Origin of the sequence: Limnobacter olei, assembly GCF_029087225.1 — a bacterium.
Classification (GTDB): Bacteria; Pseudomonadota; Gammaproteobacteria; order Burkholderiales; family Burkholderiaceae_B; genus Limnobacter; species Limnobacter olei.
Map to the genome: position 1 here is coordinate 1 of NZ_JARFJD010000014.1, position 56866 is coordinate 56866.

At 53.6% G+C, this 56866-nt stretch carries 55 protein-coding genes; 25 read left to right on the forward strand and 30 right to left on the reverse strand.

Annotation, left to right across the window (positions count from 1 at the left end):
- Positions 1–188: 188 nt before the first annotated feature.
- Together PY990_RS09395 and doeB2 are read right to left on the reverse strand one after the other, a co-directional pair.
- Entirely contained in the window at positions 189–365 is a 177-nt protein-coding gene (locus tag PY990_RS09395; RefSeq protein WP_275271383.1) for a hypothetical protein, read from the reverse strand.
- Positions 366–370: 5 nt separating this feature from the next.
- Entirely contained in the window at positions 371–1555 is a 1185-nt protein-coding gene (gene doeB2, locus PY990_RS09400) for a N(2)-acetyl-L-2,4-diaminobutanoate deacetylase DoeB2 (RefSeq protein ID WP_275271384.1), read from the reverse strand.
- Positions 1556–1712: 157 nt separating this feature from the next.
- Between doeB2 and PY990_RS09405 the strand changes: the two genes are divergently transcribed.
- The 7 genes from PY990_RS09405 (at position 1713) to PY990_RS09435 (ending at position 8188) form a co-directional block, all read left to right on the forward strand.
- The gene (locus PY990_RS09405; RefSeq protein ID WP_275271385.1) at positions 1713–2426 is read left to right on the forward strand and encodes a glycerophosphodiester phosphodiesterase; all 714 of its coding nucleotides are present in this window, start codon (positions 1713–1715) and stop codon (positions 2424–2426) included.
- A gap of 54 nt (positions 2427–2480) precedes the next feature.
- On the forward strand, positions 2481–5117 hold the full coding sequence (gene alaS, locus PY990_RS09410) for an alanine--tRNA ligase (protein WP_275271386.1): 2637 nt from the start codon (positions 2481–2483) through the stop codon (positions 5115–5117).
- Between the two features lie 32 nt (positions 5118–5149).
- Positions 5150–5662 (forward strand): NUDIX domain-containing protein, encoded by a 513-nt coding sequence (locus tag PY990_RS09415; protein ID WP_275271387.1) that lies wholly within the window; start codon positions 5150–5152, stop codon positions 5660–5662.
- Between the two features lie 82 nt (positions 5663–5744).
- Positions 5745–5972 carry a sulfurtransferase TusA family protein gene (locus PY990_RS09420; protein WP_008252019.1) on the forward strand — a complete coding sequence of 76 codons (228 nt, stop codon included), beginning with the start codon at positions 5745–5747 and terminating at the stop codon, positions 5970–5972.
- 15 nt (positions 5973–5987) lie between these two features.
- Complete coding sequence (locus PY990_RS09425) at positions 5988–6641, forward strand: PIN domain-containing protein (RefSeq protein WP_275271388.1); 654 nt, start codon at positions 5988–5990, stop codon at positions 6639–6641.
- Between the two features lie 72 nt (positions 6642–6713).
- The gene (locus tag PY990_RS09430) at positions 6714–7193 is read left to right on the forward strand and encodes a BLUF domain-containing protein (protein ID WP_275271389.1); all 480 of its coding nucleotides are present in this window, start codon (positions 6714–6716) and stop codon (positions 7191–7193) included.
- Between the two features lie 17 nt (positions 7194–7210).
- Positions 7211–8188: an MBL fold metallo-hydrolase gene (locus tag PY990_RS09435; protein WP_275271390.1), complete on the forward strand. Its 978-nt coding sequence runs from the start codon at positions 7211–7213 to the stop codon at positions 8186–8188.
- Positions 8189–8272: 84 nt separating this feature from the next.
- Here PY990_RS09435 and PY990_RS09440 read toward each other — a convergent pair whose 3' ends face one another.
- Entirely contained in the window at positions 8273–11122 is a 2850-nt protein-coding gene (locus PY990_RS09440; RefSeq protein WP_275271391.1) for a valine--tRNA ligase, read from the reverse strand.
- Positions 11123–11383: 261 nt separating this feature from the next.
- On the opposite strand from PY990_RS09440, the gene PY990_RS09445 reads away from it, so the two are divergent.
- Entirely contained in the window at positions 11384–13009 is a 1626-nt protein-coding gene (locus PY990_RS09445) for a methyl-accepting chemotaxis protein (protein ID WP_275271392.1), read from the forward strand.
- Here the strand turns inward: PY990_RS09445 and PY990_RS09450 are convergent, their stop codons facing one another.
- From PY990_RS09450 to PY990_RS09460, 3 genes are read right to left on the reverse strand one after another with little or no spacing between them, the layout of a single operon-like run.
- On the reverse strand, positions 13010–13240 hold the full coding sequence (locus PY990_RS09450) for a hypothetical protein (protein WP_275271393.1): 231 nt from the start codon (positions 13238–13240) through the stop codon (positions 13010–13012).
- Between the two features lie 21 nt (positions 13241–13261).
- Positions 13262–13684, reverse strand: a complete 423-nt coding sequence (locus PY990_RS09455; RefSeq protein WP_008252027.1) for a DNA polymerase III subunit chi — start codon at positions 13682–13684, stop codon at positions 13262–13264.
- Positions 13685–13694: 10 nt separating this feature from the next.
- The gene (locus tag PY990_RS09460) at positions 13695–15296 is read right to left on the reverse strand and encodes a leucyl aminopeptidase (RefSeq protein WP_275271394.1); all 1602 of its coding nucleotides are present in this window, start codon (positions 15294–15296) and stop codon (positions 13695–13697) included.
- A gap of 110 nt (positions 15297–15406) precedes the next feature.
- On the opposite strand from PY990_RS09460, the gene lptF reads away from it, so the two are divergent.
- From lptF to PY990_RS09480, 4 genes are read left to right on the forward strand one after another with little or no spacing between them, the layout of a single operon-like run.
- Positions 15407–16546, forward strand: coding sequence for an LPS export ABC transporter permease LptF (lptF, locus tag PY990_RS09465; protein WP_275271395.1), 1140 nt, complete (start codon positions 15407–15409; stop codon positions 16544–16546).
- Complete coding sequence (lptG, locus tag PY990_RS09470) at positions 16543–17748, forward strand: LPS export ABC transporter permease LptG (protein ID WP_275271396.1); 1206 nt, start codon at positions 16543–16545, stop codon at positions 17746–17748. Before lptF ends, lptG begins: the two co-directional genes overlap by 4 nt.
- Positions 17745–18122, forward strand: a complete 378-nt coding sequence (locus PY990_RS09475) for a sirohydrochlorin chelatase (protein ID WP_275271397.1) — start codon at positions 17745–17747, stop codon at positions 18120–18122. Before lptG ends, PY990_RS09475 begins: the two co-directional genes overlap by 4 nt.
- 22 nt (positions 18123–18144) lie before the next feature.
- Positions 18145–18405: a hypothetical protein gene (locus PY990_RS09480; protein WP_275271398.1), complete on the forward strand. Its 261-nt coding sequence runs from the start codon at positions 18145–18147 to the stop codon at positions 18403–18405.
- A 17-nt stretch (positions 18406–18422) separates the two neighbouring features.
- Here the strand turns inward: PY990_RS09480 and cobA are convergent, their stop codons facing one another.
- Genes cobA through PY990_RS09515 form a run of 7 tightly spaced genes read right to left on the reverse strand, consistent with a single transcriptional unit; the run spans position 18423 to position 25457 of the window.
- A complete protein-coding gene (gene cobA / locus PY990_RS09485; RefSeq protein ID WP_275271399.1) occupies positions 18423–19217 on the reverse strand; it encodes a uroporphyrinogen-III C-methyltransferase in 795 nt (264 codons plus the stop codon).
- A gap of 55 nt (positions 19218–19272) precedes the next feature.
- Entirely contained in the window at positions 19273–20622 is a 1350-nt protein-coding gene (locus PY990_RS09490) for a sulfate adenylyltransferase subunit 1 (protein WP_275271400.1), read from the reverse strand.
- A gap of 52 nt (positions 20623–20674) precedes the next feature.
- Positions 20675–21598, reverse strand: coding sequence for a sulfate adenylyltransferase subunit CysD (gene cysD / locus PY990_RS09495; protein ID WP_105027150.1), 924 nt, complete (start codon positions 21596–21598; stop codon positions 20675–20677).
- 40 nt (positions 21599–21638) lie between these two features.
- On the reverse strand, positions 21639–22436 hold the full coding sequence (locus tag PY990_RS09500; RefSeq protein WP_275271401.1) for a phosphoadenylyl-sulfate reductase: 798 nt from the start codon (positions 22434–22436) through the stop codon (positions 21639–21641).
- 2 nt (positions 22437–22438) lie between these two features.
- Positions 22439–22990: a DUF934 domain-containing protein gene (locus PY990_RS09505; RefSeq protein ID WP_275271402.1), complete on the reverse strand. Its 552-nt coding sequence runs from the start codon at positions 22988–22990 to the stop codon at positions 22439–22441.
- Between the two features lies 1 nt (position 22991).
- Complete coding sequence (locus tag PY990_RS09510; RefSeq protein WP_275271403.1) at positions 22992–24671, reverse strand: nitrite/sulfite reductase; 1680 nt, start codon at positions 24669–24671, stop codon at positions 22992–22994.
- On the reverse strand, positions 24672–25457 hold the full coding sequence (locus tag PY990_RS09515) for a sulfite exporter TauE/SafE family protein (RefSeq protein WP_275271499.1): 786 nt from the start codon (positions 25455–25457) through the stop codon (positions 24672–24674).
- A 124-nt stretch (positions 25458–25581) separates the two neighbouring features.
- On the opposite strand from PY990_RS09515, the gene PY990_RS09520 reads away from it, so the two are divergent.
- Positions 25582–26535 carry a CysB family HTH-type transcriptional regulator gene (locus PY990_RS09520; protein WP_275271404.1) on the forward strand — a complete coding sequence of 318 codons (954 nt, stop codon included), beginning with the start codon at positions 25582–25584 and terminating at the stop codon, positions 26533–26535.
- A gap of 507 nt (positions 26536–27042) precedes the next feature.
- Here the strand turns inward: PY990_RS09520 and PY990_RS09525 are convergent.
- From PY990_RS09525 to PY990_RS09540, 4 genes are all read right to left on the reverse strand, one after another.
- Positions 27043–27942, reverse strand: coding sequence for an NAD(P)-dependent oxidoreductase (locus PY990_RS09525; RefSeq protein WP_275271405.1), 900 nt, complete (start codon positions 27940–27942; stop codon positions 27043–27045).
- 19 nt (positions 27943–27961) lie between these two features.
- Positions 27962–28258 carry a hypothetical protein gene (locus PY990_RS09530; protein WP_171100368.1) on the reverse strand — a complete coding sequence of 99 codons (297 nt, stop codon included), beginning with the start codon at positions 28256–28258 and terminating at the stop codon, positions 27962–27964.
- Between the two features lie 102 nt (positions 28259–28360).
- On the reverse strand, positions 28361–29230 hold the full coding sequence (locus PY990_RS09535; RefSeq protein ID WP_008252055.1) for an alpha/beta hydrolase: 870 nt from the start codon (positions 29228–29230) through the stop codon (positions 28361–28363).
- Between the two features lie 149 nt (positions 29231–29379).
- Positions 29380–30552, reverse strand: a complete 1173-nt coding sequence (locus PY990_RS09540) for a multidrug effflux MFS transporter (protein WP_275271406.1) — start codon at positions 30550–30552, stop codon at positions 29380–29382.
- A gap of 137 nt (positions 30553–30689) precedes the next feature.
- On the opposite strand from PY990_RS09540, the gene PY990_RS09545 reads away from it, so the two are divergent.
- From PY990_RS09545 to PY990_RS09555, 3 genes are read left to right on the forward strand one after another with little or no spacing between them, the layout of a single operon-like run.
- Complete coding sequence (locus PY990_RS09545) at positions 30690–32078, forward strand: cytochrome ubiquinol oxidase subunit I (RefSeq protein ID WP_275271407.1); 1389 nt, start codon at positions 30690–30692, stop codon at positions 32076–32078.
- Between the two features lie 14 nt (positions 32079–32092).
- On the forward strand, positions 32093–33091 hold the full coding sequence (locus PY990_RS09550) for a cytochrome d ubiquinol oxidase subunit II (protein ID WP_275271408.1): 999 nt from the start codon (positions 32093–32095) through the stop codon (positions 33089–33091).
- Between the two features lie 47 nt (positions 33092–33138).
- Positions 33139–33477: a protein tyrosine phosphatase family protein gene (locus tag PY990_RS09555; RefSeq protein WP_008252062.1), complete on the forward strand. Its 339-nt coding sequence runs from the start codon at positions 33139–33141 to the stop codon at positions 33475–33477.
- A 13-nt stretch (positions 33478–33490) separates the two neighbouring features.
- On the opposite strand, the gene PY990_RS09560 is transcribed toward PY990_RS09555, so the two are convergent.
- Entirely contained in the window at positions 33491–34009 is a 519-nt protein-coding gene (locus tag PY990_RS09560; RefSeq protein WP_275271409.1) for an SRPBCC family protein, read from the reverse strand.
- A gap of 12 nt (positions 34010–34021) precedes the next feature.
- Here PY990_RS09560 and PY990_RS09565 point away from each other — a divergent pair, with 12 nt between their 5' ends.
- Complete coding sequence (locus PY990_RS09565; protein ID WP_275271410.1) at positions 34022–34387, forward strand: RidA family protein; 366 nt, start codon at positions 34022–34024, stop codon at positions 34385–34387.
- Here the strand turns inward: PY990_RS09565 and PY990_RS09570 are convergent.
- Entirely contained in the window at positions 34376–36640 is a 2265-nt protein-coding gene (locus PY990_RS09570) for a response regulator (protein WP_275271411.1), read from the reverse strand. The genes PY990_RS09565 and PY990_RS09570 overlap by 12 nt on opposite strands.
- Positions 36637–37494 carry a phosphate/phosphite/phosphonate ABC transporter substrate-binding protein gene (locus PY990_RS09575; RefSeq protein ID WP_105027139.1) on the reverse strand — a complete coding sequence of 286 codons (858 nt, stop codon included), beginning with the start codon at positions 37492–37494 and terminating at the stop codon, positions 36637–36639. Before PY990_RS09575 ends, PY990_RS09570 begins: the two co-directional genes overlap by 4 nt.
- 105 nt (positions 37495–37599) lie before the next feature.
- Here PY990_RS09575 and murI point away from each other — a divergent pair, with 105 nt between their 5' ends.
- Positions 37600–38436 (forward strand): glutamate racemase, encoded by an 837-nt coding sequence (murI, locus tag PY990_RS09580; RefSeq protein ID WP_275271412.1) that lies wholly within the window; start codon positions 37600–37602, stop codon positions 38434–38436.
- Here murI and rsmA read toward each other — a convergent pair.
- Genes rsmA through PY990_RS09600 form a run of 4 tightly spaced genes read right to left on the reverse strand, consistent with a single transcriptional unit; the run spans position 38433 to position 43941 of the window.
- The gene (gene rsmA / locus PY990_RS09585; protein ID WP_105027137.1) at positions 38433–39200 is read right to left on the reverse strand and encodes a 16S rRNA (adenine(1518)-N(6)/adenine(1519)-N(6))-dimethyltransferase RsmA; all 768 of its coding nucleotides are present in this window, start codon (positions 39198–39200) and stop codon (positions 38433–38435) included. The two genes, murI and rsmA, sit on opposite strands and share 4 nt — an antisense overlap.
- Positions 39197–40219 (reverse strand): 4-hydroxythreonine-4-phosphate dehydrogenase PdxA, encoded by a 1023-nt coding sequence (gene pdxA, locus PY990_RS09590; protein WP_275271413.1) that lies wholly within the window; start codon positions 40217–40219, stop codon positions 39197–39199. The genes rsmA and pdxA overlap by 4 nt, the downstream gene beginning before the upstream one ends.
- Before the next feature lie 10 nt (positions 40220–40229).
- A complete protein-coding gene (locus PY990_RS09595; RefSeq protein ID WP_275271414.1) occupies positions 40230–41600 on the reverse strand; it encodes a peptidylprolyl isomerase in 1371 nt (456 codons plus the stop codon).
- A gap of 43 nt (positions 41601–41643) precedes the next feature.
- Positions 41644–43941 (reverse strand): LPS-assembly protein LptD, encoded by a 2298-nt coding sequence (locus PY990_RS09600; protein WP_275271415.1) that lies wholly within the window; start codon positions 43939–43941, stop codon positions 41644–41646.
- A 98-nt stretch (positions 43942–44039) separates the two neighbouring features.
- On the opposite strand from PY990_RS09600, the gene PY990_RS09605 reads away from it, so the two are divergent.
- Genes PY990_RS09605 through PY990_RS09630 form a run of 6 tightly spaced genes read left to right on the forward strand, consistent with a single transcriptional unit; the run spans position 44040 to position 49988 of the window.
- Positions 44040–45071: an aminoglycoside phosphotransferase family protein gene (locus tag PY990_RS09605; RefSeq protein WP_275271416.1), complete on the forward strand. Its 1032-nt coding sequence runs from the start codon at positions 44040–44042 to the stop codon at positions 45069–45071.
- Positions 45072–45074: 3 nt separating this feature from the next.
- A complete protein-coding gene (gene murU, locus PY990_RS09610) occupies positions 45075–45770 on the forward strand; it encodes an N-acetylmuramate alpha-1-phosphate uridylyltransferase MurU (RefSeq protein ID WP_275271500.1) in 696 nt (231 codons plus the stop codon).
- A 1-nt stretch (position 45771) separates the two neighbouring features.
- Positions 45772–47160, forward strand: a complete 1389-nt coding sequence (locus PY990_RS09615; RefSeq protein ID WP_275271417.1) for an aminopeptidase P N-terminal domain-containing protein — start codon at positions 45772–45774, stop codon at positions 47158–47160.
- A gap of 7 nt (positions 47161–47167) precedes the next feature.
- Entirely contained in the window at positions 47168–48358 is a 1191-nt protein-coding gene (locus PY990_RS09620; RefSeq protein WP_275271418.1) for an FAD-dependent monooxygenase, read from the forward strand.
- Between the two features lie 18 nt (positions 48359–48376).
- The gene (locus tag PY990_RS09625) at positions 48377–48988 is read left to right on the forward strand and encodes an NUDIX hydrolase (protein WP_105027130.1); all 612 of its coding nucleotides are present in this window, start codon (positions 48377–48379) and stop codon (positions 48986–48988) included.
- A gap of 4 nt (positions 48989–48992) precedes the next feature.
- Entirely contained in the window at positions 48993–49988 is a 996-nt protein-coding gene (locus PY990_RS09630; protein WP_275271419.1) for a CobD/CbiB family protein, read from the forward strand.
- Positions 49989–49992: 4 nt separating this feature from the next.
- Here the strand turns inward: PY990_RS09630 and rsgA are convergent, their stop codons facing one another.
- From rsgA to PY990_RS09645, 3 genes are read right to left on the reverse strand one after another with little or no spacing between them, the layout of a single operon-like run.
- Entirely contained in the window at positions 49993–50985 is a 993-nt protein-coding gene (rsgA, locus tag PY990_RS09635) for a ribosome small subunit-dependent GTPase A (protein WP_275271420.1), read from the reverse strand.
- Positions 50978–51367 carry a 4a-hydroxytetrahydrobiopterin dehydratase gene (locus PY990_RS09640; RefSeq protein ID WP_275271421.1) on the reverse strand — a complete coding sequence of 130 codons (390 nt, stop codon included), beginning with the start codon at positions 51365–51367 and terminating at the stop codon, positions 50978–50980. Before PY990_RS09640 ends, rsgA begins: the two co-directional genes overlap by 8 nt.
- A complete protein-coding gene (locus PY990_RS09645; protein ID WP_275271422.1) occupies positions 51364–52620 on the reverse strand; it encodes a M48 family metallopeptidase in 1257 nt (418 codons plus the stop codon). Before PY990_RS09645 ends, PY990_RS09640 begins: the two co-directional genes overlap by 4 nt.
- 90 nt (positions 52621–52710) lie before the next feature.
- Here PY990_RS09645 and orn point away from each other — a divergent pair, with 90 nt between their 5' ends.
- Entirely contained in the window at positions 52711–53352 is a 642-nt protein-coding gene (orn, locus tag PY990_RS09650) for an oligoribonuclease (RefSeq protein ID WP_275271423.1), read from the forward strand.
- Here the strand turns inward: orn and PY990_RS09655 are convergent.
- The 3 genes from PY990_RS09655 to PY990_RS09665 form a co-directional block, all read right to left on the reverse strand.
- Positions 53285–54724 (reverse strand): MATE family efflux transporter, encoded by a 1440-nt coding sequence (locus tag PY990_RS09655; protein WP_275271424.1) that lies wholly within the window; start codon positions 54722–54724, stop codon positions 53285–53287. The two genes, orn and PY990_RS09655, sit on opposite strands and share 68 nt — an antisense overlap.
- A gap of 9 nt (positions 54725–54733) precedes the next feature.
- On the reverse strand, positions 54734–56536 hold the full coding sequence (locus PY990_RS09660) for an ArnT family glycosyltransferase (RefSeq protein ID WP_275271425.1): 1803 nt from the start codon (positions 56534–56536) through the stop codon (positions 54734–54736).
- A 76-nt stretch (positions 56537–56612) separates the two neighbouring features.
- On the reverse strand, positions 56613–56864 hold the full coding sequence (locus PY990_RS09665; RefSeq protein WP_105027123.1) for a type B 50S ribosomal protein L31: 252 nt from the start codon (positions 56862–56864) through the stop codon (positions 56613–56615).
- Between the last annotated feature and the right edge of the window lie 2 nt (positions 56865–56866).

The window sequence follows — 56866 nt, forward strand, 5'->3', positions numbered from 1 at the left end:
GTTTCAACCAGAATACGCAATGCGAGGTGTTCGCTGATTTTTTCGCCGGTGAATGGGTTGGTTGATGTGAGCATGGCAGTGGTCATACAGCTTGGTCCTCCTGCGTATTTGTGTCAGTGACGGTGTCAGTGGCCGCTTTTTTCTTGCCGGGTGTGGTGTTCACTGCACTGAGCGTGTGAACATTTTTTTCAGGCTTCACGGTGAAATCGCGGTCGAGGGAAAAAAATGATTCGCAACCGTTTTTTGTGATGATGATGGTGTCTGAGATGCCGCAGGTTTTGCAATGCCTTGTCAAATACCACTGGATAGGTGCGGCTATAGCCGCGCACATCGCTTTCTCGTCGCTCAAAAATTTGCATGTTCATTCACATCACTCCTTGTTGTTGTGTGTTGGGTCGGGGGCGCCTGCCAGGTGCGCGTAAAGGCGGGAAACCGGTTCAATCAAGGCGTCGTTGAAGTCGTAGAAAGGGCTGTGGCAGGGGAAGGATTCCTCCCCTTTCTTGCCTGCACCCACCAAGGCAAAAGCACCCGGAATTTCCTGCAGGTAATAGCTGAAATCTTCCGAGGCCATAATTGGCAGGGGTGTGGCAACGTCAAAGGCCGCGTCGCCCATCACTGCACGCCAAGCGGCCCTTAACTTGCCTGCCTGAGCGGCATGGTTGATGGTGGCGTTGTAGCGCGGTTCAATCTTGACTTCCGCCCTTACACCGTGACCGTGCGCTGTGTGCTCCGCAATTTCTACAATGAGCGCATTGATCTGTTCGCGGGTGGCGTTGTTGGGCACGCGAATGCTGCCACCCAGCACAGCTTGTTGAGGGATAACCGTGGGCCCGCTGGGTGCGTTAAATGAGGTAACACTAAGCACAGCGGTTTGTTGAGGCGAAAGCCTGCGCGCTACCACCTGTTGTAAGGCTTGCACCATGGCGCTGCCCGCCAACACAGGGTCGCGGCATAGTTCAGGTTGGCTGGCATGGCCGCCTTGGCCTGTCACGGTAATTTCAAAAGTACCGTTGCCACACATCACAATCCCGTCAGGGCAAACCAGTTGGCCTTCAGGTATGGCAGGCCAATTGTGCCAGCCGTAAATTTCGTCAATGCCATCCAAAGCGCCATCTTCAATCATACGCAACGCACCGTGTCCGCCTTCTTCTGCGGGCTGAAATATCAGGGTGACTGGTCCAGGCAAGGTGTATTCAACACTTTTCAAGTATTGGGCTGTGGCCAGTAGGGTTGCGGTGTGGCCATCATGCCCGCAGGCGTGCATGCAGCCCAATTGCCGGGACGCCCAGGTTTTGCCGGTTTGTTCTTCAATTGGCAAGGCATCAATGTCGCCTCGCAAGGCAATGTGGGGTGCACTGAATGCAGTGGCCGACATATTCAGACGCGCCAAGGTGCCGGTGCCCGCGCATGGGGACCAGTTAATATTCAGTTCGCTGAGCGTTGTTCTTATTTTTTGAGCGGTGCGTGTTTCATGCCAGCTTAATTCAGGCTGGCTGTGTAACTCTTGCCGTAATCGTATCGCTTGGCTAATTGTGTTTTGCCAGAACGCAGACATTGCCCTCCCTGTTCAATGCACTATCCATTAACCTTACCACTAGGGGGGACTGCATTAAAACAGTTGAAGTTCCGGGATAACCATTTATAAATTGAATTATTTTGCTTTGACCAAGTTCAGTCTAGGTCAAGGCCTAACAATGTCAGGGTAAATAAAAATGGAATTGTGGGCACACCGCGGTAGCGGAAAAGGCGAGCTTGAAAACACGCTGAAAGGTTTTGAGATTGCATTAAATTCCGGGTTCAAGGCTGTTGAGTTTGATGTGATGCTGACCGCTGATGGCGTGCCCATGATTCACCACGACTGGGTGATGGGGCGTTGTGCGCGGTCGGTTGACCCGGCCATGGCAGCCACCGATCCGCTGACCCGTTTTGACAGTCTTCGTGCTCGCGACCTTCGGCACTACTCGGTGCAGGGCGAGCCCATCCCCAGCCTTGCCCAAACCATTCAGTTCTGTTTAAAGCATGGCATGCGCGCCAATGTGGAATTGAAAGCCACGAACCCACGCAATGCAATTGCTTTGGGCAAGGCGGTGCTAAAAGAGATACACACTTTGCCGATCGAGCAACAGGAACACGTTCGCAAACATTGGGTGTTTTCCAGTTTTTACCACGCAAGCCTGTTGCCACTAAAAGGTTATGACCTGGCCTTGTTGTATGAGCAACTGCCCGACAACTGGGTACTGCATGCCGACGCGCTGCGAGCCAGTGCCATTCATTTGCACTGGAGCGGGGCGGAGCCCACGGCATTGCGCCGCATACACACCACCGGGCGAGTGGTTCGGGTTTACACGGTGAACGATGCGGAACAGGCGAAAACGCTGCAAGCCTTGGGTGTAAAAGGGCTTTTTACGGATCGAATGACCTTATAATCGAGGGTTAAACCAAAAACCGCATGCCGCTTTACTCAGGAAGGTAGCCCCAACATGAAAGTCGCTGATATTCGCGAAAAGTTTCTTGATTTCTTTGCCAGCAAGGGCCACACGAAGGTGGCTTCAAGCAGCCTGGTGCCGGGCAACGACCCCACCCTGTTGTTCACCAACAGTGGCATGGTGCAATTCAAAGACGTGTTTACCGGCAAAGACAAGCGCCCCTACACACGGGCCACTTCCAGCCAGCGTTCAGTTCGCGCGGGCGGTAAGCACAACGACCTTGAAAACGTGGGCTACACAGCGCGCCACCACACCTTCTTCGAGATGCTGGGTAACTTCAGCTTTGGCGATTACTTCAAGGAAAACGCAATTCAGTATGCGTGGGAATTGCTGACCACCGTGTATAAATTGCCGCCTGAACGCCTGTACGTCACCGTGTATCAAGAGGATGACGAGGCTTACAATATCTGGAACAAACAGGTGGGTGTACCCGCCGAGCGCATCATTCGCATTGGCGACAACAAGGGCGCGCGTTACGCGTCAGATAACTTCTGGCAAATGGCCGACACAGGCCCGTGCGGTCCGTGTACCGAAATTTTTTATGACCATGGTCCGGAAGTGTGGGGCGGCCCACCCGGAAGCCCTGAAGAAGATGGCGACCGTTACATTGAAGTGTGGAACCTGGTGTTCATGCAATTTGACCGCAGTGCCGACGGCGTATTGCACCCGCTGCCCAAGCCCTGCGTGGACACAGGCATGGGCCTGGAGCGCATTGCTGCGGTGCTTCAGCATGTGCACAGCAACTACGAAATCGACCTGTTCCAAACTCTGATCAAAGCCGCTGCGCGCGAGGTGACCGCCCAAGGCAATGCCGTTGAATTGACCAACAATTCCCTGCGTGTAATTGCCGACCACATCCGCGCCTGTTCTTTCTTGGTAGTCGATGGTGTTATTCCCGGCAACGAAGGCCGCGGCTATGTGCTGCGCCGCATTATTCGCCGCGCCATTCGCCATGGCTACAAGCTGGGTTGCCGCAAACCATTCTTCAATGCCTTGGTGGGTGATTTGGTCAGTGAAATGGGCGAAGCCTACCCCGAACTGGCCAAGGCTGCCTCTCAGGTACAGAACATTCTTAAGGCAGAAGAGGAACGATTCTTCGAGACCATTGAAAACGGCATGGCCATTCTGGATTCTGCGTTGGGTGCCCTGCCCAAGGGTGGCATGCTGGATGGCGAAACTGCATTCAAATTGCACGACACCTATGGCTTCCCGCTGGACTTGACCGCTGACGTGTGCCGCGAACGCGAAATGAGTGTGGACGAAGCCGCGTTTGATCAAGCCATGAACAAGCAAAAGCAGCAGGCCCGCGCCGCTGGCAAGTTCAAGATGGATGCTGACCTTGCATACAGCGGCGTGTCCACGGAATTCAGGGGTTACGACGCGCTTGAAGTGGCCAACGCCAAAATCACCGCCATTTATGTGAACGGCACTTCAGTGAACAGCATCACTGCCGGGCAGCAAGGTGTTGTGGTACTGGACCAGACGCCTTTCTACGCAGAAAGCGGCGGACAGGTGGGCGACCAGGGTGAAATTTCAAGTGGCTCAGCTTGCCTGAATTTGTTCCGTGTTGAAGACACGCAAAAGATTCAAGCCAATGTGTTTGGCCACCATGGCGAGTTGGTGACTGGTGAATTGAAAGTGGGTGATGCAGTTGGCGCACAGGTTGATCAATACCAGCGCAACCGCACCATTCGCAATCACAGCGCCACCCACCTGATGCACAAAGCCTTGCGCGAAGTGCTGGGCGACCATGTCAGCCAGAAAGGCTCATTGGTGGATGCGGAAAAAACCCGTTTTGACTTTGCCCACCACAGCGCCATGACGCCCGAGCAAATCGCGCAGGTTGAGCGCATTGTGAACGAAGAAATTCTGGCCAATGCAGAAACGCAAGCCCGCATCATGGACATTGAAAGCGCAAAAAGTGCGGGTGCCATGATGTTGTTTGGTGAGAAATACGGCGACACGGTGCGTGTGCTTGATATCGGAACATCGCGCGAATTGTGTGGCGGTACCCACGTGCAGCGCACTGGCGATATTGGCTTGTTCAAGATCACCAGCGAAAGCGGCGTGGCCGCAGGCATTCGCCGTGTAGAAGCCACCACTGGCCTGGGTGCCATGGAATTTGCCCAGAAAGCGCAGGCCCAAGTGGATGCAATCGCGCAAAGTTTGCGTGTGCCTGCAGCCGAGGCGACCGCGAAAATTGGCCAGATCATGGATCAAGTGAAAAACCTGGAAAAAGAACTGGACCGCCTTAAAAGCAAACTGGCTGCAAGTCAGGGCGATGACTTGGCTGGGCAGGCTGTGGATGTGGGCGGCGTCAAAGTGCTGGCCGCCAAGCTTGAAGGTGCGGATGTTAAACAGTTGCGTGAAGCGGCCGACAAACTGCGAGACAAACTGGGCAATGCGGCCTTGGTGCTGGCCACCGTGCTGGAAGGCAAGGTCAGCCTGATTGCATCCGTCAGCAAAGACGCCACTGCGAAAGTGAAAGCCGGTGATTTGGTGAACTTTGTGGCCCAACAAGTGGGCGGCAAAGGCGGTGGCCGACCCGACATGGCGCAAGCAGGTGGCACACAGCCGGAAAATCTGGATGCCGCGCTGGCCAGTGTTGTGGACTGGGTTAAGAACAAATAAGAAGCAAGTCAGTAATCAGACCGAGGCGTACTATGAGCAAAGCCGTTTATCAGTACTGCCCCATGTGCGCCACCAAGCTGCACGAGCTGCAACATTCCGGTCAGCAACGCATGGCTTGTAGTGCCTGTGGCTTTGTGCAGTGGGGCAACCCAGTTCCCGTGGTGGCTGCGCTTGTGGAGTATGAAGGCAAGGTGCTGCTGGCCCGAAATGTGGCCTGGCCCGCACATTTTTATGCGCTGATTACCGGTTTTCTGGAACGCAATGAAACACCTGAGCAAGGTGCCATTCGCGAATTGAAGGAAGAAACCAATCTGGATGCAGTTGAAAGCAGCTTGATTGGGGTGTATCCCTTCCCCATGAAAAATGAAGTGATCATTTGTTATCACATCAAGGCGGTGGGGCAAGTTAGCTTGTCGGAAGAACTGGCGGACTACAAGCTGGTAGAACCCGCCGAATTGCGCCCGTGGCGCATGGGCACGGGTTTGGCCATGGCCGACTGGCTAAGCGCCCGTCAGCTGCCTGTTAACTGGATTGAATTAAAATAGTGAAAAATCAGAAGTAAGCTCAAAAGCCAACTCAAAAGCCAACTAAAAAGCAGTGAGCGATACACAAACAGGAGTAATAGACATGAATTTTGACCGTGAAGTAGACGCCAGCGGATTGAATTGCCCGCTGCCCATTTTGAGAACCAAGAAGGCTTTGGCAGAAATGCAAAGCGGCCAGGTGCTCAAAGTGACTTCCACCGATCCGGGCTCGGTGCGGGATTTCGCCATGTTTGCCAAACAGACCGGCAATGAATTGGTAGAGCAGGCTGATCAGTCTGGCTCGTTCGTTTTCTACATGAAGCGCCGTTAAACCGGCCGGCACCTGGTGAGCGTTGTTCTCGGCAAGCCCGAGGTGCCACAACATTGGTTGCTTGACGCCAATGTGCTGTTCTCTGAATGGACCCGTTGGCTGATGGTTGCGCTGGCCGAGCGCAGGCAGGCCACCTTGTATTGGACTCCCCACATCGAAAACGAGTGTTACCGAAATTTGGTTCGGTTGGGGCGCTTGCATGCCGACGATGCGAACCACGAGCGCCGCGCCTTGCCTGGCCGGTTACAAGCTGTGCTGTTGCCGCAAAATCACGAACCTTATCTGGCTGATGTTCGGCAGGTGGATGAAAAAGACCGCCATGTTGCTGCATCGGCCTTGGCTCTGCGGCACGAATTGCAACAACCGGTCGGTTTGCTCACCTGGAACCTGAAAGACTTTCCGAGAAAGCCGCTGTTGAAGCTTGGTGTGGTGCGTATGTGCCCAGATGAGCTTTGTGTGGAGCTGATGAAAACCAAAACAGGCTTGCAGGCTTGTCTGGAACAAAGTGTGCAGCTGATGCAGACCAGCTTGGCCACACAGCCCAGCCAAAATCCCACGGCTTATCAAAGCAAGGCCAGTCCTTTGCCACGAAACAGCGAGGACTGGATCCAGTTTTTGGGAAGAAACCGCATGCACAAGACCGCAAAGGTTTATTCTCGTCCAAATTGACTACCCCGTTCTGGTTAGTTAGATTAGGCCACGGGCGTCATATGATTGTCATACACAAATTCTGGGAATTGTATGCTGAGACTAATTTACACATCGGTTCAAGTGCCTGGTTTTGATCGCCTGGCCTTTGAGCAATTGTGTGAGCAGGCGTCTCATAACAACCGAAATCTGGGTATCGAGGGCCTGCTGTTGTGCAATGGCATGGAGTTTATGCAGTGCCTTGAAGGCCCCCGGGAGGCGGTGAGTTCAGTCTATAAAAAGATAGTGAAAGACCCCCGGCATTCTGACATTCGTCTGCTGGTGTCTGAGACCACCGAAGAGCCCATGTTTGAAAAGTGGTCTATGGTGGGCTTGGGTACCCGGCCACAATTGGCGTTGAGTGGCGAGTCTATTGCGTATACACTCCTTGATCATCGCTTGTATCGCCCCTGGAAGTCCCTTGGGCTCGGTGCAGCTGACTTAATCTATGAATATGCCAAGGTCAAAGCCGAGCTAGAGAAAGCAGGTGAAATGAGTCTGTTGAGTAAAGTCTTTGAAGTGTATCAACCTTGATGTAAGCAGGTCGCAGTATGACAATTCCTTCCTTCCTTCGCGCAATCCCACTGTTATGTGTGTTTCCCCTCGCCGTGCAGGCGCAGGCTCCCGCCCAAGGCTTGGTCAAAGTGACCCCTTTGGGTGGCCAGCAGGGCGAGTTTTGTCGCTTTGACCGAGCCATGATTTTTGAAGATCCCAATGGCACCCGGATTTTGTACGATGCGGGCCGCACAGTGGCGGGTGCTGAAGACCCCCGCTTGGGAAAAATTGATGTGGTGTTGGTGAGCCACATGCACGGTGACCACTTGGGCGACCGGCACAACCCAGCTCCCAATGCAGGCAGTTGTGACAAACCCGATATTTCCGCCAGCGCTTTGCCCAACTCCAACAGTGTGAACATTGCTGTAAAAACCGGCGCAAAAATTGTGACTGGCAGTGAAATGCCTTCCTTCTTTGCGGCCAAACTAAAGCAAGCGGGCGGTGACGAGAAAAATTCAGTGTTGGTGCGTTTCGGCGCCATGCAAACCATCAACGGTGTGGGCATTACCACCGTGCCCGCTGCGCACAGCAACGGGATTGCGGGTGATTTTGTGGGGCAACGATTGGGCGATATGCTGAAAGAAACAGGGATCACGGCCTATGCTGGCCCCGCCACTGGCTACGTGGTCAAGTTCAGCAATGGTTTAACGGTGTACCTGAGTGGCGACACGGGTATCACTGGCGAACAAAAAGAAGTGGTGGGTGAATACTACAAACCGCAATTGGCTGTGATGAACATCGGTGACACCTTCACCACTGGTCCGCGGGAAGCGGCTTATGTGGTGAATGAGTTGGTAGAGCCCAAAGCTGTCATTGCGAGCCATGCCAATGAAGTGGCCACCCAGAATGGCAAGGTAATTGCGGGTACAAAAACCGAGCAATTCATGAAGGCTAGCAAGGTGCCTGTGTACGTGCCGTTGAGTGACAAAACCATGAGTTTTGATGGCAAGGGCAGGTGCACTGCGGGTTGCTGATTACTCAGAGATTGTGAATAAAAAAGCACCGAATGGTTCATTTCGGTGCTCTTTTTTTTTGTGCCTATTTCAACTCGTTTCGACTCATTTCAACTTATTTAGTTGGCTCTCCAGCTTTTCAAGCAAAGCGCTGAATTCGGCCAGCCTGGCTTTTTCCTGATCCACCACTGCTGCGGGTGCACGGTCCACAAAGCTGGCGTTGCCCAGTTTGCCATTGCACTTGGCAATCTCAATACGAATTTTTTCTGCTTCTTTGCCAATGCGGGCACGCTCGGCTTCCACATCAATTTCAATGTGCAGCATCAATTTCAGTTCGCCAACAATTTGCACGGGCGCCATGGAGTCTGCGGGCAGTGAATCAACCACATCGACTTTGCTCAGCTTGGCCAGCGCAGCCAATACCGGGCCGGTTTTTTCCAGAAATGCGCGTTGCTCGGCATTGCCTTCACAGCTGGCAATCAGCGGTGCTTTTTCTGCCGGGCTTAAACCCATTTCGCCGCGCAGTGCGCGAATGGCGTCTACCGTGGCTTTCAGCTGGGCCACAAAGTTTTCAGCTTTTTCGTCAATGCGGCTGGGCACGCTGACCGGGTAAGCCTGGGTCATCAGGCTGGCTTGCACACCTTCTTCTCGGCGGCCCGCCACCACGCTGACTGTTTGCCAAAGTTCTTCGGTAATGAACGGAATAATCGGGTGGGCCAAGCGCAATATGGTTTCCAGCACGCGTACCAGGGTGCGGCGGGTGGCACGTTGTTGGGCGGGGGTGCCATTGGCAATTTGCACCTTGGCAATTTCAAGGTACCAGTCGCAGTACTCGTCCCACACAAACTGGTAAATACTTTGCGCAATCAAGTCGAAGCGGTAGTTCTCGAACCCCTGTGCTACATCGGCTTCCACGCGCTGAAGGGTACTTGTTATCCAGCGGTCGGCTTGTGAAAAATCAAGGTAGCCGCCGGGTGTGCATGCGTCTGCATCATGATCGCTCAGGCCGCAGTCTTGCCCTTCGGTGTTCATCAACACAAAGCGGGTGGCGTTCCACAGCTTGTTGCAGAAGTTGCGGTAACCGTCGCAACGCTTCTGGTCAAAGTTGATGTTGCGGCCCAAAGTGGCCAGGCTTGCAAAGGTAAAGCGCAGCGCATCGGCACCGTAGGCGGGTATGCCTTCCGGAAATTCCTTGCGGGTTTTTTTCTCGATTTTTGGTGCATCTTGTGGCTTACTCAAACCGGTGGTGCGTTTAACCAGCAAGGTGTCCAAATCGCAACCATCAATTAAATCAACCGGGTCCAGCGTATTGCCCACAGATTTGCTCATCTTCTTGCCTTCAGCATCTCGCACCAAACCATGCACATACACGGTGTGGAAGGGCACCTGGCCAGTGAAGTGGGTCGTCATCATGATCATTCGGGCGACCCAGAAGAAGATGATGTCGAAACCTGTCACCAATACCGAAGAGGGCAGGAAGTGTTTCAACTCCGGTGTTTCATCGGGCCAGCCCAGTGTGCTGAAGGGTACCAGGGCGGAACTGAACCAAGTGTCCAGTACATCATCGTCGCGCTTCAATGCGCCCGTGTAGCCAGCGGCCGCAGCCTTGCTGCGTGCATCTTCCACGGTGCGGGCAACGAAAACTTCGCCGTGGTCGCCATACCAGGCCGGAATTTGGTGGCCCCACCACAATTGGCGGGAAATACACCAGTCTTGAATGTTGTTTAGCCACTGGTTGTAGGTGTTCACCCATTGCTCGGGCACAAACTTCACCTGACCCTGTTCTACGGCGTCGATGGCTTTCTGTGTGATGCTTTTTCCGGTGGCATCGCCTTCGGCCACTTTGGTCATGGCCACAAACCACTGGTCGGTCAGCATGGGTTCAATCACCACGCCGGTGCGGTCGCCCTTGGGCACCATCAGTTTGTGGGGTTTGATTTCACCGAGCAGGCCTTGTTCTTCAAGGTCAGCCACAATCTGTTTGCGGGCCACAAAGCGGTCCATGCCCACGTATTTTGCGGGGGCGTTTTCTGCAATGGTTGCGTCCAGAGTAAGAATATTGATCAGCTCAAGTTTGTGGCGCTGGCCCACCGCGTAGTCGTTGAAATCGTGGGCAGGGGTGACTTTCACCACGCCCGTGCCAAATGAACTGTCTACATATTCGTCGGCAATGATGGTCAACTCACGGTTGCACAAAGGCAGCTGTACCTTTTTGCCAATCAGGTGCTGGTAGCGTTCATCCTCGGGGTGCACCATCACCGCCGAATCGCCCAGCATGGTTTCCGGGCGCGTGGTGGCCACTGTAAGGTGAGTAAGGCCTTTCACCGGGTCTGCCTCAACCAGCGGGTATTTCAATTCCCACAAGTGACCCTCGGTTTCAACGCTTTCCACTTCCAGATCAGACACCGCTGTTTTCAGTACCGGGTCCCAGTTCACCAAGCGCTTGCCGCGGTAAATCAAGCCTTGTTCAAACAGCCGAACAAACACTTCAGTAACCGATTTGGACAAGGTGGGGTCCATGGTGAAGTACTCACGCTGCCAATCTACGCTGGCACCCATGCGGCGCATTTGCTCGGTAATTTTGCTGCCGCTTTCGTTTTTCCATTCCCAAATTTTTTCCACGAATTTTTCGCGGCCCAAATCGTGGCGGGTAATGTTCTTGGCTGCCAACTGGCGTTCAACCACAATTTGAGTGGCAATGCCCGCGTGGTCGGTGCCGGGTTGCCACAAGGTGTTGTGGCCACGCATGCGGTAATAACGCGTTAGCCCGTCCATGATGGTTTGGTTAAACGCATGGCCCATGTGCAGGGTGCCCGTTACATTGGGTGGGGGCAGTTGAATGCAAAAGTCGGGCTTGCCATCGACGGTCGTGGCCTTGGCATGGCCCTGGCGCTCCCATTCCGGGCCCCAGTGTTGTTCAATTGCATTCGGGTCAAAACTTTTGGCTAGGGTCATGGCAGTGGTACTTGAAAATGGACAACGTCAACAATGGCTTAGCCCGACATTATAGCGTTTGCGGGTGCCTTGCCGGCTTTGAGTTGTTTGGTCTGGGGCAGGAAAGCCCCTTTATTCCCCAATTTCAGGTGACCCGCCGTACCGCACAATATTCATACGTCCGACTGGGTGGCTCGCTTCTATCAGCCCTGTTCGAGTGAGGCTTTTTTAGAAATACAACGTTATGTTGTAAACCAATGACAGTTCAAAGAGGGGTGTCTCATGTTGAGTTCCATTAGTGCCAAATTCAGTGCCAGCCTGGTCACAGTAATTGTGCTGGGCGTGGTGGTTGGCGGCTTGGGTGTGTTTAACAGCAAGCGGATTATGGATGCCAATGCCAAAAACGAATTCACCCATGAGGTGATAGAGAATGTGTTGGGTGTGCGAGAGAACCTGTTGAACATTGAAACTGGCGAGCGCGGGTTTTTGCTGCGTGGTGACGAAGCTTACCTGACTCCATACAACGAGGGGAAGGAGCAGGTTCGCAAACACTTGGACAAGGCTTCTGAGCTCACAGCGCACAACTCGGTGGTGACGGAGGAATTGCGTTTATTCAATGCCCACTATCGCACCTGGCTGAATTCAGTGATTGATCCGTTGATCGACGCCAAGCGCTTAGTGATTGAGGGCAACATGGCCCCAGAGGATTTCAACGCTTTGGTGGATTCCACGCCGGGCAAGCCGCTGATGGACAAGATGCGTGAAACACTGGCCAAGATCGAGGATGAGGAATATCGCTTGTTGAAAGTGCGCCAAGAGGCCAGTCAGGGTGTTTACCAACAATCCATCTGGATTACCGTGGCCATTACATTGTTTGCGTTGTTCACCGGTTTGTTATTGAATTTTTTGATTTCCCGTATGTTCAAGCGAAAGCTGGGTACCGCCACAACCCACATCAATGCTTTGGCTGAAGGCAAGCTGAACAGCAACATCAAGGTTGAGGGCAAAGACGAAGTGGACGGGCTTTTGCTTGCTCTGGGCAAGGCACAAACCAATTTGCGTGGTTTGATTGAGGGTATTCGTGGTTCCACTGCCTCATTGACTGAGAGTGCAAGTGCCGTACGTACTTCTTCCGATGAGATGAACAAGGCGGCTTCTGAGCAGGCGGATGCCACGTCGTCCATGGCTGCGGCAGTCGAGCAATTGACCGTGTCGATCAGCCAGATCACTGAGAACTCCAACGATGCCTCTCACACAGCCATGCAGGCCAAGCATTCGGCCGATCAAGGCAGCGTCACTTTGGGCCAGGTGGTGGAAGGCATTCGGAAAATTGCCAGCTCGGTGCAAGGCAGTGCCAGCACGGTGCGCTCGCTTGAGCAGCAGTCCAATGAAATTTCTGAGATTATTTCAACCATTACCGACATTGCCGATCGCACCAACCTGCTGGCGTTGAATGCGGCCATTGAGGCCGCACGTGCGGGCGAAAGCGGTCGTGGTTTTGCTGTGGTGGCCGATGAAGTGCGCAAACTGGCCGAGCAAACCAAAGGCTCGTCCGAGCGCATTTCAACCATGGTGTTTCAAATTCAGAGTATTACCCAGCAGGCTTCCAAATCGATGGAAGATTCTGTGGGCATGGTCAAGCAGGGTATTGAGCAGGCGGATTCAGTGTCTGGAACCATCGACCAGATCAAGGCCAATGCAGACCGAGTGAATGAAGCCATTCAGGCCATAACCGTGTCGATGAAAGAGCAAAGCAATGTGAGTGTGGAAATTAGCCGCAACGTAGAACGCGTTGCACAAATGACCGAGGAAAACACAGCGGCCATTGCGCAAAACAAGTATGTGGCCCAGCAAATTTCAGATTTGGCGGGCAACCTGACACAGTCTGTGCAGGTGTTTAGAACCTGATTATTTTTTCAGCGCGTCCAGCACCACTTTTTCAAACTCTTGCATCAGCTGGGGTTTGATCCGGAGCAGGGCGCGTTCGAATAGCTCAGGCAACTGTGCCCGCAAAATTTCAATTTGCGGGTCGCTCAAGTTGCCACCCATGCGACTGCCCGTGGATTGTTCAATTTCCCGCAAACCCGATTCAATCACCTCAGTCAACAAGGGCGGGCCGCCATCGAAATGTTCACTCATGTTGTTGTCCTTAACCCGTAATTAACCGTTGGCGCGATCGAAGGTATTTAACGGGTAACCCCGTTCCTTGTAGAACTTGTAGCGTTGCCGTGCCAGCGCCTTGTTGTCTTCGTCGGTGCCCACAATTTCGACCAAGCGTTCAAACCGGGCAAAAAACGGTGGCCATTGCTCGTCCAGGTTAATCAACAAATCGTAATGGGCAATGTCATCGGCTTTGTCGGTCAACACAATGGGCGTGTCGGCCACACCAGGGTGGCCACTGACCACATGGGGTAAAAAGTCCTCTTCCGAGAAAGTCCACAACAGTTTGTCCAGGTTTTCGAGTACCTCGGGGCGGGTGCTATAGCACACAATTTTCAGGCCACTGCCGTACGCCTTTCGAATCAATCTACAGGTGTATAGCAGGTGGTCTGAAACATTGAGGTGAAAGTCAATTCGGGTCAATTCACAACCCTCAGGCTTTTGCACGCTTCATGACAAACTCGGCCAGCAAAGGAACCGGGCGGCCACTTGCACCTTTCGCCTTGCCTGAATACCAGGCTGTGCCCGCGATGTCCAGGTGCGCCCAGCTGTACGCCTTGGTGTACTTTTGCAGGAAACAGGCGGCAGTAACGCTGCCTGCGGGTGGGCCACCAATGTTGGCCATGTCGGCAAAATTGCTTTTCAGCTGCTCGTGGTATTCCTCGTCCAGTGGCATGCGCCATGCTGTGTCCAATGCGTTTTGACCCGCCTTGAACAATTCATTGGCCAGGTCGTCATCGGGGCTGAACAAGCCACTGTTGACGTGGCCCAGCGCCACAATACAGGCACCGGTGAGGGTGGCCACATCGACCACAGCGGCGGGGTTGAACCGCTCAACGTAGGTGAGCGCGTCACATAGAATCAGGCGGCCCTCCGCATCGGTATTTAGAATTTCAATGGTTTGACCACTCATGGACACCACCACATCACCGGGCTTGCTGGCGTTGCCGGCCGGCATGTTTTCTGCCGTAGGCACCACCACAATCAGGTTCAGGGCCAACTTCATTTCAGCGGCGGCTTTCATGGTACCCAACACGCTGGCTGCGCCGCACATGTCGTATTTCATCTCGTCCATGCCAGCGCCGGGCTTCAGGGAAATGCCGCCGGTGTCAAAGGTAATGCCTTTGCCCACTAGCACCACTGGAGCTTCTTTGGGGTCTTTTGCGCCGTTGTACTTGAGCACAATCAGCTTGGGGGGTTCACTGGAAGCCTTGCCCACCGACAACAGGCTGAACATGCCCAGCGCTTCCATTTTTTTGTGGTCCAGCACTTCGACGCCCAGCTTGTATTGCTTGGCCAGGGCTTTGGCTGTTTCAGCCAGGTAGTTCGGGGTGCAAATATTGCCAGGCAAATTGCCAAGGTCTTTCGTCAACTGCATGCCATTGCCGATTGCCTGACCAATGGCTGCGCCTTTTTCAACAGCCTCCTGGGTGGATTTGGTGCAGGCCAGCTCGAAGGCAGGTGGTAGCGTTGCTTCGTCTTCCTGCTTTTTGCAGGCTGAGAAGCTGTAAAAACTCTCGGCAATGGTGCGTGCGCACAGAGCCGCAATTTCCTTGTCGCTGCTTTTCTTAGGCACTTCTTGGTTCACGGCGAAAAACACCTTCGCAGGCTTCAGGCCTTTGAGTGCTTCGCAGGCAGCACTGGTGGCTTTTCGCAGGGTTTTGGTGTTCAGCTTTTCGGCTTCATCCAGACCCACCAGCACGTACACAGGCGCGCCGGCTTTCGCGGTGTTGAACACCACGCGGCAACTGCCAGCATTTCCCAGGTTTTTATCGGTTTTAAAGGCATTGGCCACCAAGCCTTCGGTGTCAATGTCCGCCCGTTTCGCGGCGGCGGTGAGTTCGCCATCCTTGTACACCGCAACCACCGCCACATCGCAACCCTTGGTCGGCACCGGCCCGCCAGCAGTCACTTTGGCAACAGCGCCCGTACCTGCCTTGAAGCTGAACATGGGCGGTGGCGTGGGCGCTGCCTTTTTGGAAGTGCGGGGTGTGGCTGGTTTTTTGGCTTTGGGCGTGGCGGGTGTTGCTGTCATGGTGTTCCTTCTTGCGATTAATGCTCGACCATTCAAAACGAATGCATGCGACAATCTACCATTATTAACAAGCTGGGTTGGCGAGTCAAAGCACAGCCCACCTGCATTGCATGCTGTTTCGATCCACTTTTCGAAAAGACTTCGCTCAAACCGCGGGTGCCACCTTCGTGGCCCTGTTTACGATCATTGTGACCACTGTGCTGGTTCGTACCCTGGGTCAGGCTGCGGGCGGCAAGGTTGACAATGCCGAAGTGTTTACACTTATTTTGTTGGGTGGGCTCCAATACCTGCCAGCCGCTTTGGTGATTACCGTGTTTATTGCAGTTATGGGGGTGGTGTCGCGTGCCTTCAAGGAACAGGAAATGACTGCCTGGTTTGCCTCGGGTGTCTCCCTGTTCTCGCTGGTCCGGCCAGTGGTCCGGTTTGCCCTGCCGCTCACCGTGCTGGCCATGGTGTGTTCTGTATGGCTTACCCCTTGGGCCAAAGCCGAGCTGGATGCAGCGAAAGACCGGTTTGCCAAGCGAAGCGATGTCAGCAAGGTCAGCGCGGGGCAGTTCAGGGAATCAGGCGAAGGCAACCGCGTGTTTTTCGTAGAACGTCAATCTGAAGTGACCAAGCAGGTCGAAAACGTTTTTGTGGTCGACTCCAAGGGCGATACTCGCACAGTCGTCTCGGCTGCACGTGGCAGCGTGGAAGTGGATGCCGGCGGTCAGCCCTACCTGGTGTTGAGTGGTGGGCGCCGCGCTACTTTGGACGCCACCGGTGAGCGATTTACCAGCACCGAGTTTGAAACCTATGGCTTGGCCATTGACAACACATTGGGTGCGGCCCCCAGCTTTCAGTTGCAACATCGTCGAGTCGATTTGTTGATCGCCGATTTTTCACCAGCCGCCCAGGGCGAACTGTTGTGGAGAATCAGCTTGCCCTTGTCCGCCCTGGCACTTGGTCTGCTGGCCATTCCACTGGCCTTTGTCAATCCGCGCGGCGGCAATTCATTGAACCAGCTTTTTGCCCTGTTGATTTATCTCACCTACAGCAACGTTGTGTCGGTCACCCAAAGCATGGTCACCAAGGAAACCCTTGATTTTTGGGTTGCCTTGGTGCTGCCGCATGCCAGCGTATTGCTGATGTTTTACCTGTTGATGGTGAAGCGCAACCGCCCTGCAGGTGCGCCTCTGTTGCGCTGGCGCAGACCGGGTCGTGCCCTTGACTTGCAAGACGTGGTGGCAGGCCAGGAGATCAAGCGATGAAAAAACCATTTCAGGTTCCCCATTCGCTGCTGGTGTATTTTCGCAGCGAACTGTACAAAGCCATCAGCTTCGTGATGGTGGCTTTTGTGGGTTTGTTTGCGTTTTTCGATTTGATCGCCGAGGTAGACCGTTTGAGTTTGCCTGGCACCAGCTGGTTTTATTACTTCATCGCTGTGTTGTTGGGCTTGCCTGCGCGCGTGTACGAAATTGCACCCATTGCGGCATTGATTGGTTCCATATACGCGCTGGTTCAATTGGCCGCCAGCAGTGAACTCACCGCCATGCGAGCTGCGGGCTTAAGCACCACCAGCATGCTGAAAATGCTGGTGCGAATTGCAGCGGGAGTGGTGGTGATTACGGTGTTGTTTGGCGAGGGCGTGGCACCCTTGGCTGAAAGGGCCGCAGTGCCCATGCGTGCCAAGGCCTTGGGCTATGAGGTAGACCGAGATTTCCGCAGTGGGTACTGGATGCGCGACACCTACAGCGCCCCTGATGCAGAGTCGAGGGTGCGTTTCGTGAATTTTGATTCGTTCAACAAAGACGGCGAATTGCTCAAACTTGAATACTATGAGCTCGATCCTGAATCCAGAATTCGCGCTTGGGTTCGCGCTGAAAGCGCCAAATTTGATCCAAACAGTGGAGATTGGGAGTTGCGCAATGTTTTGCTGCAGCGTTATTTTGATGAGGCAGTGAACAACCCCAATGCGGCGCGCGCCGGTTTAACCATTCAGGCCAGTGAATTTGAATCACTCGACACCATGCGCTGGAGCTCGAATTTGTCCCCAGAGTTGCTCACGGGTTTATTCGTCCGCCCTGACCGCATGAGCGCCTGGCAGTTGTACAACTACTCGAAATTCCTGAGCAGTAATTTGCAGGCCACTGACAACATTGATTTGGCCTTTGCAAAAAAAATAATGTATCCGTTTGCCATTCTCATCATGATGATGATCTCGCTGCCGTTTGCCTACCTGCATTTCCGCTCGGGCAGTGTCAGCGTAAAGGTGTTTGCGGGCATTATGATTGGCGTGGGTTTCCATTTGGTCAACAACCTGTTTTCTCACCTCAGCATGGTGGCCAGCTTCCCGCCGTTTGTGAGTGCTGCCTTGCCCAGCCTGCTGGGATTTGCGGTGGGTATGGGGGCATTGTGGTGGGTGTCGCAGCCTGCGCCTTGGCGCACTTTGAATGTATTGAGGAACCGATGAGTAGTACCGGAAATAAAGCAATCGTGTTGTTTGGCCACGGTGCACGCGATCCGCAGTGGGCCGAGCCCATGAAACATTTGCAGAGCCTGTTGGTGGCGCAGTTGCCCGGTGTGCAGGTAGAGCTGGCCTTTCTGGAACTGATGGCCCCCAGCTTGCCTGATACCGTGGATTGCATGGCGCAAGGTGGGGTGAAGCACATTCAAGTGGTGCCTATTTTTTTTGGTCGGGGCGGACACTTGAAAAATGATTTCCCGGTGATCATGGCTGAAATGAAAGCCCGACACCCGGGTTTGAACATTGAAGCCACAACAGCTGTGGGTCAGTGGGATGCAGTGTGGCAAGCAATTGCCACTGAAATTGTTCAGCAGGTTTAATCAAAACAACTGGAGATACAACATGAAGAAATGGTTGCTGTTGGCTGCGCTGTGTTTTTCCATTCCCGCCTACGCACAATCGACTGAGGCCGCTTGTCAGGCCAAGGCTGTGAGCAAAGAGGGTAAGCCCTTGGCGGGTGCTGCAAAAAATTCGTTCATGAAAAAGTGCCTGGCTGAGAACAAGGCCAGCTGCGAAGAGCGTGCTGTGGGCAAAGATGGTAAAAAACTGGCCGGTGCAGCCAAGAACTCATTCATGAAGAAGTGCGAGGCCGCGGCGGGTTAAATCCGCTTTACCGACGATCAAGCGGCTTTGTTCGATCCGAATAAAGACCCGGTCAATTCAATATTGGCTGGGTTTTTATTACTGGCGAGCAATTCAGCTTGCGCTTTGGCCAGTGCTTGGCCAATCAGGATAAGGCAAGGTCCATCGGTGAGTTGTTCCGCAGAAAACGACGGCAACTTCCCCAGGTTCAGAGGTGTGAATTTCTCGGCGGGCAATGAAACGCTCTCGCATAGAATGACCGGAGTGTTGGGATTGCGGCCTTTTTCAAGCAAGGCGGAAGCCCAAGGCCCGGCCTGACGCAAACCCATGTACACAGCCACGGTGTCGTTTTCTGTGCCTGTGAACAATTCGGTGCTGGGCACTTCATCGGCGCCTACGGACGGGGTGGTCAAGGTTAGGCTGCGGGCTACGCCACGCAGGGTGAGTGAGGCTTGCAGGCTGCTGGCCGCGGCCAGTGCAGCAGTCACACCAGGTACCACTTCAACGGTGTGGCCCGCGGTTTTCAAGGCGGTGATTTCCTCGTCAGCACGGCCGAATACCATGGGGTCGCCACCTTTCAGGCGCACAACCAAGTGGTATTTCTCAGCCGCTTCAACAAGCTGTTTGTTGATGAAGTGTTGTGCAGTGGATTTCTTGCCGCAGCGTTTTCCAACGGCGACAAGCTTGGCATCGGAGCGGGCTTCAGAAAGAAGAGAGGGACTGACCAGCGCGTCGTAAAACACACAGTCTGCCTGCATCAACAGCTTCAGGCCGCGAACGGTGATTAAATCCTCCGCTCCAGGTCCTGCACCAATCAATACAACGCGTCCCATCTCAAAAGTCCCTATTTAAGAACAAGCAACCAACAACCGGGTGAAGGGTCGTTGCTTAGTTCTTTGCAACGATCATGCCAGCGGCCACAGTTTGGTTGGTGGCACCGTCAATCAGGATAAAACTGCCTGTTGCACGGCATTCGGTGTACAAATCCGCCACGATGGGCTGGGCCAGCACCAATTCAATCTGTGCGATGTCGTTCATTTGCACCGTTTTGGTGCTTTCACCGTGCAGCAGGGTGTGAATGTCGAGCACCAGGTTCACCGATTTAATTTTGGCTTGGGTTTGGCGAGTTGTCTGCTTGATCCAGTACTTGCGTGCGGGGTTCAATGGCTCATTGTCCAGCCAGCAAATGTCGGCCGTCAATGCCTTCACCGGGGCGTGGTTTACAGTGTCGCCCTGGCTGACGATTTGGTCGCCCCGGGACACGTCCACATCACGATCCAGCACAAGTGTTACACACTGGCCCAGGTGGGCTTCAGGCAGATCATCGTTCAAAAACACGATGCGTTGTACTACCGCACTTTGGCCTGAAGGATGTACCACCACAGTGTCGCCAACTTTCACGCTGCCACCTTCAACGCGGCCCATGTAGCCGCGGAAGTCTTCAGCTTTGTGACCATCGTGGCGTGCCACCAACTGCACCGGGAAACGGAAACCCACTTTGTGAGCAGCCTCCGCGCGGTCAGCACGGCTGGGAATGTTTTCCAGAATGGGCAGCAAGGGCTGGCCGGTGTACCAAGGCGTTTTGGGGCTGGCAGTGACCACGTTGTCACCCGTGAGGGCGGAGATAGGAAGCACCAGCGCCTCTTGCACGCCAACGGTAACAGCCAGTTCTCGCACGGCTTTTTCAGTCGCAATGAATTTGGCCTGATCAAAATCAACCAGGTCCATTTTGTTCACGGCAAACAAAATGGCGGGAATACCCAGCTTGCCAGCAATTGCACTGTGGCGTTTGGTTTGGGCCAGCAGCGTGGCTTTCAAGCCTTCTGTGCTTTCTTCAAAAGTAACGCGGGTAATGTCGACCAGCACAATCGCTACGTCGGCTGTGGATGCACCAGTCACCATGTTGCGGGTGTACTGCTCGTGGCCCGGTGTGTCGGCCACAATAAATTTGCGCGCAGGCGTGGCGAAGTAGCGGTAAGCCACGTCGATGGTGATGCCTTGCTCACGCTCGGCTTCCAAGCCATCGGTTAACAATGAAAAGTCGATGGTGTCGCCTGCAGTGCGTTTGTTTTTGGCCTTGGAAATGGCGGCAAGCTGGTCAGCAAAAATACCTTTGCTGTCGAATAGCAGGCGACCAATCAGGGTGGACTTTCCGTCGTCGACAGAACCAGCGGTGATGAAGCGCAGCACGCCGTGGTCTTGGGTGCTTAGTTTCAGGGCTTCGTTAATTGCGTTCATGGTATTCATCTCATTGTTTGTTTCGCGCGTGTGTTTCTCGTAGGCCCGGGGATCAGAAATAACCTTCTTTCTTGCGGCGCTCCATGGAGGCCTCGGAAGTTTGATCGTCCATGCGGGTTGCGCCGCGCTCGGTAATGTCGGTCACCGCTGTTTCAGTAATGATTTCAGCTGGCGTGGCTGCAGTGCTGGCCACTGGGCAGGTGCAGGTAATGTCGCCCACAGTACGGAAACGCACCGTGCGCGTTGTGACAGTTTCACCGGCCTTGGGTTGGGTCATCTCGGTAACAGGCACCAACAAACCATTGCGCTCGATAATCTCGCGTTCATGGGCGTAGTAAATGTTGGGCAGTTCCAGCTTTTCGCGTTCAATGTATTGCCACACGTCCAGTTCAGTCCAGTTGGAAATCGGGAACACGCGCATGTGTTCGCCGGGGTGAACGCGGGTGTTGTACAGGTCCCAAAGTTCTGGACGCTGGTTTTTTGGGTCCCATTGACCAAAGCCATCGCGGAACGAAAAAATACGTTCTTTCGCACGTGCTTTTTCTTCATCACGGCGTGCGCCGCCCATCAGTGCGTCAAAGCCAAATTCTTCCTGGGTCTCAAGCAGTGTGACGCTTTGAAACGCATTGCGTGAAGCGTCGGGGTGCGGCAGGCGAATGGTGCCTTTTTTGATGGAGCCTTCCAGTGAACGCACAATCAGTTCTTCACCCAATTGCTTGGCTTTCCAGTCACGAAACTCGATCACTTCCGGGAAGTTGTGTTCGGTGTCAATGTGCACCAAGGGAAATGGAAACTTGCCGGGGCGAAATGCTTTTTCTGCAAGGCGCAACATCACGATGGAATCTTTGCCGCCTGAGAACAACATGGCGGGGCGAGCGCATTCAGCGGCCACTTCGCGCATGATGTAAATTGCTTCTGCTTCAAGCCAGTCCAGGTGGGACATGGTGTGTTTTTGCGTGCTCACTTGCGTGCTCATGATTGTTCTCGACTTGTGTTCTTCAATGGTTGAATTCAGTTCATTTTTTCAGGTTGGCGTTGTGCAAACCGCATTCCTTGCTGCTTGGGTCTTCCCACCACCAGCGGCCCGCCCGAATGTCTTCACCAATGGTGATGGCGCGGGTGCAGGGTTCACAACCAATCGACGGAAAACCCTCGAAGTGCAGCTTGTTGACAGGCACATCAAACTGGCGAACATAGGTCCACACATCGGCCTCGCTCCAGTCAGCCAGCGGGTTGAATTTTTCAATACCGCGGTCAGTATCGAATTCGCGCACCGGCAAGGCGGCACGAGTGGCTGCCTGCGCCTGGCGTTGGCCGGTTACCCACGCTTTAGCACCTTGAAGGGCACGCGCCAAAGGCTCTACCTTGCGAATACCGCAGCATTCTTTGCGCAGCGCAGTGCTCTCATAAAAGGCATCGCGGCCTTTGGTGTTCACGTAGGCTTCAACGGCTTGCGCCTGTGGTTCAAACCACTGCACTGTTTGACCATATTTGGCTTGCAGTGCAGGGGCGACATCCAGGGTTTGCTGGTGCAGGCGACCTGTATTCAGGCTGAATACACGAATGTTCAGCTTCAGGCGCGCAATCGCATCAAACAACACATTGTCTTCAGCAGCAAGGCTGCTGGCCAGTGCAATGTTGTCGAACTCTTGCGCGGCTTGGGTCAACAGGGTTTCTAGCGCCTGTACCTTGTCTGCAATGTCGGTGGCGGGTTGGTGCGGGCCACGAAACACCGCAATCGGTTGTTCCAGTGCAACGCTGTTGTCGGGGGCTGCTTCAACGCTGTGAAAGCGTGAAGTGTTCACTGCATTCATACTTATGCTCCCGCGGCGGCTGCCCTGCGATTGAAAACAGGCAGCGAGCCGTCGGCACTGGTTTGGTATGGGATGGTGAAATCGGAAAACGCATTCAGTGCGTCTTCAAGCGACTTGCCTTCCTTGATATCGAATTGCGTGAAGCCACAACGCGCCAGGTAGAAAAACTGGTCCCGCCAAATATCGCCAAATGCGCGAATGTCGCCTTTGAAACCATAGCGCGCACGCAGCAGGTAAGCGCCTGAGTAGCCTTGGCCAAACTTGAACACCGGGAAGTGAAATGCAATCAGCTTCAGCACATTCACGTCGCCCTGCAATTGTTCCGGGTTGTCTTCAGGGTTCAGGTAAACACCCAGGTCACCCGCCTGTGCGCGTGCTGAGAGCTCAGCCTTGTTGGCTTCCCAAACAGACAGGTGCACCAGCACTTTGCCCTCGGAGGGAATTGCCACAGGCGCTTCAGCTGTACCTGTTTCGACGACAACGAATTCATTGGCAACAATAGACGCTTGGCCATTCAGTGGTTTGACAATGACGCTTTTTACTGGGTTTGCCATGTTATGCAGCCTCCTTGTTGGCGTACACGTGGTCTTTGAAGGGCTCTGCACCAATGCGGTCGAGGGTGTCGATGAACAGTTCATCTTCATGGCGCTCGCGCACGTACACTTCCAGCAACTTCACGACCACGCCGGGTACGTCTTCCGCGTAAAACGATTTGCCGATCACCTTACCGATGGATGCATTGTTTCCTTGGCGGCCACCCAGCGTAACCTGGTACCACTCTTCACCGTTTTTATCGACACCCAAAATACCGATGTTGCCAATGTGGTGGTGACCACATGAATTGATACAACCGGAAATATTCAGGCTGAGGTCGCCCAGGTCAAACTGGTAATCGAGGTTGTCCACGGCTTCCTGAATACCCAAGGCAATCGGAATGGATTTGGCGTTGGCCAGTGAACAGAAATCACCGCCCGGGCAGGCAATCATGTCGCTGACCAAGCCAATGTTGGGCATGGCCAGGTTGTGCTCTTTCAGCGTGCTCCACAACTCGAATAGGTCCTGTTCAGCCACATCAGACAGCACAAAGTTTTGTTCGTGTGTAACCCGCAGTTCACCGAATGAATACTGCTCGGCCAAGTCAGCAATCAAGTGCATTTCATCGGTGGTGGCATCGCCAGGGGCAATGCCGGGGCGCTTCAGTGAAATGCTGATAGCCACATAACCGGGCTGGCGGTGTTCACGTGCATTGCGTGTTAGCCAGCGATCAAAGCCCACATGCTTGGCGCGCAGGCCACGGTTTTGCTCTGCAATGGTGGCCACTTGCTCGGCGCTGAATTGCTCGTAGGCGGGGGCCGTGAAGAAAGATGAAACACGGTCAAATTCTTTCTGGGGAATGACCGATACACCACCCTTGATGTGTTGCCATTCCTCTTCAACTTGCTTGGCGAATTCCTCCGGGCCAATGGCACGCACCAGAATTTTGATGCGGGCTTTGTACAGGTTGTCGCGGCGACCATAGCGGTTGTACACGCGCATCACCGCTTCGATGTAGGTCAGCAGTTCCTGCCAGGGCAGGTCGTTCTTGATGACAGAGCCGATCACCGGTGTACGACCCAAACCACCACCCGCCAGCAATTGGGCTACCACTTCGCCAGCTGCATTGCGGGTCAAATTCACACCAATGTCGTGCACTTGCACGGCAGCGCGATCAACGGCAGCACCATTCACGGCAATCTTGAATTTGCGAGGCAGGTGAGCGAACTCGGGGTGGAAGGTGCTCCATTGGCGAATCAATTCGCAGAATGGGCGTGGGTCTACAAATTCGTCTTTCGCAATACCTGCAAACGGATCGCTGGTGGTGTTGCGAATACAGTTGCCGCTGGTTTGAATGGCGTGCATTTCAACTTCAGCCAGTTCAGCAAGAATGGACGGTACATTTTCCAGTGCAGGCCAGTTGTATTGAATATTCTGGCGCGTTGTGAAGTGCGCGTAGTTGCGGTCGTATTTGGCCGCAATATCGGCAAGCTTGTGCAACTGTTTTGCACCCAGCAGGCCATAAGGAATGGCCACGCGCAGCATGGGCGCATGGCGCTGAATGTACAGGCCGTTTTGCAGGCGCAGGGGGCGGAACTCTTCGTCCGTCAGTTCACCCTTCAAAAAGCGCTCGGTTTGGTTGCGAAACTGAGCCACACGTTCGCGTACAAGGGCGTGGTCGTAGTCGTCGTATTTGTACATTTACATCACCAGTTTTGCGGCCACGGCGGTGAGGGTCGTGGCCAATACCCCGCGCAAGAACTTTTCAGGCACTGCGCGACTTAAATAACTGCCCACTGTGATACCAGGAATTGACCCTATCAGCAGTGCGCCCAACAAACCAAAATCAACTGTGCCCAAACTGAAATGGCCAAAGGCCGCAACAGTGGTAAGGGGCACAGCATAAGCGATATCAGTACCCGCAATTTCCGATGCCTTCAAATGTGGGTACAACATGAATAAAGCCATGACTCCAACTGCACCAGCACCGATGGAAGACACGGTAACCAGGGTGCCAATCACCGCGAATGCGGCTACCGTTGATACGCTACGTGTTTTGTCTTGCAACTGCGCTTTTGGATTGTGTTGCACCCAATGAACAATTTTTGTTTTAAAGATTAGGGCAAATACCGTGAGCATGACGCAGAACGAAATCGACCAGCGAATGAATACGTCGATTGGACTGCCTTTGCCGGCATTTTGAATGTCCAAGCCATGCAAAATCGAAATGGTGATCAAAGATGCTGGCACACTGCCCAAACACGCTAAGCCTACGATTTTCCATTTCACCGTGCTGCGCAGTCGGTGTACCACCGTGCCAACACCCTTGGTAATTGCGGCAAAGGCAAGGTCGGTACCCACTGCGGTTGTGGCGGGTACGCCGAACAACACGGTGAGCAATGGCGTCATCAGCGAGCCACCACCCACACCGGTCAGGCCGACCAGAAGGCCGACCGCCAGGCCAGAAGCTACGTAGACTAAATTGATGTCGAAAGGCACGTGAAAGCTCGATGAAAATGGTTTTTGAGGACTTGAAGTGTAAGCGCTAACCCTTATAATTCAAACGATAGTATTTCCATTTATATATTCCCCTGTGGAATAAAGGGTTTTTATGAACTTGCATCAGCTTCGATTCGTTCGGGAAGCGGTTCGCCATGATTTCAGCTTGACCGATGCGGCCAAGGCGCTGTTCACCTCTCAGCCAGGTGTGTCGAAGGCAATCATCGAATTTGAAGAAGAGCTGGGCTTTCAAATTTTCAAGCGACATGGCAAACGCATCAAAGGTTTAACGCCTCCCGGTGAATTGGTGTATCAAGCCTGTGAGCGCGTTTTGGCGGAACTTGAGAATATCAAAAGAGTGGGTGAAGAATTTGCAGCGCGCGAAAGCGGGCAGTTAACAGTGGCCGTAACCCACACGCAGGCACGCTATGTTTTGCCACAGGCTGTAGCGGCTTTTCGCAAGAAATTCCCGAAAGTGAAGCTGATTTTGCTGCAGGGGACCCCCGAGCAACTGGCCCAGTTGGTGCGCAAAGACCAGGCCGACTTGGCTGTGGCCACCGAGGCTTTGGCCGATGAGCCTGACTTGGTGACATTTCCCTGTTACGACTGGGGCCACATTGCGGTGGCGCCCACCGACTCGCCCCTGTTAAAACCGTTTGCATTGGGCGGGCGGCAAATTGCGCTGGCTGATTTCGATCAAATGCCCATCATCACTTATGAAACCCATTTTGCGGGCCGCAAGAAAATTGATGCGGCGTTTCAGAAGGCTGGGGTGAACATTGACCTGGTGCTTGAGGCCATTGATGCGGACGTGATTAAAACCTATGTGGGCTTGGGTTTGGGCGTGGGCATTATTGCTGAAGTTGCTTTTGATGCCTTGAAAGACAAAGGGTTGATGGCAGTACCAGTGGACCACTTGTTTGGCCGCAACACCACGCGAATTGCCCTGCGGCAAGGTGTGTTCATGCGCACGCTGATGTATGAATTCATTGCGGTGTTTGCACCGATGTTGACCCCGAAGTTGATTGACCGCGTGCTGGGTGGGGGGCAGGCGTACGACATTTGATGCTGCTTGGTTTGGGTGTGTGCGTGGTTGATTTGTTCGGAGCGCAGTACCTGTCGCGACGGAAAATCTGTTGGCCCCAAGCTGAACCTCGCCTTGCCTGAAACCGCCCCTCGAAAAAAGCGGTCGGGGCGGCTTCTGCCCTGAAGGGCACCAGCCCGGCTTGGCACGCTTGGACAGATTTTCCTGACTGTCGCAACAAGCACATGCGCACCCTATCAAATCTGCACATCGCACACATTGTGCACATCGCGTACAGCACGCAACTCGTCGCAGCATTTTACAAGTTGCACATGCAGCGCTGTTCGGGGCGAGTTCAGGCCAGCCCGCCCAACGACCTCGCAGCGCGGGGCGATTCCGCGAGGAATCGATGCAAAGGCGCTATTGCGCTTTGCATGACCCAAGCCAGGGGATAGTTGGGAGAACTCGGGCTGCGCCAAGGCCCGAATAGTGCGGCTGTGCGGCTTGTCATTGTGCCAGGCCCGAACAGTGCGGCTGTGCGGCTTGCCGCTAAGCTCGCATGTGCTTGCGAACTACCTCAAAAACTCTCGATGTGTCCTGACTCTTCGGCCCATTGGCCACCAGTTCATCCAGCAGTTCTGCGGTTTTAAACAACAGCGGCAAGTGCAAACCCTGCTTCTTCGCTGCATCGGCCACCATGCGTACATCTTTTGCATGCAGGTGCGCTTCAATGGAAACCGGGTCAGTGAAACCTTTCACCATGTGGGGTCCAGCCCAATCCAACACACGGCTCGCGGGCAAGCCGGCTTGCAGCAGCTCAAGTACCACGCTCAATTCAGCACCCTGCTCCAGTGCGTAATTCATGGCTTCGGCAATGCCCACCAATTGAATGCACAGTGCCATTTGATTGGCTGCTTTAATGGCCTGACCTGCACCCGAAGGCCCCACATGTCGAATGGTTTTGCCCAAATGCTTCAGCATAGGCTCGATCTGATTGAAGGCTGCCAAATCCCCACCCGCCATCATGCTTAATGTTGCAGCGCGCGCGCCCGCAGCGCCGCCAGAGACAGGGCAATCGATGTAATCAATGTTCCGAGACTTCAAGTGGCGCGCAATGTCAGCCACGGCGGCCGCGTCAATTGTACTGAAATCCACAATGATTGATCCGGGCTGTGCATGTTGCGCAATACCGCCATCGCGAAACAACAGCGATTGAACATCAGCAGTATTGGTGACATTCAAAGCAAGCAGGCGGGTGCCCGCGCACAAGGCTTCAATATTGGGTTGCGCGACAAGAGGGATGTCAGCCAGCGCTTCGAGGGTAGACGCGTTACGCGCCCAGGCCAGCACGGTGTAGCCCGCGTTGCAAAGGTGGCCTGCCATGGCAGACCCCATATTGCCAAGGCCTATGAAGCCAATGGTTTTGGGTGTTGGGGATGTTGAGTTCATCCCCGGATTATAGTCAGCTTCAGTGGGTCTGCATGCTCGGGTTTTCAGCAGTGTGCAGATCGCTCAAACGGCAATATTGCAGTTCACCGGTGTGCAGCTGAACCAGTACTGGGTGGCTGGTTGAAATCCAGCGACCAAACTCGGCAATGTTGTAGGCGATCACCGTGGCAGGCGCTGTGTTCAGAAGTACTTCAGCGCCTACTTTGAACAACCTCGCGGTTTGGCGAAGTGTACGTTTGCGCATCAGTGTTTGACCATCGGGGTAACGCGGACCAAGTGAACCTGCGGCGTTGGAATAGGCGATTGTGAGGGGCATTGTTGCCTCCGGGCTGATGTGTACAGTCTAGTTATACGGCACCAGCCTGAAAAGCAGTTTACCGAACATGGGGGGATAACCCGTTCAGTTTCTAGCGTTGTCTCAGTGAGATGGCAACAGCAACTGGTTCTGAATCAGCATGAACAGCTCACTGTTTGGGTCGGCAATGCTGTCGCAAATGCTGAAATGATCGGCATTCACCTGCAAAGGTGGGTTCAGACCCCAGTGCGACGCCAAATAAGCGCTTTGTTCCTTGAAGGCATCCGTTTCCTTGGTGCCAAAGGCCAGGTGCACTGGAATGGTGGGCTTGGGCATCAAGGCCGGGCTGACCATGCGGGTGCGTTTCTGATTCAGCTTTAGGTCTTTCTGAATGAAGGGTGTGTGCACCAAGGGGCTCAAATCGTAAATGCCCGAAATTGCGATCACCGACTTCACCACGTCTTGGGGCAGGTCAGAGGCCCACAGGGGCCAAAACGCCAGCGCGCTCATCACGCCCAAGTGCCCTCCGGCAGAATGTCCGCACACCACAATTTGGTTGGCATCAAAGCCAAAGCGGTCCGCCTGGCGATAGAGCCACTCAATTCCACGCAGCGTTTGGCGAACGCTGTCTTCAATCGTCACGCGTGGAATCAGGCCGTAATTCAGCAGTGCTACCGAGTAGCCACGAGCTACATAAGGCTTGGCCAAAAAGGTGAAATCGTATTTGTCCAGCGAACGCCAATAGCCGCCATGGATGAAAATCAACAGCGGCTTGCCGGGCTTGCCAGGAATGACATCCACGGTTTCTGCTTCCGACTCGCCGAAATACTGATTCCAGAACCCATCCAGATCAAAACGGGCGTAGCGGGACTGTTCAGCCCAGCGAGCAAAGGTTTTGGGGTGATCGGGCAGGTAAGAGCGGACGTTGTACTGGCTCTCGAGCCAAGCCACGTCGGGCTGGTTCTCGCCACTTTGGGCTTTTGTGTCGGCCATATGGCAGTGCAAAAATGTGTGTTTAGGTTGTTGGGCAGAATAAATTCGTGACACAACATACCGTAAAGGGACCAAAAAGTCCAATTTTCATGTCAATTTCGCGGTTGATTAAACACAATGGCAATAATTTTGTGCTTACAATGAAAAGTTCAGCGTTTGAGTCGAAAGCTGGCCCAGCAGGCAAGTGCAACAAAAGCCACCACAGCGGCGGCCATGGGCAGGGCAGTGTTGTCGTGCACCACTGAAACAGCCCAACTGGCCAATCCCCCCAAACCAAATTGAGCACAGCCATAGAGGGCTGAAGCTGCCCCGGCATTTTTGGGATGTTTGCTCAACAACTGTGCCGTGGTGTTGGGGGCAACAAACCCCAGTGAACCCACACACAGCAAAAAGCCAATCACCATCAGACCCAGGTTCAAGTGCTCTGTGCCGGCATTCCACGCGCTGGTCAATACCAGGAGTGCGCCCAGCAAACCCAGTATTGAGCCAGCTTTAATTAGCGCTGTTGTGCCAGTGCGTTTCACCAAACGTGTGGAGGCATAGCCAAAGCCGATCAAAGTCAATATGTTGGAGCCGAATAGCACTGCATAGGTTTTCTCACTCAAAGCAAAAAACTCGATGTACACAAATGGCGTTCCCGTGATGTAAGCGAACATGGCGGCGAAGTGCGCTCCACCTGCGATGATCAACAGGCGTGCATCGCTGTGTTGGAAAACAGTCCAGTAACCCTGAAAGGCCAGTGATATAGAAGTTTGGCTGCGGGTTTGGCTCAATGTTTCGGGCAGTAACAGGTAGGCGGCGACCGTGCACGCGGCACCAAATAGCGCCAAGGCGAGAAATTCGTAACGCCATGAACCCAACTCTAAAATATACGCGCCAAGAAGCGGCGCTATCATAGGGGCGATCGAAGTAACCATGGCAATCATGGCCATGACCCGGGCTGAATCGGTTTCGCCAAACAGGTCTCGAATAACAGCACGCGAAATGACAGCTGCTGCGCCGCCGCCAAAAGCCTGAATCAGGCGAAACAGCAAAAGTTGTTCAATGCTTTGGGCCAGCATGCAGGCCACGCTTGCAACGACGAATACGCTGGTGCCGGCGAAGATCATTCGCCTGCGGCCAAACCGGTCGGAAAGCGGTCCATAAAAGAGCATACCCATGGCAAACCCGGCCAGAAACACGGTCACTGTTTGTTGAACACGCCCTGCCGGTGCTTTTAGTTCGTTGCCGATTGCTGAAAGGCTGGGCAAATAAAGATCAATCGCCAGTGGGGCGAATGCGGCCAGTGCAGCCAGCAGGAAAAACATGGGACGGTTAATCAAGACCGGGTTCCGTTTTCAGGGTAATTCGGCATTGTACGCGTTGCGCAGCGCACCATTGAGTAAAGCAATTTGACAGGGCGCGTTTACCTATTTATGGTCATAGTCATGTAAGGCCAGTTCGCTTTATGGGGTGCAGTATGGAATTCACGTCGCTCGACCTTGCCCGAATTCAGTTCGCGGCCAACATCACCTTCCACATCTTGTTTCCAACCATCACCATCGGCCTGGGCTGGGTGATGTTTTACCTGCGCTTGCAGCATGTGCGCACCGGCAAAACGGAATGGGAGCAGGCCCATTATTTCTGGACAAAAATTTTCGCGTTGACCTTCGCCATGGGCGTGGTCTCGGGCATCACAATGAGTTTCCAGTTCGGCACCAACTGGCCGGGATTCATGGAGAAAACCGGAAACATTTCTGGCCCCCTTCTGGGCTACGAAGTGCTGACCGCGTTCTTTTTGGAAGCAACGTTTTTGGGAGTAATGTTGTTTGGCAAACAGCGGGTGTCGCCCAAGGTTCATTTGTTGGCCACCTTTCTGGTGGCATTTGGCACCACCTTGTCGGCCTTCTGGATTTTGGTGTTGAACAGCTGGATGCAAACCCCGCAGGGTTTCGAAATCATTGATGGCCAGATGCACGCCACCAATTGGCTGGAAATCATCTGGAACCCGTCTTTCCCGTATCGCTTCACGCACATGTTGCTGGCCAGCGGCTTGACTGTGTTCTTTGTGATTGCGGGCGGTAGTGCACTTCAAATTCTGCGCAAACGTGAAAAGCCTTTCACCCGACACATGTTGAAACTGGGCGTTTATGGTGCAGCAGTGCTGATTCCCATTCAAATTTTTGTAGGTGATTTGCACGGTTTGAACACCTTGAAACACCAGCCTGCCAAAGTGGCTGCCATGGAAGGTGTGTGGGAAACCGAGAGGGGTGCACCACTGTTGTTGTTTGCCATTCCTGACAGCGAAGCGCGCACCAATCATTTTGAAATTGGCATACCGAAAATGGCCAGTTTTATTTTGACGCACGACTTCAACGGCGAAATCAAAGGGCTGAATGATTTTCTCAACACGCACCCCCCGGTAGGGCCTGTGTTTTATTCTTTCCGGGTCATGGTGGGAATGGGAGTGTTGATGCTGCTGGTTTCCTGGGCGTCGGTATGGGCTTTCCGCAAAACCGGTCCCGTACTGGAAAACAAAACCCATCGACTTATATTGACGGCTTTGATGTTCATGATGTTCTCGGGCTGGGTGGCCACGGTGGCGGGCTGGTGGGTCACCGAAATTGGTCGCCAACCTTACGTGGTGTATGGCGTGTTGGGTACTGCCGATGTGGTGGCTCAACACCCGCCCCAATTGTTGGCGTTCACCGTGTTGTTGTACATGGCCATGTACATTGGGCTGATTATTTCTTACGTGTGGGTGTTGCGGTATATGCTGCTGGGTGGCATTGGCTCGTCGAAGAAAGTCAATTGGGGCGGTGCAGCACCGGCCACCACGCCCGCCGACAAACTTCGCCGTGAACAATAAAAGGGGCGCCTGCCATGACATTCAATGAGTTTTTACCTTTGCTTTTCATGGGTGTAATGGGTTTGTCCCTGTTGATTTACGTGGTGCTGGATGGGTACGACCTGGGAGTAGGCCTGCTGTTGCCTCACGCGACCGACGACGAAAAAGACACCATGATCAATTCTATCGGCCCGTTCTGGGATGCGAATGAAACCTGGCTGGTGCTGGGCGTGGGTGTGCTGCTGGTGGCGTTTCCAAAAGCCCACGGCGTGGTGCTCACGGCCTTGTATCTGCCAGTCACGTTCATGCTGTTGGGCTTGGTGCTGCGCGGTGTGGCTTTTGATTTCCGTGTGAAAGTGGATGTGGCTTACAAGCCTCTCTGGAACCGGATTTTTTTCATTGGTTCGCTGGTGACTTCGGTTTCACAAGGCTGGATGCTGGGCAGCTACATTACGGGCTTCTCGAACCATTGGTCCCAATTGGTGTTCAATTTGGGCGTGGCCATTACCTTGCCTTTTGCGTACACCTTGTTGGCCAGCGGTTGGTTGATCATGAAAACCGAAGGTGATTTGATCGAGAAGTCTCGCCGTTGGGGGCGAATCAGTTTTTGGCCGATGCTGGCTTCAATCGCTTTTATTTCGGCCATGACCCCATTGGTGGTGCCTGAAATTTTTGACAAGTGGTTCAGCTTCCCCAATATTGTGGCGCTGGCACCCATTCCAATCGCATCGGTATTGTGCCTGTGGGGTATTCACCATGTGCTGAGCAGCCAGCGACTGATGGATGCGGGTTATGGCTGGATGGTGTTTGCACTCACTGCGGGCGTTATGACCTTGGCCTTCATGGGCCTGGCTTACAGTCAGTACCCGTACGTGGTGCTGAATCAGCTAACCGTGTGGGAGGCTGCCTCTTCTCCCGAAGCATTGAAGATTATTCTGGTGGGTGTGGTGATCACTTTGCCAACCATCCTCGGGTACACTGCGTTTTCTTACAAAGTGTTCTGGGGCAAGGCCAAAGAACTGTCTTATCAGTAACAGCACAGCTTTCATGCTGTGACAACGCACCGAAGGAATATGTTGAAATGAGCATCAGGCAACTGAGCAATGAGGTCGCAGTGTGCGGCCAAATCAGTCCGGAAGATTTGGAAGCAATCGCCGAACTGGGCTTTAAAACCATTGTGAATAACCGGCCCGACCACGAGGTGGGCGCTCAACTGGCCCACTCGGTCATCGAAGCCAAGGCGAAAAGCCTGGGCCTGGCCATTCACTATTTGCCCATGGAAGTGGGGCAACCCCCCTCGGAAGTGCTGCTTGAGGACTTCAAACGCATTCTGGATGCAGCAGAAAAACCGGTTTTGGCTTACTGCCGCAGCGGCAATCGTTCCGGCCAAATTTACATGGGTGCCTGTGCACTGAAATGAGCGTGCTTTTCACCTAGTGGTCTTTCCGGTTGTCAGCTTGATTCGCTGGCATGGCCATGGCCAGCTCGCGAATCATTCGCACGGTGTCAATGTCTGCTGCGCGATAAGCCTGCTTTCGAATCTCGTCCACATCGTGTGACGACACCTCGGGGCCACCCTGGCTGACTGGCGCATCGCTGACCTGGTACTGAAACCGCAGCCACAGTTCACCCGATTCAGGTTCTTCAATCGAAATGGTCAGTGTGCTGTCGCCGCAAAACTGATTCGCTACAATGCGGGTCTTGGTACGATCTTCTTCGATCAGCTCAATGGTGTCTTCAATTTGAAAGGGGCCGTAATTGAGCACGCGTGCAAGCGTGGTGACATTGCCTTGTTGACTGGTTTGCATCACTTGCGCGTCTTCGAGGCCAAGCACGAAGCGGGTGGGTTTCCAGGCCCGTGCAACCAAACCAAACCAGAGTTGTTGCCGTGTTAACCAGTCAATACCAGGCAAGCTTGGGTCGTTGATCTGCACCAAATGTTCAAATTTCATGAAGGGGGTCCTGTGATACACAGACAAGGTACTACAAAACGTTACTCCGATTCCACCAGCTTCAACGGGGTGGTTTATTTGGTTGAAGTGCCTTCCACAGAGGAAGGGGACATTCAGGCCCAAACCCGAGACCTGTTGAATAGCCTGGAGCGCACGATGGCGGGTGCCGGCACTGACAAAAGCCATTTGCTATTGGTTCAGGTTTATTTAACCAATATGGTTCGCGATTACGAGGGGTTCAATGCCGTGTGGGACGCTTGGTTGCCCGAGGGCACCGCGCCTTCGCGCGCGTGCGTAGAGGTCAAGGGACTGGCCAAGCCAGGCTGGAAAGTCGAGCTGGTGGTGACTGCTGCTAGGGACAAGGCTTTATTGGCTTAATAGACGCAGGCGTTGTTGAAGTACCCGCAGGTTGGTTTTCAGGTGTTCAATTGAATTGGCGGCGGGCAGCTGGTTTTGCATCAGCTGATTTTCAAGCTGCTGGATAAAGTCTGCAAAAGCGAATTCGCCCACCAGTTTGCAATGCCCTTTCAGTGTGTGCAGCGCTCGTTTGGCTTCTGGCAGGTTCTTGGCTGAAAGCTGTTTTTCGGCTTCATCTGAAAGTTGCGGAATTTCAGCCGCAATCATGTTGATGGTCGTTTTGAGCAATTCTTTGTCATGGTCAAAGTTTTGCATTGGAATTGGCGACACGTTGAATTTCAGGCGAGCAAGTACAGCCTCAATGTCGCTGCGCTTGAATGGTTTTGAAATGTACTCACGCATGCCCGCCGACATGCAAGCCTCACGGGTGTCGGCAATTGCATCTGCGGTTAGCCCAACAATCGGCAGGTTTTTGTGTTGCGGTTTGGCAAGAATTGCGCGGCATGCTTCAAGCCCGCCCATGTTGGGCATGTGCATGTCCATAAACACCAAATCAAAATTTTCCTGGTCCACGGCCTGCAGGGCGGCCAGGCCATCGTCTGCAAAGCGGTAAGAAATGCCAAGCTGGGTCAGCACATGCGAGATGAAAGTCTGGTTGACCATATTGTCTTCAGCCACTAACACACGCAAGCCTGTGGCGGCTTGCCCAAACTCCGGCATGGCTGGATTGTTGTCTGAGGTCATGTCAACGGTTGGGGCTTCGCATTCGGTGGTTGTTTGTTGTTCAACTACAGGTAACTCTAGTGTAAAGCTGAATTCACTGCCAACACTTTCTTGGGACCAAAGATGTATTCGACTATTCATCAACTCCAGCAAACGTTGCGTGATGGTCAACCCCAGCCCGGTGCCGCCATACTTGCGCGCTGTACCCGGCTCTGCTTGAGAAAAGGCCTTGAAAATCTCGGTGCGGGCTGATTCTGAAATGCCCATTCCAGTGTCGCGCACCGCGAAATGAATTTTGCATCTGGATTGTGAATTTTTCTCAGATACCGGTCTCGCCGTGATTGTGAGACTGACCTGACCTCGCTCGGTAAACTTCAGGGCATTGCTCAACAGGTTATTCAACACTTGCATGATTCGAGGACAATCACCCAGCAAGCGGTCTGGAACGGCTGGGTCAATGTCCAGCACCGTGACCACGCTGGGTTTTGCATATGCACTGGAGACCATTTTTACCATGGCCTGCACGTTGAGTCGCAACTCGAAGGGTTGAGGGTCCATGTCCAGGCGATTGGCGTCGATCTTTGAAAAATCCAGTATGTCGTTGACGACCCGCAGCAGGTGTTCGGCACTGAGCTGTATCAACTCCAGATTGCGTCGGGGTTTTTCTGCCAGTGCACTATTGCCCAAGGTAATTTCAGTCAGTCCCAGTATGCCGTTCAAGGGCGTTCTGATTTCGTGGCTCATATTGGCCACAAACTGGGATTTCAGGTCATTGGATTTGTCCGCTTTAAGTTTGGCTACCTCCAATGCACGGTTTTTCTTTTGAAGTGTGACCGACGCCCAATTGAGGGTACGGTGCAGCATGGCCAACTCGCGGGAGGTGGGAGAGGTGGCATGTTCAATACCCTGGTCTTTCACCATTCGCTGCGCAAAATCGGTGAGTGAATTCAATTCTTGAATTGTTTTGCGGATAAAAAGCCACAAGGCCAGAGCTGCTGGAAAAATCAGAATGACAGCCAGAAGAATGTTGCGTTCGATCAGTTCGGACTGACGGGTCTGGAGGGGTGTCAAATCAAATTCCAGCACCACATGGCCAATTGTGCGTCCGGATTCGATGGGTTCAATCACTGTCAGGTAGCGATCACTGCTGAATAGTTGTGTGCCCGAATCTCGCTTGGGCACACGCAACCGGCCAACGTCATAACGGGGTGAGAGGTTGTGGGTTTTTGAATCGCGAAGAACCTGAGCCAATACTTTTCCCTCGGCGGAAACTACGGTGGCCGAATAAAGATCTTTGAAGCCGTTGGCCTTCAAGAGCAAGGTTTCAATAATGGCAAAGTCTTTTTCAAGCAAATGGCTGTTGCTTGAAACTGCAATGTTGAACGCGAGGGCTGTGGCTTGTTGATTGAATACACCTTGCAACTGGTTGCGCTGGGTTTTGGTGTTGAACCAGGTAAATGCCAGGGCAAGTGTCAAGACCAAACCAATGCCCAGCACCAACAGTTTGGTGCCCAGGCTGGGATGAGTGATGGTGTGAAAAGACGGTTTCAATTGGAAAGAAATGCTTCAAGTCCGAGGTTTTCAAGTGGTTTGTAATCTTTGAAATAATCGGCCCGCACAGGGTTGGGCATTTGAATGTCTTCACCCACCTGTTTGTGTGTTTTGATGTGTCCCAAAATAGCGGCCGCAATTGCTTCCCGGGTGGAGGCATCTACGCGAGGGTGCGCTGCAATCGGGTGAGGTGGTGCGGGTGGGGTTTCGTAAATCACCTTGACCTTCTGTTGAAGCTCAGGCGTTTCTGCCAGTAGCGTGGCGTTGACCATGCCACCAGCTTGCCCTTCACCACGTACCACGCCACGAATGACATTGGAGTGTGTCTTTACATATTTGGTAGTGAATTCCAGTCCCTTCTCCCGTTTTAGCAAGGCACGCATATACAGCGAAGCACCGAATGCATTGGGTGATGGAAAAAGCAGGGTTTTGCCGTTCAACTCGCTGAGTTCTTTGATGCCATCGTGGGCACTGCCAGTTGTTGCAACCAGAATGCCGGTCAATGGTTTGCTGTCCCGAATGAGCGGTGTGTAGCCTTGTGCCTTTTTGGCCATCACCATGTGATAAGGGTTGCAGTAAATCAACTCGGCTTGTCCAGCCTTGAACTGGCTCTCAAACTCTGTAATGTCTTTTGCGAAAACCAGTTCGATTTCTGGGAGACCGTCTTTCTTCAACCCATCCAGTAATTTGCTCCAGGTAGCATGAATTTCAGTGGCTGGGAATTGCGGAACCACCAAGAGACGAAGAGTTGAATTCTTTTCTGCGCTGTGCGCAAATTGCCCTGCAGTCAATCCAAACAGTGTGACAATACAAGGCAATATTGTGCGGGCGATGAAAGCCGAGAAAGTGGGCATGATGTATAAATGTTAAATTAATTGATAATTAATATTTTAAGATTTATTGGTTTCATCGAATCATGAAAACAAGCATTGATTTACCCGGTATTTCAAAGGTGTTGAATGGCAAAGCCCGTATTGCTTGAATCCGCACATGCGGTGGGTGTATTCGATTCAGGTGTGGGCGGCCTGTCCGTGCTGAAAGCGATGTTGAATCACTTGCCGGCCGAGCGCTTTCAGTTCGTGGCCGACGAACGGCATTTGCCCTATGGCGACAAGCCGCAACATGAAATTACTGACCGTGTATTAACCCTGTCCAATTGGCTGAGAAACCAGGGTTGTAAAGCCATGGTCATGGCTTGCAACACCGCCACTGCCGCGGGTGCAAACCAGGCACGCGCTGCCCATGCGAACTGGCCAATTGTGGGCATTGAGCCTGCAGTCAAACCCGCCAGCATGCTGACTAAAACGGGCGTGGTGGGTATTTTGGCGACCACCAACACCGTAGCCAGTGAACGGTTTAAGGCCTTGGTTGAAAGGTTTGACCCCATGGCCAAGGTAATTGCACACCCGTGCCCGGGGCTGGTTGAACTGATCGAACAATCACCCATGCCCGAGCCTGCTATTGAGACTTTGTTAAAGCCCATGGTAGTCGAGTTGCTTCAAAAACAGGCCGACGTCATTGTGCTGGGTTGCACGCACTACCCTTTTGTTGCACATCTCATTTCAAAACTGGCTGGCCCTGGCGTGGCAGTAATCGAGACTGGTTTGCCAGTGGCCAAGCAGTTAAAACTACGTCTGGAAAGCGAGGGTTTGTTGAATATGGGCAACGAACATGTGCCTTTGCTTGAGCGCGTGAGTTTTTTTACAACAGGTCAACCCGAGTCTTTCAAGACAAAGCTGGTGAATTTGTTGGGCAGTGATTGGCGCAATGCCCATGTGCAGCAGTTGGATGTTTAACTGGCCATCATTTGTGCCACTTGTACAAACTGTTGGGGTGCAATTTCCTCGGCGCGCGCGGTAAGTGCGATGCCCGCGGCGTTTGCCATGTGTTCAGGCACCACATTGGCCCAGGTGTTGCGTAACATTTTGCGGCGTTGTGAAAAAGCAGTGCTGACCACTCGACTAAAAATTTCACCAGGAATTGCCGCACGTTCATGCGCGGGTTTTGGCACCATTCGAACGATTGCTGACATGACACGGGGTGGTGGGTCGAAGCACTCGGGCGGCACATCAAACAAATGGTCCATGTCGTAGTAGGCCTGCAACATCACCGACAATCTGCCGTAGTCGCTGGTTTTTGGGGCAGCGACCATGCGATCTATTACTTCTTTTTGCAACATGAAGTGCTGGTCAATCACCCGGTCGGCTACTTCAAGCAAAGCAAACAAGATGGGCGAGGAAATATTGTAGGGCAAGTTGCCCACCACGCGAAAAGGCGCGGGGAGTTGCCCGAAGTCAAATTTCAACACATCCACTTCGTGAACCGTGAGCTTGTCTTTCCAGCCACCGGTTCGAAGTTTTTCTGCCAGGTCCCGATCAATTTCAATCACCTGCAGGTGATTCACTGCCTTGAGTAGCCAGAATGTCAGTGCACCCAAACCGGGGCCAATTTCAACCAGCGTGTCGTCTGCACGCGGTCGCATCTCACCGATCAAGTTTGACAGCACACTTTGATCGGTCAAAAAGTGTTGGCCAAATCGTTTTTTTGCTTGATGTTTCATTGCGCGTTCCTGCGGCAAAGGTCCATGTGGTGCGCGCATTCTATCGCTTCGTTCAGGCTACCCGCATCCATGTTCCGGGTACCGGCCAGATCAAGCGCGGTGCCGTGGTCAACCGAGGTTCGAACAATAGGCAAACCCAGCGAAATGTTGACACCTTGACCAAAACTTGCATGCTTTAGCACGGGCAAGCCTTGGTCGTGAAACATGGCAAGTACCGCATCGCTATTTTGCAGGTATTTGGGTTGAAACAGCGTGTCGGCAGGAAAGGGGCCTTGCACATCGTGCCCCTTCGCCTGCAAGGCTTGGATGGTCGGTGTGATGGTGTCAATTTCCTCATTCCCCAGGTCGCCCGATTCGCCAGCATGCGGATTCAGCCCAGTCACCAGAATTCTGGGTTTTGGCAAACTCCAGTACAGGCTCAAGTCGTGCAGCATGATTTCCAGCGTGCGGGTGAGGCTGTCCCGGGTAATTGCTGCCGGTACCTGGGCCAGTGGAATGTGGGTGGTGGCCAGTGCTACCTTCATCTGACCGCCCATCAGCATCATGACGACATCCCTTTGCCCACATCGCTGCGCCAAGTACTCGGTGTGCCCCATAAAACCCGGCCAGTGCGGGCTAATTGCGGATTTCTGAATAGGAGCGGTCACCAAGGCCGCAGCAGTGCCATTCTGGCAAGCATCGCAAGCCAGGTTCAACAGGCCTAGCACATAGGGTGCATTGGCCGGGTTGGGTTTGCCGGTGATGCAGGGCGCTGAAAGGGGGTGATCAAGCAGAAAATAGCCAGGCGCTTCATCCTCGCTGGCTGTAATCTCCCTCAGCGAATTGATGCGTTGCCATTTGGGTTCAATGACCGCGTTTTTTGCGCGTGTCTCAAGCAAATCAGCATCGCCAAGAATGACCAGCGAACGGTTTAAACGTTTGGCCTGGCTAGTTTCGGCCAGCAAAGCGCACAGTTCTGGCCCTATCCCGGCAGGTTCACCGCTGGTGACAAGGATAGGTAGGTTGTTGGCCTTGCTCATGCCTTGGTAATTAAAGGCGAATTTCGATGAAGGTGGTGTCGCGCAGTTGGCGCAACCATTCCTGATAGCTTTCCTCTGATTTACTGGCACGGATTGCCTGGCGCGCGGCCTGGCGCTGGCGTTCCTCAGAGGCCGCCTGCTGGCGACGTTCTACCACCTGAATAATGTGGAAACCAAAACGGCTTTGGAATACCGGGCTTACCCCCCCAATCCCAAGCTGGTTCATCTCGCGTTCAAATTCCGGTACGGTGTCGCCTGGGTACAGCCAGCCCAAATCGCCGCCTTTCGCGGCAGAGCCGTCTTGCGAATAACGCTTTGCCAAAGCATCGAACGTAGCAGCGCCACCTTGCAGCTGTTCCAGCGCAAAATTCAGTCGGCGTTTTGCCTCTGCTTCGGTAATATCGGGGCCTGGGCGAATCAGGATGTGTCGGGCCCGGGTTTGCGTCACAGGTGTATTGTCCAGCGCCGCTCCACTTTCGCGCCGCTCAAGCACCTTCAACACGTGAAAGCCATTGGGGCTGCGAATGGTTTGCACGGCATTCAATTGCGCCTTGGACAGAAATTCAGTGAACAAGGTAGGCACAGCATCAAAACCAGACCAACCCATTTGCCCGGTCCCGTCGATGGCCAGCTCGGGATTGGCTTGCACAATGGTTTCCACCGTTTTTCCGTCTTTCAGGGCTTTTTCAAGGGTCTCAACTTTGGTTCTCGCTTGGTTCAGAATTGCACCACTGGCGTCACTGGGGGCTTTGACCAGCAACTGTACCCAATTCACCTCGGGTTGATTGGCTGCAGCGCCCCCTTTGGTGCGGGCGGCCAGGTAATTTTTAATTTCTGCATCCGACACTTGAATGCGGGCTTCCACTTCACGCTCGCGCAGACGACCCAAGGTGATTTCGCTGCGGACTTCTTCGCGGAAGCGCGCGGGTGAAACGCCTTCTTCCTGAAGGCGTGCCAGAAAGTCTTCGAGAGACAAACCGTTCTGGTCGGCTACACGGGCCATCGCCGCTTCAATTTGGGCTTCCTCAATACGAATGCCCACCTCTTCAGCTTTCTGAAGTTGAGCGCGGTCCATCACCATGCGATCAAGCACCTGTTTGCGCAATTCGATCCGATCGGGAAGGGGCGCGCCGCGGCGACTCATCTGGCGTTCAATCAGGGCCACTTGTCGGTTCAATTCGCTGCGGGTAATGATGTCGGTGTTCACCACGGCAACAATGCCGTCGATGGTTGCTGCACCGGAACCATTGCTGGCCCCGAGTTCCGAACTTAGCTTGCCGGCCGGCAGATTGGACGTTGGTGCTTTGATACCCTGTGCATGCGCATGGCCAATGGCTGCCAAGGCGGAGATTGCGAATAACCAGTGTTGAATGTGCTTCATGTTCATAACTTATTGGGTGCTTGGTTGGGTACTTAATGGGTGCTCATTGGGTGGCTTGTGAGGATGAGAAAGGCGTGTACCCAGGCACCTTTCTGGACAACAGGTCGGCCGGGTTAGACCCCAAACGACCCAATCCATTGAGTTCAAGTTGAACAAACAGCGATGTGGTCTCCAGCAACGGTGCGGTCGCAAAACGTTGCGCGATCACACGCACTGCCCAGCAACCTTCGCCATATTCCAGACCAGCCACGCCTTCAATCAAACGATTATCCAGCATGGAGTAGTTTAAACGACCCACGCCGCTCCAGCGGTCAGAGATGGGCCATTGGCCTGAAATGTCGAACTGATCGATTTGTGCGCGGGTATAGCGATACCCCAAATTCAGTTGTTTACCCAGTGAAGGCGCATAGCTGACGGTAATATTGCCGCGTTCATGACGTCCGCTTTCCGCATTCAGCTGCGTGGTCGCGTCCAGGAAGACAGACTGGCTGATTCGGCCCCGTGCATTCGCAAAAAAATCAGAATCGCTAGTAGTTGGCGCTTCAAAGCCTTGCAAAATAACCCGTGGTGTGCTCAGGTTCAGGCGCTGCCCGCCCGTTACGCTGAACAACTCTTCGCTGGTCGCCTCGTCGTAGAAGCGACTAGTCACAGCAAGTGTCAGCTGGTTCGCATCGCCCACCCGGTCAAGCCCCGAATACCTGTTCTCGGCGAAAATCCGGGTCAGGCTTTGGTCGGTTACCGAGGTGTCAAACACCGGCTGGTCGGATTGGTCTTTGAACGGTGTGTAAAGATAAAAAATTCGTGGTTCCAGGGTTTGGTTTACATTGCGGCCGAAAAAGCTTGTTTTGCGATCGAAGTAAACCGTGCTGTCCAGCGAAACCGTGGGAATCACGCTGCCGGGCGCTGCGGGTGCCCCTGGTGTTTGGCCCTGCAGGTCGTAGTTGGTGGCTTGCACCGAGACAGCGGGCGTGAATGAGAATTCGGACCGTTGTATGGGCATGAAAACCCTAGCGCGCGTTACACCTCGTGAGCCTTCAACTCGGGCAGGTGCCGAAGATGGACGCGCAAAGTCGGTGTACTGCCCGCTCACTGACACAAAAGCATTGGCCTGGCCTATTCGGGTTGGGCTTAATTCAAGTGTGGCCTCGGGCAAACGGTCATACGGCTCAGCGATCACATCGTTGAATAACTGCAATGTTTGATGAGCCACCGTGCGCACATTGGCGCTCCAGTTTTTCTGACGGTACGAGACGAAGCCTTCTTGAACCAGAACACGTTGAGAGGCCACTGCCTGAGTACGGGAGAAGTCAACAAAGTAGTTGTCATCCGACACCTGGTTGAAATTTATTCCTGCGTACAAAGGACCTTTTTCGTATTTGTGCAGCAAGGACAAAGCAGTGCGGTCTGTGCCTGTTTTCTCGTCGTTGGGAAGATAATCGTATTTAAGTTCGCCTTCGTTGCTGGGCGTCAGGTACCGGGTTTGTGTGCCCAATTGGAAACCCCGGCCCGAGATGATTTTCGGGTACAGGGTCATGTCTTTGTCTGGAGCAATATTCAGGTAGTACGGGACTGTTATTTCAAGCCCACTGTTGGACACAGTGCCAAACGAGGGTGGCAGAAATCCGCTTTTGCGCCTGTCGGTGGTGGGGAACGAAAAGTATGGTGCGCCCAATATAGGCACGTCCTGAAATACCACCTTTGCGCCACGGGCGCGACCCACTTCAGCAGCCTGATCAATTTCCAGCGAATCGGCAGTAATATACCAATCACCTTGATCCGCGGCACCAGGGTTTGGCACTTCGCACACTGTGTAGTTCGGGTTTTCAAGCGTCAGCGTTGAAATACCGTCGTACTGCATTTTGTCGGCCCGGCCCTTGCCGTTGATTTCCTTCAGCTCGAAGGTGGGCTTGGTCATTTCGCTTTCGCCAGTGCCCAGCTTTACAGAGCCCTCGGGGGCTTTCAGCACCATGCCTTCCTGCTCAATCACCAGGTTGCCCTTGGCCGTAGCACGGTCAGTAATGGGCGAATAATTGATTGAGTCACTAAATAATTTCAGCTTGTTGCGCCGAACTTCAACATTGCCTTCCAGAAAGGTTTCCTCGGCGCTGTTGCCGTATAGACGGTCGGCAGAAATGTAAGTGGCCTCGTCCTCAGGTATCGGGTTGCGCACACCCAGCAGCCCACCATCAATTTTCAGGCGGGTGGGGGACTCGGCCTTGGGCGGTGTGGAGTCTGTGGTTTGGGCAAGCGCGGGTGCGCCTAGACAGAACAAAGCAAATGCGATGGCTGTGGGGCGTGTGGGCACTGAGTGCACTTGCAGTAATTTTTTGCTTTTCTTCAAGCTGGGTATGTACTCAAATAGGTGACGGATCGATCAAGCGCCATAGGATCCTACTATTATAGGCAACTAACTACAAATTAAAGAGATTGGACGGTTTGATGAGCGCCTTGCGTCAAGAAATGTTGAAAAAATGGCTGGCAGGCCTGAATGGGTTCGAATTAGACCTGCAAACCTTGCAGGCTGCATCCAGCGATGCCAGCTTTCGCCGGTATTTTCGGGTTGGCGAAGCCAATAACGTGCGAACCCTGATTGTGATGGACGCACCGCCTGACAAAGAAGATGTTCGTCCCTTTGTGCATGTGGCGGGTTTGCTCCGAGAAGGTGGCTCCAGGGCGCCGCAAGTATTGGCGCAAAATCCGGAAGAAGGTTTTCTGTTGCTTCAAGACTTCGGCAATACGACTATGTTGCAGGGCCTGAACGCTCAAGCTGAACAGAAAGACGCCTTTTACATGCAGGCACTGCATGACCTCGTGCAGTTGCAAGCCAACACCCGCACCGAAGGCATACCTGCTTACAGTGCCGACAAATTGTTGCAGGAAATGAATTTGTTCGATGAATGGTATGTGGGCAAGCATTATGGCGCTGAGCTGACCGATCAGGAACGCAACTGGCTTGAGAGCATCAAAGGCATGCTGATTCAAAGTGCTTTGTCTGAACCCCAAGTGTTTGTCCACCGCGACTACCACAGCCGCAATTTGATGCTGACTAGCCAAGCGGGGGCAGCGCCCCAATTCGGTATTCTGGATTTTCAGGACGCTGTGAAAGGCCCGCTGAGTTACGATTTGGTGAGCATTTTACGAGACGCCTACATTGAATGGCCCGAAGAACAAACCCTGGACTGGACTGTGCGTTACTGGGAGGCCGCCCGCAAGGCTGGTTTGCCGATTTGCGAAGACCCTGGGGAGTTTTATCGCCAGTTCGATTTCATGGGTTTGCAGCGCCATTTGAAAATTCTGGGTATTTTTGCACGCCTGAACTACCGCGACGGTAAGGCCCAATACCTGAATGACCTGCCGATGGTGTTGCGTTATGTGCGCCTGGTGGCCGGCCGGTATATTGCTTTCAAACCCCTGTTGTTGTTGCTGGACCGGCTTGAAAACAAGGCTGTGAAAGTGGGGTACACGTTTTAAATGATGAAGGCCATGATACTGGCGGCAGGGCGTGGCGAACGCATGCGCCCCTTGACCGACTATTGCCCCAAACCCTTGTTGCCTGCCGGTGGCAAACCTTTGTTGCAATGGCACATAGAGGCCCTGGCGGCGGTGGGTATCACCAGCATTGTGATTAACCACGCGCATTTGGGCCACCAAATTGAAAGCTACTTTGACGATGGTTCGGCTTTTGGGGTGCAGCTAAGTTACTCAGCCGAGGCCACTGCGCTTGAAACCGCAGGCGGTATTCGCAAAGCGCTCCATGTTTTGGGAGATGCGCCGTTTTTGGTGATCAATGGCGATGTGGCCTGCGATTGGCCATTGGCCCGAACTTTAGAAATTGCCGGCAAATGGCAGCAGGGCCAGCTGGCCCACTTGGTGATGGTGCCCAATCCGCCGCATCACCTGGCAGGTGATTTCGCCTTGCTGGGCAGCGCAGTGAAACAGCCTGAACCGGGCGAGACCACCTTTACATTTTCCGGGATTGGTGTGTATCACCCGAGTTTATTCAGCAAGCTCAAGGTTGACGAGGTCGCAAAACTCGCTCCCCTGTTGCGCCAAGCCATGGCTGCAGGCAAAGTACAAGGTGAGTTGTTCAGTGGTTTCTGGATGGACATTGGAACACCAGAACGACTTGAAGAACTCAACCAACGATTGAATTCAGCAAGGAAGCATTAGCATGAGCAGGTACCCTACCCACAATCCCCTCATTTACGCCAAGCGCCGAGAGCAACTGGCACGCCGTTTGAAGAAGATGGGCGGTGGTGTTGCGCTGGTGCAATCCGGCATGGAAGTGATGCGAAATCGCGATGCGGATTATGCCTTCCGTTCCGACAGTTATTTTTATTACCTCACCGGCTTTCCCGAACCCGAGGCGTGTTTGGCCCTGGTGGTACCACCCAGCGGCGATTCCCGTGCTGTTCTGTTTTGCAGGGATAAAAACGAAGAGCGCGAAATTTGGGAGGGTTTTCGTTTTGGCCCCGAAGCAGCGCAATCGGCCTTCGGCATGCACGAGGCCTACAGTATTGAAGACCTTGAAGAGCATTTGATTGACACACTGGCCAATCAGCCGGCGGTGTTTTTGCGATTGGGTGAAGACGAAAGCCTGGAGGCGGCTGTAGCCGATGTGTTGAAAACCTTGCGTGGCAAGGCCCGCATGGGAATTTCAGCCCCACATGCGGTGCTTGATTTGAGCCACTCACTGGATGAAATGCGCTTGATCAAAGACAAAACCGAGATTGACATCATGCGACGCGCGGCCAATATTTCGGCGCACGCGCACATTGCGGCCATGCAGGTATGCCAGCCGGGAAAGTTTGAATTTGAAGTGGAAGCAGAGTTGTTGTATCAGTTCCGCAAGAACGGTTCAGAAGCACCGGCTTACGGTTCAATTGTGGCCTCGGGAGCAAATGCCTGTGTGCTGCATTACCGGGCCAACGACGCCAAAATGCGCGATGGCGACCTGTTGTTGATTGATGCAGGTTGCGAACTGGATTGCTATGCATCCGATATCACCCGTACATTTCCGGTCAATGGCCAATTCAGCAAAGCCCAGCAAGCGGTGTATGAGGTGGTTTTGAATGCGCAATATGCGGCGATTGATGCAACCAAACCAGGCGCCCGTTTCAATGACCCGCATGACGCTGCCGTGAAGGTACTGGCGCAAGGATTGATCGATTTGAAGCTGTTAAAAATGGGTTTGAATGAAGCCCTTGAAAGCGGTGCATACAAACGCTTTTACATGCACCGCACAAGCCATTGGTTGGGCATGGATGTGCACGATTGTGGCAGCTACCGCGATCCTTCTGCCAAGCCTGAAGACGGTGTGGCACCCCACACCAGCCGTAAGCTGGAAGCGGGTATGGTTTTGACGATTGAGCCTGGTTTGTACATTCGCCCTGGCAAAGGGGTGCCCAAGCAGTTTGAGAACATCGGTATTCGCATAGAAGACGATGCCTTGGTGACCCAGAAAGGTTGCGATATTTACACAGCCGATGCGCCTAAAACTGTGGCTGAAATTCATGCGACGATGAAAGCCCCCAAAAAAACAAGCAGCAAGGCAGCCTGACAATTCCATGACCTCGCACACCGATTTTGATGTGGCCATTGTTGGGGCTGGCCCTGTGGGCCTTGCTTTTGCAGGCTGGCTCGCCAACACCTGGGGTGACCGCGCCAATCGCATTGCCATTTTTGATGCCAAGCCTCTGGAAGCTTCCGCCCGTGATCCTCGTATTCTGGCTTTGTCCGATGCCACGCGTTTGCGCCTGGCCTGCCTGGGGTTCCCAGCCGATGCCACACCTATTCACCATATTCATGTGTCAGAGCAATCCCGTTTTGGCCAGGTGCGCATGAAGGCAGATGAACTGGGTTTGCGGGCCCTGGGTTGGACGGTTCGTTATGGCGACCTGGTGAACTGCTTGTCGACTTCGCTTGAACGCAGAGGGGTAAAAATTTTCCGCCCTGCCAATGTGAAGTATGCGCACCGAAGCGCAGTCGATTCTCTTGAAGTGCTTGAGCTTGACGATGGCACCGAATACACCGTAAACCTGCGGGTGGATGCCGAGGGTGGCTTGTATGGCGAGGCCGGCGAGCGTGACCAAGTGGTGGATTACGACCAATGGGCATTGGTCAGCGAAGTCACCTTGCAAGTAGAACCTGGTTTGCTGGAAGGCGGTAATACACTGGCTTTTGAGCGTTTCACCTCGGAAGGACCCTTGGCCTTGTTGCCTATTTCAACAGATCAGCAGCAATACTCATTGGTGTGGTGCGCCCCGCTCGCTCAGGTTCAAAAGCGATTGGCCAGCAGCGATGCCGAATTTTCGGCCGAGCTTCGACAACAGTTCGGGCGCCGTGTGTCCATCAAACACATTGGCCCCAGAAAAAGTTTCCCCTTGGGCATGAACTGGCGCGACAAACTGGTGCAGGGGCGCCGTGTGGCCATTGGCAACGCTGCCCAAATTTTGCACCCTGTGGCTGGGCAAGGCCTGAACCTGGGTTTGCGGGATGCCGTGCAGCTTTGCCGCGGTGTGGACCCTGCAACTGTTGCACAAGAACATCGCTTGGCCCTGGCACTGAACGAATTTGAGAAGTCGAGAGTGGCTGATCGGCAGGTGGTGGTTAAAATGACAGATTGGATGGTGAAAGGTTTTTCCAATCACAATCCCTTGCTGGGTGCGGGCCGACAAATGGCCTTGAATGTGATGGAATTCACGCCACCTCTTCGCAAGCAGTTTGCTGAATTAATGCTGTTCGGCCTGGCTGTTTAATCTGGAGCGTTTTTACCCATGTGGTCTGCCGAATTGTTGCGAGCCCGCTTTGCCATGGCTGATTTGCCTTGGCAGCCCGAGCCGCTTGAAGAACGTTTTTTCAAAGACCGCGACCCCGCCGATGCCGCCGTGCTGGTGCCCCTGGTTCAGCGGCAAGATGACCTTTATGTGTTGCTCACTCTGCGCACCGCCCACCTGAATGACCACGCTGGGCAAATCAGCTTTCCGGGTGGCCGGTGTGAACCCGAAGATGGCAGTCCGATTGAAACTGCCTTGCGTGAAACCGTGGAAGAAACCGGACTGGCCCGAGCATTTATTGAGGTGCTGGGCACCATGCCGGTGTACCAAACAGCCACCAATTTTTTGGTGACACCCGTGGTGGCGCTGGTCCAACCTGGTTTTACGCTGGCGCCCGACGCATTCGAGGTGGAAGAGGTGTTCGAAGTCCCGCTTTCATTTCTCATGAATGTTGAAAACCACCAACAACGCAGCTTGCACACACCCATGGGCGAGCGTACTTTCTACGCCATGCCCTATAACTCACCCGAGAGCGGAAAAAACTATTTCATCTGGGGTGCCACAGCGGCCATGCTTCGCAACCTTTACCATTTTCTGAACGCCAAGGCGTAACACTTTGTCCTATCTTGCCCTGCTCATCGCCGTGGTGTGTGAAACCTTCTTGCCCGATGGTTTGTTCACGCGTGCGCGAGACTGGGTGGATCGTTTTAACCAGGAACTTGAAATTAATCTGGAAGCCTTGGGGGCACCGCGCTACGCGCACCTGCAATGGCTGGTGCCGCTGCTGATCTGGGTATTGGGTGTGTACTTTTTGTATCAGGTGCTTTGGATTATTTCTCCGCTTGCCGCCGGTTTTCTCAGTGTGTTTTTGCTGTTGTATGGTTTGCGATTTCGGCACTTTGCCCTGGTGTTTACCAATGCCCAGCTGTTTTTGAACCAAGGCGACTTTTTCCGCGCCCGTGAATTGCTGCTCACCTGGATGAAAGAATACGATGGCAGCGAGCCCGTTGTTCATCGTCCTGGCGAATTGGTTTTCCATGCCATCTACCACGGCACCGAGCGTGCTTTGCGTCAGTATTTCAGCTTGTTTTTCTGGTTTCTTGTGCTGCCTGGGCCCATGGGTTTGGTGGTGTACATGATGGCGCACTGGAGTGTGATCCGGGAGCGCGATGTGTGGCAGGCTCAGGCTTTTGCGCATGAGCGCCCCACCATGCAAGAGGCTTGGGAAAGCAACAAACTGAAGGCGGCGATCAGCCCTCGCTTTATCCTGTTTGCCATGGAATGGTTGCCAGCCCGTCTGTTGGCATTGACTGTGGGTTTGGTCGCCCAGCTAGACGATGCCGCCCTGGCTTGGCGAACCGCAAAAAATCACAGCCGTTTCTCCAACAGGGCGCCGCTCACAGCCGTGTTTTTCACGGCGGTAGGACTGGTGGGTGGCGCGGCATTTGACCCTGCATCCAAAGCCGCATCAGAAGGGCAATTGTTGAGTGAAGAAAACCAGGTGCAGGCATTGCAGCAGTTTCGTCAGCTTGTGTTCAAGTGCGCTGTTGTGTGGTTAATGGCAACGCTGGTGTTTGCCATTCTGGGTTGGTTGCCCAGCAGCATGCTCTAATGCGTCAGTAGCTTTGGCTAGCCTCTTGCAACTCGGCTTTCAACATTTGGTATAGCGCATACCGAGCTGGGCTCAAGGAACCGTCTTCCAGTCCGTTTTTCACAGCGCAATCGGGTTCACGTTTGTGCTGGCAGTTGGCAAACCGGCATTTGTTGCCTTCATCGCGAATATCAGCGAAGGCATTCAGCAAATCCGATTCACTCAGGTGGTGCAAACCAAATGCCTGAAAGCCGGGCGAATCAATCAACTCCAAACCTTCTTCTCCAAAATGCATTTGGGTGTGGGTGGTGGTGTGTTTGCCTGCATTCAAGGCCATTGAAATTTCATTGGTTGCCGCCAATGCACCGGGTATTAACAGGTTGATCAAGGTTGATTTACCCATGCCCGATTGCCCTAGTATCAAGGTGCGTTTTCTTTCCAGCAAGGGGCGCAACAGCGTCTCGGTTTCGGCAGGTCGTTCGGTCACGCTGATGTAGTGTGTTGGCACTTCACCCAAGGTGATTTCAAACAATTCCTGTTCAACCGCTTCCAGCGTTTCGGAATCGCCTTCGAGAATGTCTACCTTGTTGAACAGAATGGTGAGTGGTACTTCCGCATGTTTGCAGGCAGTCAGCGTGCGTCCCAAAAGCTCGGGCGAGTAAGGTGGGCTGATGGCCAGCATCAACAGCACACCATCCAGGTTCGCTGCAAACATTTTGCTTTTCAGTGCGTCTGATCGGTACACCAGGTTCTTGCGTGGCTGAATGTCTTCCACCCAGGCTTGCATGTCGCCGCTGGGCAAAATGACGATTTCATCGCCCACCGCTACGTCCCGGCGTTTGCCTTTGCCGTACACCTGCCAAATGGTTCCGCTGTCGTCGCGTGCCAGAAAATGGCGCCCGTAGCTGGCCACCACCAAGGCATTCAGCAAATCCGGATTGCCTGAGTTTTTTCCATGGTTGCCGGTTTGTTTGCCCTTGTAAGTGGGGCGCACCCTGTTAAGAGACGAATTAGCCAATGTGTTTCAGCGCATCATCAAGTTTGGCCGCACAAGCCCAGTCGTTGTTGGTAATGCCGTTTGCGCTGTGGGTGTTCCAGCGCACTTTGACCCGGTTGTAGCTAAACGTGACTTCCGGGTGGTGGTCTTCGTCGTCGGCCAAATGAGTAATGGCATGCACTGCAAGCTTCACGCCTTCGAAGTTGGCAAACGCATATTGCCGCCAAAGGTTCAAAGCATGTTCTCCCTTGGCATCAAACTCAACAGACCAGTATTCAAACTCGTCCAACTGCGCTTCAATCTCGTCAGCGCTCCATGCATGGCCTTCACCCAAGTGTTGGCAGTGTACATGCAGCCAGTCTACCAGTGGGCGAGCAGGGTGTGGCGTGTTCATGGTGTTCATTGGGCGCCTTGCAAGCTGTTCAAACGGCTGATTCGAATGGACGCAGGCGGGTGGCTGTCGTAAAACGCAGAATGCAATGGGTCAGGCGTGAGCGTGGACGCGTTGTCCTGATACAACTTCACCAAAGCGCTTACCAAGTGTTGAGGAGCGCTTTGCTGTGCAGCATATGCATCTGCCTCAAATTCATGTTTGCGGCTGAGCCAAGACATCACAGGGCGAATCGGGAATGTGAAATAGGGTAGTACCATCATGAACAACACCAAAGCCATGGCTTGTGCACCATTGGCCAGGTCAGGGTTTACTCCCAGCTCGCTGTAGAACCACGGTGTGTTGGCCAGAAGGCCAAGCACATAAAACATGACAAGACTGCCAATGCCTGAAAAGGCCAGGTGCTTCACGATGTGCTTTTTCTTGAAGTGCCCCAGTTCATGGGCCAACACCGCTTCAATTTGATCGTCATTCAAGCGAGAGAGCAGGGTGTCGAAAAACACGATTCGCTTGGCCTTGCCCATGCCGCTGAAGTAGGCATTGCCGTGGCTTGAGCGTTTGCTGCCATCCATTACAAACAAGCCGCTGGAATCAAAGCCACAGCGTTGTAGCAAATTCAGAATGCGCTGGCGGGTGGCGCCGTCTTCCAGTGGGGTGAACTTGTTGAAAATGGGTGCAATCACCGTGGGGAACAGCCACATCAACAACAGGCTGAAGCCAAACCACAACGCCCAGGCATAAACCCACCATTGCTGGCCGGCTTCACGCATCAGGTAAAGAACTGCGAACACCAGTGGGCCGCCAATCAAAGCGCCCACCAGCAAGCCTTTCAGCCAGTCGCCAATGAACAGGCCTTTCTTCATTCGATTGAAACCGAAGCGCTCTTCAAGCACGAATTGTTTGTAGTAGGACAATGGCAAATCAAGCACGCTTCCGATGAAGCCCACCACGGCGATCAGCAGCAAACCCGCCAAGATACCCTCGGCGGCGGTGCTTGTGAAATTTTGAATCCATTGAAGGCCGCCCAGCAAGGTAAACCCCATCAGGATAGTGGCTTCAATCAGCACGTTGATCATGCCCAGACGGGTTTTTGCGATTGAATAGTCTGCCGCCTTTTGATGGTCTTGCAGGCTGATTTGCTCCCTGAACTCCGCAGGCACTTGCGCGCGGTTCAAGGCGATGTGCCGCACCTGGCGACTTGCAAGATAAATGCGAAGCGCCACACTCAAAACTACTGCCAGAACAAAGACTTCAGTAAAAACCATTTCTCGCTACCACCCTTGATTAATTTGCGCTTCAATGCCTGTGAGACAATACAGCTCTCTTTAGATTCAACCTCAAAGCTCATTCAAATTATGTCACAAGCCACGCCAAGTTCCACCCCTGTTGAAACCAAGATTCCCCGCGACGACAATCGCCTGGTGTGGGTTGATATGGAAATGACGGGTCTGGACCCTTTTAACGACAAAATCATCGAAGTGGCGGTTGTGGTGACGGACAGCGAATTGAATGTGCTGGAAGAAGGGCCTGTGCTGGCCATTCACCAAAGCGATGAAATTCTGGCCGGGATGGATGCCTGGAACACCAGCACCCATGGCAAGAGTGGCCTGACTGCGCGCGTAAAGGAATCCTCGATTGATGAAGCCCAGGCGGAAAAGTTGCTGATTGAATTTTTGGCGAAATACATTGGCCCGGGTAAAAGCCCCATGTGTGGCAACAGCATTTGCCAAGACCGCCGATTCATGGCCAAGTACATGCCCAAGCTGGAGGCATATTTTCATTATCGGAATCTCGATGTGAGCACACTAAAGGAATTGTGCAAACGCTGGAACCCTACTACAGCCCGAAAATTTGTGAAGAAAACCAAGCACACCGCGTTGGCTGATATTCACGAGTCAATCGACGAGCTTCGTTTTTACCGCGAGCATTTCATTGTGGCGCCAGAGGCGAAGGCGAGCCAGGAGAGTCCTCAGTCCCCGACGGCGCCTGCGGCTTAGTTGGCAAAGTAAGTTCCAAAACATTGCGCTGGCGCATGACATGGGCCAGTAGCAAGGCCAGGCAGGTTCCAGCCAATAGCAGCCCACCTGCGCTGGCCATCCAGAAGCCTTGTGATTTTAGTGGGTTTTCTTGCCACACACCAAGCCACATGCCCCCGCCAATGCCCACAAACCACAGGCTGACCAAATAAATCAGCATGGGGCGTGCCGACACACGGTAGGCCCGAAGCGAAAACGAGCACAAAGTTTGTACGGCATCAATAAAATGGTAAGCGATTACCCAAGGCATCAAGCCCAAGGCGACTTCAATGGTTTTTGCGTCTTTGGTGTAGAACGAAATCAATTCCAGGTCGAATACATACAAACCCAGGCAAACGCAGGCGGCAACCAGCATGGCGGTTTCAATGCCGCGCTTTACGATCACGCTTGCGTATCTGTTAAACCCAGCGCCAATTTGCTGCGAGGCCAACACTGTGGTGGCATTGCCCAACGACAAACACACCATGTACGCCATGGCTGCCATATTGGACACAATTTGGTGCCCGCCCAACTGGTACACATCGAAACGCGACACCAGCAGCGCAATAACTGTGAAGGAGCTGACTTCAATCAAGTATGAGCCACCAATCGGAAGCCCGAGCCGAAGGATTTGCCCAAGACGATGCCAGTCAGGTTTCAAGCTGCGAATGGATTTGAATTCGCTGTAATGTTTGTCGAATAACCAAATGAGGGCCGAAATACCGAGCACCAGCCACATGGTTGCTGCTGTAGCCCAACCAAAACCAGCCGCTCCCAAGGCAGGCAACCCCCATCCGCCATTCATGAACCAAATGTTCAAGGGTATTTTCAGCAGCAGCATCAGCACTTGCAGGGCTACCACAATTTGTGGGCGTGAAATAGACTGGTTCAGCGCATAAAACACACGAAACACCAAGGCCGCTGGCAAACCCCAGGCAATGCCAAGCAGGTAGCCACGGGTGTCGCTGGCAATGTGAGCAGGGGTATTGGTCAGTTGAAAAATAGGGTCCGGGTTCAGCAGCACGGCCATGCCAATGCAGCTCATGGTCAGGGCCAACCAAACACCTTGCACGGCGTCTTCCCCAACTTTGCGGTGGTCGCCTGCGCCAAAGTGGGCAGAGCAAATGGGGGTCAGGCCTATGATGACCCCCATCAAGCCCACGTACAGGCTGATATAGATAGATGACCCTACCGCCATGGCCGCCAGCACATCGGGGCCAGCTTGCCCGGCCATCAATGTATCAACCAGGCCGTTGCCCATGACCGCCAGTTGCCCCAGCAAAATTGGCAAAGCCTGATTCAGCAGTGCCCTGCGCGGCCGGTTCTGGGCGAATAAAACGATACTGCTGGCCATGCGACACCTTTAACGACTGCTGTTTTCTGTCTGCTGTTCTAACTGCTGGGTCCGTGCGTACAGGAAGAAGAATTCATGTCGGTCCGAGTTTCGGTTGCCGGTCCAGATCAATTCCCACCGCTCAGATGCCTTGGATTCAAAATCAACCTTGATCTTAAGGCCCTGCCGGGTATCGTCTTGTAGCAATAGGTACTCACATTGCGAGGCTTCCTTGAATTGCCCTTTGCGAATGAAGTCAACCTTGGCGTGGTATTGAAGTGTAGCCCGCTGTGCGTAGCCCAGGTTGTAGTCTGCAACGCATTCCCTGTCGGCAGCTGCCTGATGATTCAGCACCGATTGGGTAATTGCATCACCCAAGGTCTTGAAGCTTTTTGCATAATCAATTCTCGGGATCCACAGGGTCATCATCAGCAGCCACAGCAAAATAACGCCACCGGTGGTCAGCACCATGGGACGCCAGAGAGCACGGCTTCCTGAGGCGGTTCGCCATACGATCAAACGGATCCAGGCGATGCTGGCCAGAAATGCCAAGGCAAGTTCTAGACCGATGACATCGGGCACATAGCCTGGGGACAGTTTCTCGAAATTGGCTGCTATTTTTGCGGGGAAACCAAACGTGGCTGCAGTCCAGCCCAGCCACACCAACACGGCTGCGAATGTAAACCAAAGAACTGCGAACCAGTCAATCAGGCTGATCAGGCCGCGCTTCATGGTTGAAAGCCCGATTGCAGCAAGCACCGAAAGTGGTGCCAGCAATGGGAAATAGTTGGCCTCATCGGCCGGGTTTGTAATCAGCAGTACAACCACACCAGCGGCAGCGCCTGCCAAAGGAATGCGGATAGAGGGTTCAGTCAAAGCCTTGCGGTAACGCCAAATGGTCCAGCACGCCATGGGTAAAATTGGCCACAAAAACCAGGTCAGGGTTTTCAGGGTGATTACCAATTTAAGCAGGTCAAAAGACTGGGTTGGGTCAAGTATCAGAAAGCGGCGCACATTCCATTCATTCCATGCGTTCCACCACAATTCCCCGTTTTTTTGGCTCATTAGCCAGAAAAACCAGATTGCAAAAGGAATGGCGAACACGGCAGCCGCCCGAGTCATGCGACGAAGCAGACCAAAGCGCAGTGAGCTGTGCGTCATCGAGCTGACAAGCAACAAAAGCAGAAAGGGCAGCCAGTGTGCCCACCCACGTGCAAAAAAAGCGATGGCAATACCCGCGCCCAGCATCCAGCCCGCGCCAATTGGCCTGTCAAGCGAGCGCACCGCACCCAGCAGCATGATTGAAATGCCAGCCAGCTCGGCAATTTCGGGCACCTGCATGTGGGAGCGAACAAGAAGGCCCAAAGTACCCAAAAAGCAAAGTACCGAGGCATCTGCCACAGCACGGGCGTAATCGACCCGGGTAGGTGCAGTGCCAAGTGGGTCTTCAGGTTGAAGCTCAACCCGCTTGGCCAATCGGTAGGTGGTGTTCCAAATGGCCCAGCCGGCCAAAATCATCCAAAATACATTGCCCAAGCGCATGGCGTCATCGAGCCAGTTGTGTGGCAGGTCGACGGCAAGTGCCAGTTTTCCGAACAAGCCTGCAAGCCAGGCCGACAGCAGGCCGCCTTCGACATACATGCGGTCACCAATCAGCGACATCGCCCATTCTGAAAAAGGCAGCTGGGAAAAGGTAAAGCTTTGGCCAAAGCCTGCGGCGTCGTCAGGTTTCCAGGGCGTGCGGGCAAAAAGGCCCGGCAAAATGTAGAGCAGTATCAAGCCCCACAATAGCCTGCGCGACAAACGAGTGTTGTTGGCTGCCGTAATGACCATGTTCTTATTGTGTCCGTAAAAACAAAAGGCAGCCAGTTTGCCTGAGCTGCCTTTTTATGATCACTTGCGCGAAAAATTACTTCTTGAAGCGATCGAAACGACGACGGAACTTCTCAACGCGACCAGCGGTGTCCACGATTGTGTTTTGTGCGCCGGTGTAGAAGGGGTGAGATTCAGAACTCACGTCCAGCTTGATCAAAGGGTATTCTTTGCCTTCGTGTTCTCCAGTTTCGCGGCTAGGCGCGGTAGAGCGGCAAATGAATTTGAAGCCGTTGGACATGTCCATGAACAACACTTCGCGATAGTTGGGGTGAATGCCTTCTTTCATGA

Excerpts from the sequence above, each read along its gene's own strand:
- PY990_RS09615 (WP_275271417.1), top strand. The coding sequence starts at position 45,772 with ATGAGCAGGTACCCTACCCACAATCCCCTCATTTACGCCAAGCGCCGA.
- murU (WP_275271500.1), top strand. The coding sequence starts at position 45,075 with ATGAAGGCCATGATACTGGCGGCAGGGCGTGGCGAACGCATGCGCCCC.
- PY990_RS09430 (WP_275271389.1), top strand. The coding sequence starts at position 6,714 with ATGCTGAGACTAATTTACACATCGGTTCAAGTGCCTGGTTTTGATCGC.
- PY990_RS09605 (WP_275271416.1), top strand. The coding sequence starts at position 44,040 with ATGAGCGCCTTGCGTCAAGAAATGTTGAAAAAATGGCTGGCAGGCCTG.
- pdxA (WP_275271413.1), bottom strand. The coding sequence starts at position 40,219 with ATGAGCAAGGCCAACAACCTACCTATCCTTGTCACCAGCGGTGAACCT.
- PY990_RS09655 (WP_275271424.1), bottom strand. The coding sequence starts at position 54,724 with ATGGCCAGCAGTATCGTTTTATTCGCCCAGAACCGGCCGCGCAGGGCA.
- PY990_RS09500 (WP_275271401.1), bottom strand. The coding sequence starts at position 22,436 with ATGAATGCAGTGAACACTTCACGCTTTCACAGCGTTGAAGCAGCCCCC.
- PY990_RS09660 (WP_275271425.1), bottom strand. The coding sequence starts at position 56,536 with ATGGTCATTACGGCAGCCAACAACACTCGTTTGTCGCGCAGGCTATTG.
- cobA (WP_275271399.1), bottom strand. The coding sequence starts at position 19,217 with ATGGGACGCGTTGTATTGATTGGTGCAGGACCTGGAGCGGAGGATTTA.
- PY990_RS09505 (WP_275271402.1), bottom strand. The coding sequence starts at position 22,990 with ATGGCAAACCCAGTAAAAAGCGTCATTGTCAAACCACTGAATGGCCAA.
- PY990_RS09620 (WP_275271418.1), top strand. The coding sequence starts at position 47,168 with ATGACCTCGCACACCGATTTTGATGTGGCCATTGTTGGGGCTGGCCCT.
- PY990_RS09665 (WP_105027123.1), bottom strand. The coding sequence starts at position 56,864 with ATGAAAGAAGGCATTCACCCCAACTATCGCGAAGTGTTGTTCATGGAC.
- PY990_RS09550 (WP_275271408.1), top strand. The coding sequence starts at position 32,093 with ATGACATTCAATGAGTTTTTACCTTTGCTTTTCATGGGTGTAATGGGT.
- PY990_RS09445 (WP_275271392.1), top strand. The coding sequence starts at position 11,384 with ATGTTGAGTTCCATTAGTGCCAAATTCAGTGCCAGCCTGGTCACAGTA.
- PY990_RS09525 (WP_275271405.1), bottom strand. The coding sequence starts at position 27,942 with ATGAACTCAACATCCCCAACACCCAAAACCATTGGCTTCATAGGCCTT.
- PY990_RS09595 (WP_275271414.1), bottom strand. The coding sequence starts at position 41,600 with ATGAAGCACATTCAACACTGGTTATTCGCAATCTCCGCCTTGGCAGCC.
- PY990_RS09435 (WP_275271390.1), top strand. The coding sequence starts at position 7,211 with ATGACAATTCCTTCCTTCCTTCGCGCAATCCCACTGTTATGTGTGTTT.
- PY990_RS09480 (WP_275271398.1), top strand. The coding sequence starts at position 18,145 with ATGAAGAAATGGTTGCTGTTGGCTGCGCTGTGTTTTTCCATTCCCGCC.
- PY990_RS09395 (WP_275271383.1), bottom strand. The coding sequence starts at position 365 with ATGAACATGCAAATTTTTGAGCGACGAGAAAGCGATGTGCGCGGCTAT.
- PY990_RS09510 (WP_275271403.1), bottom strand. The coding sequence starts at position 24,671 with ATGTACAAATACGACGACTACGACCACGCCCTTGTACGCGAACGTGTG.
- PY990_RS09440 (WP_275271391.1), bottom strand. The coding sequence starts at position 11,122 with ATGACCCTAGCCAAAAGTTTTGACCCGAATGCAATTGAACAACACTGG.
- PY990_RS09405 (WP_275271385.1), top strand. The coding sequence starts at position 1,713 with ATGGAATTGTGGGCACACCGCGGTAGCGGAAAAGGCGAGCTTGAAAAC.
- PY990_RS09460 (WP_275271394.1), bottom strand. The coding sequence starts at position 15,296 with ATGACAGCAACACCCGCCACGCCCAAAGCCAAAAAACCAGCCACACCC.
- PY990_RS09530 (WP_171100368.1), bottom strand. The coding sequence starts at position 28,258 with ATGCCCCTCACAATCGCCTATTCCAACGCCGCAGGTTCACTTGGTCCG.
- PY990_RS09535 (WP_008252055.1), bottom strand. The coding sequence starts at position 29,230 with ATGGCCGACACAAAAGCCCAAAGTGGCGAGAACCAGCCCGACGTGGCT.
- orn (WP_275271423.1), top strand. The coding sequence starts at position 52,711 with ATGTCACAAGCCACGCCAAGTTCCACCCCTGTTGAAACCAAGATTCCC.
- PY990_RS09520 (WP_275271404.1), top strand. The coding sequence starts at position 25,582 with ATGAACTTGCATCAGCTTCGATTCGTTCGGGAAGCGGTTCGCCATGAT.
- PY990_RS09575 (WP_105027139.1), bottom strand. The coding sequence starts at position 37,494 with ATGCCCACTTTCTCGGCTTTCATCGCCCGCACAATATTGCCTTGTATT.
- PY990_RS09450 (WP_275271393.1), bottom strand. The coding sequence starts at position 13,240 with ATGAGTGAACATTTCGATGGCGGCCCGCCCTTGTTGACTGAGGTGATT.
- PY990_RS09640 (WP_275271421.1), bottom strand. The coding sequence starts at position 51,367 with ATGAACACCATGAACACGCCACACCCTGCTCGCCCACTGGTAGACTGG.
- rsmA (WP_105027137.1), bottom strand. The coding sequence starts at position 39,200 with ATGAAACATCAAGCAAAAAAACGATTTGGCCAACACTTTTTGACCGAT.
- PY990_RS09415 (WP_275271387.1), top strand. The coding sequence starts at position 5,150 with ATGAGCAAAGCCGTTTATCAGTACTGCCCCATGTGCGCCACCAAGCTG.
- lptF (WP_275271395.1), top strand. The coding sequence starts at position 15,407 with ATGCTGTTTCGATCCACTTTTCGAAAAGACTTCGCTCAAACCGCGGGT.
- PY990_RS09555 (WP_008252062.1), top strand. The coding sequence starts at position 33,139 with ATGAGCATCAGGCAACTGAGCAATGAGGTCGCAGTGTGCGGCCAAATC.
- PY990_RS09490 (WP_275271400.1), bottom strand. The coding sequence starts at position 20,622 with ATGAACGCAATTAACGAAGCCCTGAAACTAAGCACCCAAGACCACGGC.
- cysD (WP_105027150.1), bottom strand. The coding sequence starts at position 21,598 with ATGAGCACGCAAGTGAGCACGCAAAAACACACCATGTCCCACCTGGAC.
- PY990_RS09420 (WP_008252019.1), top strand. The coding sequence starts at position 5,745 with ATGAATTTTGACCGTGAAGTAGACGCCAGCGGATTGAATTGCCCGCTG.
- PY990_RS09545 (WP_275271407.1), top strand. The coding sequence starts at position 30,690 with ATGGAATTCACGTCGCTCGACCTTGCCCGAATTCAGTTCGCGGCCAAC.
- PY990_RS09645 (WP_275271422.1), bottom strand. The coding sequence starts at position 52,620 with ATGGTTTTTACTGAAGTCTTTGTTCTGGCAGTAGTTTTGAGTGTGGCG.
- PY990_RS09625 (WP_105027130.1), top strand. The coding sequence starts at position 48,377 with ATGTGGTCTGCCGAATTGTTGCGAGCCCGCTTTGCCATGGCTGATTTG.
- doeB2 (WP_275271384.1), bottom strand. The coding sequence starts at position 1,555 with ATGTCTGCGTTCTGGCAAAACACAATTAGCCAAGCGATACGATTACGG.
- alaS (WP_275271386.1), top strand. The coding sequence starts at position 2,481 with ATGAAAGTCGCTGATATTCGCGAAAAGTTTCTTGATTTCTTTGCCAGC.
- PY990_RS09560 (WP_275271409.1), bottom strand. The coding sequence starts at position 34,009 with ATGAAATTTGAACATTTGGTGCAGATCAACGACCCAAGCTTGCCTGGT.
- murI (WP_275271412.1), top strand. The coding sequence starts at position 37,600 with ATGGCAAAGCCCGTATTGCTTGAATCCGCACATGCGGTGGGTGTATTC.
- PY990_RS09475 (WP_275271397.1), top strand. The coding sequence starts at position 17,745 with ATGAGTAGTACCGGAAATAAAGCAATCGTGTTGTTTGGCCACGGTGCA.
- lptG (WP_275271396.1), top strand. The coding sequence starts at position 16,543 with ATGAAAAAACCATTTCAGGTTCCCCATTCGCTGCTGGTGTATTTTCGC.